This window comes from Halomonas sp. 72, assembly GCF_052379785.1.
Taxonomy (GTDB): Bacteria; Pseudomonadota; Gammaproteobacteria; order Pseudomonadales; family Halomonadaceae; genus Vreelandella; species Vreelandella citrativorans.
Map to the genome: position 1 here is coordinate 1 of NZ_JBQSYY010000010.1, position 54,904 is coordinate 54,904.

Genomic DNA, 54,904 nt, shown 5'->3' on the forward strand with positions numbered 1-54,904 from the left:
CTTGATCGTGGGGGTGCTGACCTCTTTTGCAGGCTTCTTCGCTATTGTAATGAATATGTCGTTTCTAATGGCGGGTACGGTCTCCACTAACCCGTGGATGATTGCGTTAACCTTTTTCTTACTGGTAGCGGGTGCGAACGCTGGCCATTTTGGGGGAGACCGCTGGGTCTTACCCTATATCAAACAGAGGCTGGGCATTACGCGCCGCACCCGATTTATCTGAGACGCGGGGCCACTGATTGTCTGAACACATGCGCTGGGTAACAGGCAGCAGCGTCGCTTACGGGTTGGCGCATATGAACAGCCAGAGCGCTGTCGCTGAGCTTATGGACCGGCTTGATGCATTGTCTGTGCCGTCCATCCAAGGGGTTATACGCCTGAGCGTGCCTTGCCGCGTTGATAGCCTGATGGGATGGTTGGACGCGCAAACGGTTTTTCCGCGCGGCTACTGGAAAGCGCGTGACGCCGGTGCACCTGAGTACGCGACGCTAGGCATGGTCAGCGCGGTCGATTCGCTTGAGACGCTACAGGCCGACCTTGCCAAACTCGCAACCTTGCCTGGTGAGCAGCCGGACTATTTCGGCGGCATGGCGTTTGATGCTACATCGCCCGGCTGGGAAAATTTCAAAAGTTGCTGTTTTATATTGCCGCGTGTTGAACTTAAGCGCTCACAACAGGGGGTGCTACTGACGCTCAATCTGCGCTTTGACGACCGCTGCGGCGACCTTGAAATAGCCGAAGCACGCGCCTTTCTAGCCAGTCTCCAGCAAGAACAACCGCTACCCCCTCTGCGTCCGCATGCCTATTTACGTTATGACGCCCCTGCCCAGCAGGCGTGGTCAGCATGGGTGTCCCAAGTGACCCACGCTGATCAGCTGTGCCATACGCCCAAAGTGGTGTTATCACGAGAGACACGCTTGGTCATCGCGGATGACGCATCGAAAACGCCATCGCCCTGGGCACTGCTGGACCGCTGGCAGGCAGAGGCGAAGGCGTGCTTTCAATTAGGCATTCAGTGGGATGCAGAGACCGCCTTTATCGGTTGCCCACCGGAGCGCCTTTATCAGCGAGAAGGTACGCAGCTGCTAACCGAGTCGCTAGCGGGCACCACTCATCGTGGCGCTGATGCACAAAAGGACCAATACCTTGCCGAGGCACTGCTGGCGGATACCAAAAACAGCCTGGAGAACCAGTGCGTTTATGAGGATATTCTTGCCCGGCTTGAGCCTTTGTCTCGCGTTGTTCAAGCCGGGGAGGCCCATGTTCTCAAGCTGCGCTCTGTGCAGCATATCCGCCGCCTTATTCATGCTGAGCTGCATCACACGGTGACGGACCAGGCGCTGCTTGCCAGTTTGCCGCCTACCCCAGCGGTAGGTGGTGTTCCCCGCGCATCGGCGCTAGCGTTTATCCGCCAGCATGAACGCCACCAGCGGGGCTGGTACGCCGGTGTGTTTGGCCGGGTGAGTCTGGCCAGTACGGAGCTTGCGGTGGCTATCCGGTGTGCTCATATCAGCGCTAATGAAATTCGCCTTTATGCCGGTGCGGGCATTGTCGCGGGCTCTCAGTCTGATGCAGAGTGGCGTGAGCTGGACAACAAAATTGCCGACATTATGTCGCTGCTCAACATGGGGTAATACCAATGACCGCGAACGCCATGCCGCGCGGCTTTCCGCTTCAGCACGCTACCTTTAACCATGTGTGGGCCGCACTGCTGCTTGAGGAGCTTTACCGGCTGGGCATGCGCGACGTTGTGCTGGCGCCTGGCTCACGCTCATCGCCGCTCACCATGGCGGCCAGCGAGCATGCCGGGCTACGCTGCCACTGCCATTTTGACGAGCGTGGCCTGGCCTTTATGGCACTGGGCCTTGCGCGCGGAAGTGGCCGCCCGGTAGCGGTTATCACCACCTCGGGCACGGCGGTTGCCAATCTGTATCCTGCCGTCGTAGAAGCCAAGCTAATGGGTGTGCCGCTGGTAGTGCTCTCAGCCGACCGCCCTATTGAATTACTGGATAACGGCAGTAACCAGGCCATCGACCAGCGCGACATCTTCGCTCGTCATACCGTGATGCATCACGATCTTCCGCCCCCTGGCCCTGAACTGAGCGCCGCGTTTCTACTCAGCACCGTTGATCAAACTATTGATCAACAGCAGCGTACGCCAGGCCCTGTGCATTTTAACTGCCGCTACCGTGAGCCTCTTTACCCTGGCGACCAGAGAGAGGATGCCACGGATTATCTGGCGCCTCTCGGACGCTGGTTGGCCTCTTCAGTGCCGTGGAGCCAGTGGGTACCCAGTACGCAAGCGCCCGTGTTTTCTACCGAGTGGGCAGATTTTTCGTGTCAGCGAGGCGTTATCGTGGCGGGATGTATAGATGACCCGCACCAGGCGCAGCAGGTGGTGACGTTATCCCGTCGATTAGGCTGGCCTCTGTTGGCGGATCTACAAAGCCAGGTACGTTTTGACCGCCAAAACGTGATCCATTTTGACCTGGCGCTGCACGATCCTCATTTTGTCGAGGAGTTGGAGCGGGCCGATGTGTTGCTGCAATTTGGCGGGCGTCTTATCTCCAAGCGCCTGACGCAGTTTATTGCTCGTCATTCCTGGCAGGATGTTTGGCTGGTGGACTCGCGCCCCCAGCGGCTCGACCCTGATTACAGCGTTAAGCGCCGCTTCATTTGCCCGCCCGAGGCAGTGGTGGCCGCGCTTGAACCTGAAAATAAACATGAGCGTGAGACTGGGACAGGTGCTGAGCGCACCCCTTGGCACCGGCTTAACCAGTGCCAACAGCGCATCAGCGATATCGTGAATCAACGCTGTAATACCTTTTCAGAGTTGGGCATTTGTCATCGGGTGTTGCAGCAGGCAACCGGGCAGCTGTTTGTGGGTAACAGTATGCCCGCAAGGCTGATGAACATGCTGGGCGCGTACCGCACAGCGTCTTTGCGGGTATTCACCAACCGCGGGGCTTCCGGTATCGATGGGCTGATTGCCACGGCCTACGGCGCCAGTGCTACTAGCGACCAGCCCACCACGCTGATCGTGGGCGATATCAGCGCGTTGCATGACCTTAATAGCCTGGCGCTGCTGAAGCAGGCCGTTCAGCCGCTGGTGGTGATCATCCTCAATAATGATGGCGGCAGCATCTTTCATATGCTGCCAGTGCCCAAGGAAGGTGCGCTACTTGAGCGTTATTTCCGTCAGCCACACGGTTTGAGTTTTGAGTACGCGGCGCAAATGTTTGGGCTTGCCTACGCCGCACCTGGCTCGCTGGAGAGCTTCGATGCGGCCTATGCCCGAGCCCTGGAAAGGGGCGTTACACTGATTGAGCTTAACGTGCCACATCAGCAGGTTGCAGACGATCTTGTGGCACTGGCGGCAACGCTAGGTAGGCGCGATAACCATGAAGGCTGAATATGAAGCGCAAGCCCAGCCACGCCCAACGCTGGTTATGCTGCACGGCTTGTTAGGTGATCGCCACGATTGGGCGGAGGTCATCGCCGCGTTGAAAGATGTGCCGTGCATGGCGTTGGATTTACCGGGCCATGGCCAAAATGACCAAGTGGCGGTCGACTCTTTCTCCGCTTTTCACCACTGGCTAACCGATACGTTGGCCGCGCAGGATATTCACCGCTATTGCTTGCTGGGCTACTCGCTGGGTGGGCGTTTGGCGCTTGATCACGCCCGCCGCCAACCTGCGGGGCTTGAGGCGCTTTGGCTGGAGAGTGCTCATCCAGGCTTGCCCGAAAGCGAGCGCGATGAGCGTATGGCCCATGATGCACGCTGGGCACAACGCTTTGCGCTGGAACCTCTTGAACGCGTGCTTACCGACTGGTATCGGCAGCCCGTCTTTGCTGATCTTACACATGCGCAGCGAGCACGGCAGATTGAACGACGGTTGGCCAATCATGGCCCGTCCGTGGCGACAATGCTGCGAAGCACATCGCTCGGCAGGCAGTCCTCTCAGTGGCCGTGGCTGGCTGAAACGTCACTTCCCATTGGTTACTTTTCAGGTCGGCAGGATACTAAATTTCATACACTGGCCGCCCGCTTGGCTAACATAGCCCCTCGCGTGCACTCTATAGCGCTTGAAGGCGGGCACAACCTGCATACAGAGCAAGCGAACAGCATCGCCGAACCGATTAGCCGATGGTATCAATGCCTCGGCTAAACGGCTCGCTCACCTGGAGTCAGTTAATCAACAGCAGCCACGGCAAACCGATAGCCAGCCAGGCCACTAAGAACAGCAGACCAAAAATAGCCCCAAGCCGCCAATAAAGGGCGCTTGGCAGATAGCCGCTGCCATAGTAAACCGGGCTTGGGCCGGTGCCGTAGGGGGTGATAATGCCCATAAAGCCCAGCGTGGGGAGCAGCAGGAGGATAAACATCTGCATATCCAGCCCTGCAATACCGGAAGCCGCCGCCAGCATCACCGGCAACAGGGCGGTAACGTGGGCCGTGACGCTGGCAAACAGGTAGTGCAGGAGATAGAAGATCACCGTGAGCGCCACCATCGCCATGACGGGATTAAAGTGGCTGATTTGTTCACCCACCACGCCACCAAACCAGTTGACGAATCCGACCTGGCTTAGCCCGCCTGCCAGCGCCACCAGCGTTGCAAACCACACAAAGGTATTCCAGGCGGCTCGATTGTCGAGGATATCGTTCCAGCTCACGATGCCGGTCAGCAACATGCAGCAAATCACCACCAGGCCTACCAGGGAGGCGGACACAACATCGCCCGCAAAAATCCACAGCAGTAGCGCAGAGACGACCATGATGACCAGCAGTATCTCGTTGCGAGTAAGCGCCCCCAGTTTGTTCAGCTCATCCCGCGCCCAGTTGGACACTTCTTCACCGGCTTTCACTTCTGGCGCGCAGAGCCAGTAACAGAGCAGAGGGACCAGCAACAGCAGCAGAATGCCAGCGGGCGCTACGGCGATAAACCACTGCCCCCAGTTAATATGAATACCGGTAGCGCTTTCTGTCAGAGCAATGGCCAACAGGTTGGGGGCAAGCGCGGTTAGAAACAGCGAGCTGGTCACACAGGTAGAGGTGATCGCTGTCCACATCAGAAAACTGCCCATGCGCTTCATGCTGGGGTCATTGGGCTGGGAGTCGTAAAGCGGCGGCAGATTGCGAATGACCGGATAAATGGTGCCTCCGCTACGCGCCGTGTTGGAAGGTGTAAAAGGCGCCAGCACCGCATCGGCGATCATTACCGCGTAGCCCAACGTTAATGTGCGCTTGCCCATGGCCTTGACCAGCCAAAGTGATATGCGCCTGCCTAGCCCGGTTTTTTCATACCCCAGCGCGAACATAAACGCGCCAAAAATTAGCCATACAGTCGAGTTGGTGAAGCCCGAAACTGCCCATGAAAAAGCCTGGTTGGCAGCATTAAAGCCTTCGGTCGCTAGCTGTTCGGGTGAAAACAGCACCCAGCGGGAGAGAAGCGCCACCAGAGTCACACCGATTAACCCAATGACCGCGCCTGGCAAGGGTTCAAAAATCAGCCCAACCACACAGCCCAAAAAAATAGCGAAGAAATACCAGGCGTGAGGGGCAACCCCCTCAGGCGTGGGTATCAACGCAACGATAATGGCCACTACAAGCGGCGCCAACAACTTCCAGTCAAATGCCGATTGCACACTACTGTTCATATCAAGCTGCCCCCTCTTATTGGCTGCGAAAGCAGCCGAATCTCTTCACTGCTATCGCGGTTGATTTTCATCTGCTTGCGGTTACATACGTTGCAGAGAATGGCGATAGCGACTAATAGTTAAAAATTGTAGTTGGAATTCTTTATTAAAATTAATAAATGAGAAATTAAACGTAACTACTCTTGTTAAAGCATCGCCTGTCTTAAAGGTGTATTTCTTGATATGCGTCAATAGAGCCTGGCATGCGGGGATAGCACGTACCTGGAGTGTGATAAGTTCAACCAAAAGACACCGCATCGAAGCGTGTCGCCACTACCGCCTTTGGCCTGGCTACAGAAAGGGAGCATCATGCAGCATCGAGATTTCGATATCGTGATTGTAGGTGGAGGCGGCGCAGGCTTGCGTGCCGCTATCGCCGCGGCAGAAAGCGCCAAGGCACAGGGCATTTCTCAAAGCATCGCTCTGATTTCCAAGGTCTATCCTATGCGCTCCCATACCGTTGCCGCTGAGGGCGGTGCGGCGGCGGTAACCAGCGAGGAGGATACGCATCAGGCGCATTTTGACGACACTGTGTCGGGTGGTGACTGGCTGGTTGAGCAAGGCGTGGTGGATTATTTTGTGCATCATGCCTACCAGGAACTGGTGCAGATGGAGCGCTGGGGCTGTCCCTGGAGCCGCAAGGAGGATGGTAATGTGCAGGTACGCCGCTTTGGCGGCATGAAAACCGCACGTACCTGGTTTGCCGCCGATAAAACCGGCTTTCACATGCTGCATACCCTGTTTCAAACCTCGCTCAGATATTCCCAAATTGAGCGCTTCGATGAGTATTTCGTTCTTGATCTTGCCGTGCACGAAGGGGCTATCATCGGCGTCATTGCTCTTCAAGTGGCCACCGGCGAGCTTATTTTGCTGCGCGCCAAGGCCGTGATATTGGCAACAGGAGGTGCCGGGCGCCTGTTTCGCTTTAATACCAACGCAGGGATCGTGACTGGCGACGGGATGGCGATGGCCTATCGCCACGGTGTGGCGCTTAGGGACATGGAGTTTGTTCAGTATCACCCCACGGGCCTTCCCGGCTCCGGCATTTTAATTACCGAAGCGTGTCGTGGCGAAGGCGGTATTTTGCTCAATAAGGATGGCTACCGCTACCTTCAGGATTACGGGCTGGGCCCGGAAACCCCACTGGGCAAGCCGGAAAACAAGTACATGGAGCTGGGCCCTCGCGATAAGCTCTCACAGGCCTTTTGGCAGGAGCAGCAGGCGGGCCGCACTGGCACCTTTGGCGATAGCGATGTGGTCTATCTTGACCTGCGCCACTTGGGCGAAGCCTACCTGCTGGAGCGCCTGCCCTTTATCTGCGAGCTGGCTAAATCCTACATTAACGTTGACCCGGTCAAAGAGCCGATCCCTATCCGCCCGGCGGTGCACTACACCATGGGCGGTATCGAAACCAATCCTCACTGTGAAACGTCGGTTGCCGGGCTTTATGCGGCGGGTGAATGTGCCTCTGTTGGGCTGCATGGTGCTAATCGCTTAGGCTCCAACTCGCTCACTGAGCTACTAGTGTTTGGTCGTTTAGCGGGGGAGCAGGCAAGCCAGCGCGCGGCGCAAACCGAGTGGGCAGACAAGCACCTTCTGGAAACCCAAGCTGCCCATCAGCAGGCAAAACTAGCGCATCTTTGTGATGGTGAGGGCAGCGGCGAGACGTGGGTGACGCTTAAGCATGCCATGGTGCAGGCCATGGAGAGTGGCTGTGGTATTTATCGTACCGAAGAGGGTATGCGACAGTCGTTGGAGACGATTCGTGAACTGCGGGCGCGCTATCAGAAGATTCGTGTCAACGACACCAGCAAAATATTCAACACAGAGTTGCTTGAGTGCATTGAGCTTGGCTACGGGCTGGATATTGCCGAGGCATCTTGCCTTGGTGCACTGGAGCGGCGTGAGTCCCGTGGCGCTCACCAGCGCTTGGATGACGGTATGCAAACGCGCGATGACATTAACTACCTCAAGCACAGCCAGGTGTTTTATCAAGGCGATGCACACGCTCGGTTGGCATGGCAGGAGGTAGACGTGCGTTTTTCCGCGCCCGCAGAACGTACCTATGGGGATGCGTCCAAGGGAGGCAAGGCATGAGTACTCAGCAGGTATCCACCCGGCGCATCAGCGTCAAACGCTATTTACCCGACAACTCTACCGAGCCCTATTGGCAGGAGTATGAGCTGCCTGTCGACGACAGCACCTCATTGTTGGATGCATTGAATCACATCAAGGAGCAGCTCGACAGCACTCTGAGCTACCGCTGGTCGTGTCGCATGGCGATCTGTGGCTCCTGTGGCGTTATGGTGAATGGCGTCCCCAAGCTTGGCTGTAAGACCTTCCTGCGCGACTTCGACGATGAGATCCGCATTGAACCGTTGGCGCACTTTCCCATACAGCGCGACCTGGTGGTTGATATGGAGATATTCCTCGATCACCTGGCCGCCGTTAAGCCCTATCTGATAGACGACAACCCGGTAAAGCCCTTTGACCCGAAGGCGCCAGAAACCTATCGCCAGTCGCCCCGGCAGCTTGCCCGTTACAAGCAATTCGCTAACTGTATCAACTGTGGGCTTTGTTACTCCGCTTGCCCGCAGTTTGGGCTTAATCCTGAGTTTATTGGCCCAGGAGCCATTGCGCTGGGGCATCGCTATAACCTGGATAGCCGTGACCACGGTAGCACGCAGCGAATGGACGAATTGAACCGTCATGAAGGCGTGTGGAGCTGCACCTTTGTGGGCTTTTGCTCAAAGGTGTGTCCCAAGCACGTTGACCCAGCGGCGGCTATCAATCAGAGCAAAGTGGCGTCCGCTAAACACACGCTAATTGCGCTGTTTAAGGGCTAGGAGAAAGGGTATGGATAAGTCGACATCGCAACGCTTTGTGCCGTTAAAACGTAACTGGTGGCTGAAACTTCGCTTTTTTAAACTCTATATGCTGCGTGAAGCGACGGTGCTACCGCTGGTTTTTTTCCTGCTCTGCCTACTGGCGGGCATGGTCGCGCTGCTCCAGGGCCCAGAGAGTTGGCAACGATGGATCGCTTTTATGGGATCTCCCATCGTTTTGCTGCTTAACCTTTTGGCGCTAGCCGCCAGCCTGTTTCACGCGGCGACCTTTTTTGTGCTGTTTCCTCGCGTTATGCCGCTTCGCATCGGTAACTACCAACTACCGGATAAGGCGATTGTGGCGGGACAGTGGGCGGGCGTGCTGGCCGTACTGCTGCTGTTCATCTGGCTGTTTGGGAGGGCATCCGTATGACTAAACCAACCATGAATGCGTCAGGCGCGGGCAGCCAGCGCACGAATCAGCTCCCCCACCACCAGGCCTACGATGAGTCGCTATGGTGGGGGCTATTCAGTGCAGGTGGCGTCTGTTTTGCTGTGCTACTGCCCTCTGCCATCCTGTTTTTTGCCGTGCTGCTTCCCTTGGGCTGGCTACCTGCCGACGCGCTCAGCCATGAGCGTGCATCGGCACTGCTATTCAGCGTGCCTGGCTTTCTGTTTGTTGGCGCGGCGGTCTGTTTGCCGCTTTTTCATGCCGCCCATCGCCTGCGCCACGGAATGTTTGACCTTATTTTGGGCCGCGATACCACCAATAAAAAGCTGATGTATGGCGCTGCGGCGCTGTTAAGCCTTCTGGCACTAGGGCTGGTCGTGGCAGGTATGTTGCGCTAAGCCCGAAAGACGCCAATACCTAATGAATCAGGAAACCTTGAATGATCCACGGACTTACAGAAGCGGAACTTTATCAACCGGTTGAGTGGCAGGACCACTCCGGCGACTACCAGGATATTCGGTATCATGTCTCTAAAGAGGGCATTGCGCGCATTACCATCAATCGCCCAGAGGTGCGTAACGCCTTTCGCCCCTTAACGGTTAGCGAAATGATTCAGGCGCTTGGTCGCGCACGTCACGATAGTCGCGTCGGTGCGATTTTGCTCACCGGCGCAGGCGATAAAGCGTTCTGCTCTGGCGGTGATCAGCGCATTCGCGGTGACTATGGCGGCTACCAGGATGAGCAGGGCACTCATCACCTGAACGTGCTGGATTTTCAGCGTGATATTCGGACCTGCCCCAAGCCGGTTGTCGCCATGGTGGCAGGCTACGCGATTGGCGGTGGGCATGTGTTGCATCTTATGTGCGACCTGACCATTGCGGCGGATAACGCGGTTTTTGGCCAGACCGGCCCCAAGGTGGGCTCTTTCGACGGCGGCTACGGTGCCTCGTATATGGCGCGCATCGTGGGCCAGAAAAAAGCCCGCGAAATCTGGTTTTTGTGCCGCCAGTACAGCGCTGCGCAAGCGCTGGAGATGGGCCTGGTCAACCACGTGGTGCCGCTGGATGAGCTTGAAAAAGAGAGCGTGCGCTGGTGTCGGGAGATGCTGCAGCACAGCCCCATGGCGTTACGCTGTTTGAAAGCGGCACTGAATGCCGACTGCGATGGCCAGGCCGGGCTGCAGGAGCTAGCGGGTAACGCCACTATGCTCTATTACATGACCGATGAAGGCCAGGAGGGGCGTAACGCGTTTAATGAGAAGCGGCCCCCGGATTTCTCACGTTATCCGCGTAACCCTTAATGCCATTAGCGCTTTACCGCTACGCGCTGCCACTTCGCCAGCCGCTGCTGTTTAACGGCCAGCGGATCACGCAGCGAGAAGGGCTGCTGGTGTCGATTAACGGGCAGTGGGGTGACATTGCGCCACTGCCTGGTTTTTCAGCAGAAACCTTAACCGATGCCGAGACCGAAAGCAGGGCCTGCCTAACCGCCTTGAAGCGCGGTGAAGAAGCAGTGCCCACGCTCCCCTCGGTACAGTTCGGGTTCGACTGTGCACAGCACGTTTGGCCCCCACATTGTCCCGCCGCGTTAGCGCCTTACCCACTATTACAAGGCGAGCCCGTATCGCTGATCGCGATGCTGGATAGCGCGTTAGACAACATACGCAAGGGCGGGCAGCCGCCACCTTCGCGCCTCAAACTCAAGGTAGCGCGTTACGCAATGAGCGACGAGCTAGCGCTGGTCGCCAGGCTGTCTGAAAAGCTGCCCGCTACCCAACTGATTCTGGATGCCAACGGCGGCTGGACGCGTGAGGAGGCCACGCGATTTTGTCGACAGCTACCGCGTGAACAGATCGACTACCTGGAAGAGCCCTGCTCCACGTTTGCTGACACCATTGCCGTGGCCGATGCAGCGGGTGTGAAGATTGCGCTAGATGAAACGTTGTCACGTAACGCGCCCTGGTATTCCCATCCTCATATTGCTGCCCTGGTGATTAAGCCTACGTTGATAGGCGCGCTAAGCGCCTGCGAGGCACTTGTACAACGGGCACGGGAAGATAATCTGCGGGTGGTTATTTCCTCAAGTTTCGAGTCTGACCTTGGCCTGGGCCTGCTGGCTCGGCTGGCCCGCCAATGGGCGCCCACAGAACCACCGGGGCTGGATACCGAAAACTGGCTGGCTGAACGGGTAACCACCACGGCAGGCGACGTCGTTGCCGGGCGCTTGACGTGTCTCTATCAAGCTATGCAGGAATAACCAGGAGCGTGCCGTGTGATGCAACCTTGCCCCATTAACTATTGGGCCACTGAAACCCCGCAGCATATTGCGCTACACAGTGGCTCAGTGACGCTTACTTATCGAATGCTCGATAGGCGTATCGCCGCGTTGGCGCGACAGCTGGCGCAAAAGGGGTTTCAGCCTGGGGACAAATTAATGGCCCCGGCCAAAGGCGCATTGGCCTCGTTATTATTGGCCTGGGCTTGTCTGCGTGTCGGGGTGGTTTTCTGCCCGCTTAACCCGGCCTTTCCAGGCACCCAGCAGCACGCGCTTGCCCAGCGCCTGCAGGCCAGTCGTATTTGTTATACGGAAGGCGAGCAGGGTGACGCGCAGGTAACGTCATCGGCTCCAGTGCCGATCACCCTCGATTTTTCCGAAGAGTTAATGACCGAACAAGCGGTGCAGCTGAATACCGGTCAGCGCTGTAACACCGTTTTTACCTCGGGTTCCAGCGGCATGCCTAAAGCGGTACTGCACCGGCTGGGGAATCATTTGGCCTCGGCCAATGGTTCGGCGGCCTTAATTCCGGTTGACCAACAAAGCGGCTGGCTGTTGTCGCTACCGCTGTTTCATATTGGTGGCTACGCGATCCCCTTTCGCGTATTTCTTGCAGGTGGCCGGGTCATTCTGGATGATGGGAGTGCGCCGCTAGCTGCACGCCTGGAACAACAGCCTATTACACATCTTTCACTGGTACCCACTCAGCTCTGGCGCTTGTTACAAGCAGGTTTTGACCCCGCTAGGACACAGCTGCGCGAGCTGCTGCTGGGCGGCGTGGCGATCCCCGCTCCCTTGGTTGAGCGCATGACCACGCTGGGGCTGACGCCAAAAGTTAGTTATGGGCTATCTGAAATGGCAAGCCAGGTCTGTACCGGTACTCCCTCGGCACCAGGTGTTGTCGGCAAGCCACTTCCGGGGCGCGATGTTCGGATCATCGACAATGAAATACAGGTGCGGGGCGATACCCTGTTTAGCGGCTATTTAAGTAACGGTGCGCTGGACCCAGCCCTAAATGACGAGGGCTGGTTTGCCACCCGGGACAAGGGGTATTTTAATTCTGCGGGGGAACTGGTGGTTGAAGGGCGGCTAGATAACGGCTTTATCTCCGGCGGTGAGAACATTCAGCCGGAAAGCATCGAACAGCGGTTGGTGGATCACCCAGGCGTCGCCCAAGCGCTGGTGGTTGCTGTGCCACATCCCGAGTGGGGTGAGCGCCCCGTTGCCTTTATTGATTGGCATGCGCAAAGCAGCGAAGATCAGGCTCTGGCCCGTTGGGTGCGCGAGGCGCTGCCGGGCTTTATGGTGCCCGATGCATGGTTGGCGTGGCCCTCGGTGCAAGGGCTAAAGCCCTCACGCACACACTTTGCAAAACTGGCCCAAGAGCAGTTGGCCGCGACATAACACATCCATTAACGTTCGTTGGCTATGTGAGTTCCCATTCTCGACTCGCCTTCTGAGAAGATGGATCTCTGTATTTTCTATAAGGACATTTATGAGCTCTTCTCAAGCGCCGGATACGCGGCGCGCAGGCGTATTTTTAGGGGCGGCGCTCGCTTTCATGATCACCATGGTGGGCACCACGCTGCCCACGCCGCTTTATCCGATCTATCAGCATGAATTTGGTTTTTCGGATCTGATGATTACCGTTATCTTTGCGGCGTATGCGGTGGGGGTCATTTCAGCGTTATTGATGACCGGGCAATGGTCTGATCAGCTAGGGCGTAAGCCGCTGCTGCTTGCCGGGCTTTTCCTGTCAGCGGTAAGCGATATCGTATTTTGGCAAGCCGATGGGTTAGGCATGTTGCTTACCGGTCGCGTACTTTCGGGGCTTTCAGCGGGTATCTTTACGGGTACTGCCACCGTGGCTGTCATGGAGCTGGCACCCCGTTCCTGGGGGCGCTCCAGCACGTTGATTGCTACCGCCGCCAATATGGTCGGGTTAGGTGTTGGGCCGATACTTGCGGGGGCGCTGGCCGTGCTGTTTGCGGCACCGTTGGTGTTGCCGTTTGCTATTCACTTCGCGTTAGCGCTGGTAGCGGTGGTGTGTATCTGGCGAGCGCCTGAAACGGTTACGCGCCCAGCGAATATCAAGCTTCGCGTTCAAACACCTAAAATCCCTCCCGAGGTGCGCAGCGTTTTTATACCCGCGGCTATCGCAGCATTTGCTGGTTTTATGGTGTTTGGTTTTTATACTGCGGCAACCCCCGCCTTCCTGGGCCAGCAAATGGGCTACACCAATCATGCGTTGATAGGGTGTGTGGCAGGGCTGCCGTTTATCGCCTCGACCGTTGGGCAAATGGGTCAGGGGCGGCTGCCTGAGTCTGGAAGATTGCCGGTTGGGTGCGCTGTGCTGCTTGTCGGTGTGCTTATCATTGCGTGGGGGATTGCTTACGAGCAACTGCTTGGCTTCATACTGGGCGCCATTGTTGCGGGCATTGGTCAGGGCATTACTTTCCGGGCGGGCATGGGTGCGATATCGGCGGCCAGTTCCCCTCAGCACAAAGCGGCAACGGTATCGTCTTTTTTCGTTGTTGCCTATGTGGCGATCTCGCTGCCCGTCGTCGGTATCGGCCTACTGGGGATAGTAGCCGGCCAACAAATCACCGCGCTAACGTTTGATCTCATCGTAGCGCTGCTGTGCTGCGTGGCGTTGGTGCTGCTATTGAAGCCACACCGTCCTGGCCGCTGTGCTACTCGCGACGCTGGCCGTTGAGCGGTACTGATGTGTCAAACTTATGCCGCACGCTGTTATTGCCCGTTGGCCGAAAAGCGGCTGGGCAGGATGATGATGCCTGGATCAATCAGTGCGCGATTAGTTGGCTTTCAAGCCGCTTGTTAATCTCTCAAGTAAAGCTCTCCCTTGCCCACCAGCACAGCACTGCCGCCTACTTGAACCAGGCCGTTATGCAGGGTGGTTTCAATAACGCTGGCGCGGCCCATTTCAACGCCTTGATGAATTGTCCAGTGCGTCGTTTCGTTCGGGGTTGCCAAATACCCGGTTAATGCCGCTGAGGCACTGCCGGTAGCGGGGTCTTCGCACAGGCCATGTTCCCTGGAAAACATACGGCTGCGTAGCGTTGTTTCTGAGCGGTCAGAATTTTCTATTGTGTAGAGATATATTTGCTCTGCACCGCTCGGGGCAACGGTCTCTGCCCATATGGTTGCTGAAATGTGTATGTTTTTCAGGGCCGCCGGGTCACTCAATTCAATAAGATGAAAAGCCAGCCCGCAGGATGAGATAACCGGCGTGCCGATGACTTGATGGGGTTGCAAGCCGAGCAGTGCCGCTGCCGATTGCTGGTCCAACGTGCTTGGCGTAATGCTGGCGGGCCTTGCGGCCGTAAACACGGCGTTCTCACCTGAGTAGCGAATGGGTAACTCGCCTACAGGCGGGTGAAGCACCAGCGTTTGCGCATGGCTAATCAAGCCAAGCTCGGCTAGAAGCTGCGCGGTGCCGACGGTTGGGTGTCCGGCAAATGGTAGTTCCTGGGTGGGCGTAAAGATCCGCATCGGGTAGTGGTTTGGCTCACTGGGCGCACTTAAGAAGACCGTTTCGGCAAGATTAAGCTCATTGGCGATTGCCTGCATGGTGGCTGTCGGCAGCCCGTCGGCATTTAAAAAGACGGCTAGCTGATTGCCCGAAAAAGGCTGATCGGTAAATACGTCCAGCAGATAATATTCAGCGGTTTTCATATCGTTCTCCTTCTCATAATGTGTGCTTCCAAAAGGATTTACGGCCCTCCTTTTGTGCCTGGGCAGTCGGTGTCCCGCCCCGCCCAGCGACCGTGGGATATCTCTCAATGGGATCAGGCGCTGGAGCTGATTGCTACACAGAGTGACGATAATCGACTTCTGTTGGGCCGCGGCGTGCCCAATCTTGATTATGAAACGCTAAAACCGCTGTCGAAAATTCTCGCTGGCCTGCATCGCAGCAGAGATGTTAATGGATTTAATTACGATAAGTTAAGCGGCAGCCCCGAGCTTCGTCAGCAGGTGGTCAAGCTTGCCGTGGCTTCAAACTGTCTGCTTCACCCCGATGACCTTCTGATCACCACGGGCTGTCAGGAGGCGCTTGCCATCGCGCTGCGTACGCTCACTAAGCCCGGTGATGTGGTGGCGGAGGATTCACCGAGCTTCTACGGCACCATGCAGATTCTCAAGGCCAGCGGGTTAAAGGCCTTGGAAATACCCACCGACCCGCAAACCGGTATCAGCTTGGAGGCGTTGGATCTAGCGTTAGAGCAGAGGCCGGTTCGTGCCATACAGGTGGCGCCTACGTTCAATAATCCATTGGGTTATACGATGCCCGAGGTGCGTAAGCGGGCGCTGTTTCAGCTTGCCCAGCGCTTTGATGTTGCGATTATTGAAGATGATATCTACGGCGATCTGGCCTTCACCTAGCCCAGACCGTGCACTATTAAATCCTTTGATGACGACGGGCGCGTACTGCTGTGCAGCGGTTTTTCCAAAACGGTGGGGCCAGGCTTGCGGGTCGGCTGGTTAGCGCCGGGGCGCTATCGTGATCAAGCGCTACACATGAAGTACGTCTCGACCGGAGCGTCGGCCACATTACCGCAGCTAGCGGTGGCAGAGTTCGTCGCCAAAGGGTACTACGAGCGCATCAAGTCCAAACTAAAAGGCCTGAGCCCGGTGCAGTACCGAACTCAGGCCTTATCCCTTAGTGTTTTACTGTCCAAGTTTTTGGGGTCAGTTCAGATGAATGAGTCTTCTATATTGTCGACGACCGATGGCACCATCATCCCTAAGAGGCCTATCGCTCAACCTCATCCGCAAGTATCTGAATGATCTCGGATACGAAAGGGCTGTCCTGATCCGCTTGGTGGATTGCGATTTCCATGGCGTCAACAGCAGGCAAGGTCGGAACTTCTTGCATGCCCGAGTTGACCACGCGCCTTGGAAGAAGACTAATCCCGAGACCGGCATTGACCGCGCTCAGCAGGCCGGCGAGGCTGGAACTCGTGTAAACAAGATGCCATCCGCGCCTGACGTTATCGAGGGCAGTAATCATTTGGGCGCGATACAATCCATCCGAAGGAAAGGCAACAAGCGGCAGCGGGTCGCAATCGGCCAGCGCATGATTTTTGCTTTGATACCAGGACAGCGGCTCGGGCCAATGCATTACTCCGCGGGCCTCGCCGCGATGCTGTTTGACCAGAACTAGATCCAGCTCCCCTCGATTATAGGCACCGTATAGATTGCGGCTCAGACCACTGGTAACTTCCAGCTTCAAGTTCGGATGCTGCCGGACAAGCGCCGCAAGTACTTGTGTCACCCGGCCCGAAGCGAAATCCTCGGGCAGACCGAGCCGAAGGGTGATATGACGCGCTACTCCAGACACGACGGCGGCAGCTTCCGCGTTCAGTGCCAGGATACGACGTGCATAACCCAGCAGTCGCTCGCCCGCCTCGGTGGGTGTGATGCTATTGCGTCCGCGATCAATCAAAAGCCCGCCTGCCACCTCTTCCAGCCTCATTATCTTCTGGCTGACCGTTGATTGAGTTGAGTTCAATTGCCGTGCTGCGGCTGTAAAGCTGCGCGTGTCGACCACCGCCACGAAACTGCGCAACAGGTCGGAGTTGAACGGCTTATTCGATTTATCACTGATTTTCATTTAGATATTTAATTTCCAAATGACTTTTTTGTCCACTATATTTTTGTCTATGATTTTTATCAGCAAGAAGGGACTTTTATGCGCAGCCGCTTACAGGCCACTTTCGCCTTCACTCTCCTCGTAGGATGTATAACCATGATTGATTCCGTTGCTTTTGGCGGAGTCCCTGTCGCTCAGGCTAACCCTTTGCTGATCTCCGCTGCTGAAAACGATGATATCGCTGGTGTTCGAGAAATGATCGCCAGCGATATACCGCTCGACGCGCGGGATAGTCGTGGGCGGACAGCATTACTCGCTGCAACCCATGCGAACCGAGTTGAGACCGCTCGTCTACTTATTAGCGCCGGGGCTGATGTGAACGCTAAAGACGACATCGAAGATAGCCCCTACCTCTATGCGGGCGCGCGCGGACATCTGGAAATACTGCAGATGACGCTATCCCATGGCGCTGATTCCTGCGGCGGAACGGGGGCATGTGGAGACTGTTCGAACCCTAATAGAGGCCGGCACGGATATTGATCATGTCAACAACCTCGGCTGGACGGCGTTGCTGGAGGCTATCATCCTCGGCGATGGCGGGCCGCGATACGGAGAGATTGTGGGGCTGCTGGTCGACGCCAACGCGGACGTGAACCTGGCTGATAGGGATGGGGTCACGCCGCTGCAGCATGCGCGACAACGCGGATATGCTGACATCGCTAGTTTGCTAGAACAGGCGGGTGCGAAATGAATGACAAGGCGTATCTGGACGAGGCGATCAATCTTGCCCACAAGAATGTTGCCAATGGAGGGCGTCCATTCGGTGCCGTGCTGGTCACGGATGGCAAAGTGATCAGCCGAGCTGTCGCAGCCGCTTGGTGATCAACAATGGGCCTCTATCCAGCATCTGCCTCCTGACGACGCGGAGCAGTCTGACCTTTATCGTAATTGGGCTGGGGGGCGGCGAAAAATGCCTAGCCACTTGGCATTTTATCGATTGGATCGTTGATTTACCTCTTCGAGGAAAATGGCACTGTCCTGATTCTATCGGAGGCACGAGCAGTTCCTCCTGAGCAGAGCTTAGTCGTATGACTCCAAAACCAGAATTGGAAACACACTGATATGAATGAATGCATTTACGCCAACGCTTTGACCCCGGATGGCAATAAAAGTGATCTTGCCACGCGCGATGGATGTTTCGTTCCTATCGATACTGTCTCAACCGACGCCAAAAAAATCGATCTTGATGGACTGACTGTCCTTCCCGTTTTTGTGGAGGGCCATATTCATCTCGATAAGAGCTTTGTTGGCGACGGTTGGTTTCCTCATCGTCCGGTTGGCTCCCTTCGTGAGCGGCTTGACGTTGAAAAGCGCCTTCTATCCAGCGCATTGCCGGTTGTTGAACGCGCCGAGGCACTGCTCGCGCAGGCTCACTCTTTTGGCACGGTGGCAATGCGCAGTCACGTTGACATCGACCCAGTGCTCGGACTCGATAATCTGAATGCCGTCGTTGCTGCCTGCGAGATGTGGAAGGGCCGGGTCGACGTAGAACTCGTTGCTTTTCCGCAGGCTGGCATTGTGTCTAGTCCCGGTACAGCGGATCTGCTCGATGCCGCCATGCGTGAAGGCGCGACAGTGGTAGGCGGGCTTGATCCTACCGAGTTTGACGGTGATGCAGATGCGCATCTTGATGTGGTGTTTGGCACGGCCGAGCGCCACAGTGCGAAAATCGACATCCACTTGCATGAGCACGGCGCAGGCGGTATCAAGCAGATTGAGCGTATTGCCGCACGAGCGGCAGCAGCCGGTATGTCGGGCCTCGTTACCATTAGCCATGCTTACGCACTTGGCGATGTGAGCCGTGATGAGGCACGTCGTGTGTCGGCGATCCTCGCCGAAGCGGGCGTTTCTATACTAACCAATGCGCCGGGAGATCATCCGTTCCCACCGATCGACGTACTACGCGCGGAAGGCGTTCATGTATTCGCGGGCAATGACAATATTCGCGATGCGTGGTGGCCTTACGGCAATGGTGATTTGCTTGAACGCGCGATGCTGATCGGCTACCGCTCCGGTCTTTATACCGACGAACAACTGGGTGTCGCTCTTGACATGATCACGGTGGACTCCGCAAGGGCGATTGGTCGTACGCTACCGGGATTCGCGATCGGTGACGAGGCGAGTTTCGTGATTGTGGACGCACTCAATGCTGCAGCCGCTGTAGCATCACCGCCCTCGGAGCGACTGCTGGTCCAACACGGCAAAATTGTTCAACCAACTCGCCCGTCGATTCGCTCGCGATTGCTTTGAAATGGCACACGAGTTTGCCCGTGCGAAAACTCAAGATAAGAGGGACAATAATGTTGAATTTATCTTTTATCCATTCCCCGCAGGCGCGGGGGATGAACCTCTGGGCTAGTAACTCACGTCAGATCCATAAAGGGGTTGTAGGCGACTTCCCAGTAGTGGTCTTCCGGGTCGCGAAAATAACCGGAGTAACCGCCCCAGAACACTTCTTCTGCTGGTTTGATCAGCTCGGCGCCTGCGGCAACCGCTTGTTTGAGCACTTGGTCAACGGCCTCTTGGCTGGCGACGTTGTGGGCTAGCGTGATACCGCTGAAACCACCTTTTGAGTCGTCGGCAATGCCGATATCCTTAGCCAATGCCGTTCTGGGAAACAGCGATAGCCAGGCGCCTTCCACCTTGAAAAAGGCCACCTCGTCACTGTCTGTCTCATGTTCTGGCAGTCCCAGACCGTCCCGATAGAACTGGATGGCGCGCTTTAGGTCATGCACGCCGAGGGTAATTAGACTGATCTTGGGTTTCATAGCGGTGCCCTTTAGATGTTGTTTTAAATTGGCCGCTGTCACAGGGTGAGGTTGTCTTGGCGCACGTCCAGCTGTTCCAGACGCTGTTTCAATAACCCTGGAAAGCGCGCATACCAGGTTTGATTGAGCGGCGAGGGGTGCGGCAGCGGATAAAGCTTAAAGGTTTGCTCTTTTCCATGATCACCCTCTAACGTCACCTCAATGCTACTTTCAAAGCGGTCCTCTTGCTTCCAGAAGGCTTCCAGGCGCGCACGCTCCTCTTTTGAGCGGCCGATACCGAACCACAGGAACGCTTCTCGGCCCAGCGTAATCAGCGTTCGTCCTTCCCAGCGCGATATCAGCACTTCGTTCATTAAACCGTGAAAGTGACGCTTAACCTTCATCGACCACGCCTTGTTGCCTACGGGCTTGTAGGGCACGGTATTGATCCAGAAAAAGTGCTCGCCCACGGCTTTTGATGCCTCAAAATCCGGCATCGTCTCGCCGTAGAGCTGCTCATAAAGCGCTTTTCTGACCAACTGACCACCGGCACCGATAAACGGCTCGCCGTGACGCACCTCGTCGCGACCTGGGTCGCGGCCAAAAAAGCCGATGCGTAGGTTCGGCTTGCCAAGGCCGATGATCGGCGCCAATGGATCGCGCTCAAAGCGTTTGTAGACCTCGACATCAATCCCTTCTATGTCTGCCGCCAGGGCTCTGAATTTCTTCTCCTGAGTCGGCGTTAGCGACATCGTGCTACCTCCTTGTTAACCAATGTCGGGTTCAGACGAACCACTCCTGGGCTGTCCGCCATAAGCACATGCCAAAAAAGTAGACCGAGGCGACGCCCCATCCCCATAGTGCCCAAACAGCATGCTCAGTGCTTGGGAGAATAAGAAGCGTTGCACAAAGGCACCACAACAACGTAACGGCGATATTAAGCGGCATAAATTTGCGCACCCGGAAGGGGTGCAGGAACTTCATGCGAGTAACGGTGAGAATGGCCAGGACGATGATGGCGGCAAAGGTAAGCCAAGGCGGGAAGTCGAGAATGTAGAAATAGGCCGCAGCGATATTCCAGGCGGCCGGAAAGCCAACAAAGTAGTTATCCTGGCTTTTCATATTGGTGTTGCAGAAACAGAACATCGACGAGAGCAGGATAATAAACACCGCCAGCAGTGAAAAACCGGTCGGCAAATCGATAAAGTAGTAGATAAACAGGGCGGGAATAAACGCCCAGGTAAGATAATCAATGACCATATCCAGTGTTGAGCCATCGAAGTGCGGCAGGATGGTTTTCACTTCATACTTGCGCGCCAACGTGCCGTCGAAGCCATCTACCATCATCGCCGCTCCCAGCCAGAGCAGACAAGCCACCGGATTGTCGTCGATCAAAGCGAATAGCGCCATGACGCCCAGTAGTACGCCGCTAGCGGTGAGAGCATGTACGCTCCATGCTTTGCATCGCGATGCGTGAGAGTCTGCTTGCGAAGAGAGCGGTTGAGCCACATTAAACCCCGTTGAGAACGTTATGTTCTGCTGCTGTTTGGTGTATAGATAAGCGTGTCAGTCGATACACTACTACAAGAAGGCGTACCGAGAATACGCAGGCCGTTGAACTGCTCTAAGCATGGCCGTTTCTGACGCCGTCCGCCAGGCGATTGTTGGCGTCCTAATGTATGTAGAAGCCCTAAACGGGCCGCTGAAACTGCAAGCGTGCCTGCTCTACGCGTTCACGTGTTACGCAGGTCAGCGAATGGTCATTGAGCAGCCCCATCGCCTGCATCAACGCAAAGGCCGTAGTGGGGCCTATAAATTTCCAGCCGCGTTTCTTCAGCGCTTTGGAGAGCGCGATGGATTCAGGCGAGACGGTCTGGGTTTGCGGCGCTTTTAACGCATCGTGCGCTGGCTCGAAGCGCCAGAAGAACGCCGCCAGCGAACCTTCCTGTACGACTAATTCCTGTGCCCGTTGCGCGTTATTGATCGCTGCCTCAATTTTCCCACGATGGCGGATAATGCCCGCGTCTTGCAGTAATCGCTGCACATCACGCTCATCAAAACGCGCGACCGGATGAAAATCGAAGTGATGAAAGGCCGCACGAAAGTTCTCGCGCTTGTTGAGAATCGTCCGCCAGCTCAAGCCGGACTGAAAGCTCTCTAGGCAGAGCTTTTCAAACAGGCGCTGATCGTTATCAACCGGAAAGCCCCACTCGTTATCGTGGTAGGGCAGAAACTCCGGTGCACCGCCGCACCAGTAGCAGCGGGCGTGCCCATCGGGGGCGATAAATTCGTTCGCCATAGTGATTCCCTGTTTTAGTTATAAAAATGTCAGAATTTATAACGATGTTAGATTTAGCCATGCGTGGCTGAGCCAGCGGCCCGCACGTAGTAGCTCATCCTCCGTCGCGCCCGCATAGCCCAACACAAGCCCTGCACGCTGAGGTTGCCCTAGATAGTACCGGGAGAGTGGGGAGAGCGTAATGTGTGCCTGTTGGGCCAGTTCAACCAGGCGCGCTTCCTGATTTAAAGTATCCAACTCGGCGACCAGATGCATCCCCGCATGGCCTGAGGAGAGCTTTAAACCGGCGTTAATAGCAGGGGCCAGTGCACGGCGCAGGCAGGCCTGGCGCTGACGATAGCCCATGCGCATTCGGGCGATATGGCGTGAAAAGTCACCTTTGGCAATGAACTCAGCAAGCGCCGACTGAATGGGATAGTTGCCTTCGCGGTGCAGGCGAGCGTGAGCCAACCGGAACGTATCGGCCAACGCCTCGGGCAGCACGATATAACCCAGCCTAAGCCCTGGGTAGAGCACCTTGCTGAACGTGCCGATATAGATGACCGATGCCTGTTCCGATAAACCTTGAAGCGACGGCGTGGGCGGCGTGTCGTAGCGAAACTCGCTGTCGTAGTCATCCTCAATGACCCAAGCGCCGTGCCTGGCGGCGTGTTCGAGTAAGGCCAAGCGTCGTGGAACCGGCATGGTAACGCCGCTCGGGTATTGGTGGGAGGGCGTCACGTAGATCAACCGCGGCGAAGGCGTATTAGCTGGGCAAAGCAACGGATTTAGTCCCTCTTCATCCACCGGGACAGGGATAATGTTCAGTCCCGCTGCCAAAAAGCAGGTTTGCGCGCCGCCGTAGCCGGGTTCTTCCATCCACACTGTGTCGCCGCTATCGGTCAGCAGCTGGGCCACCAGCTCGAACGCCTGCTGCGCGCCTTGCGTGATCACAATCTGCTCAGGGCGACAGCGCACTGCGCGGGAAAGCGTCAGGTAATCACCCAATGCCTCTTTCAGCGCGGGCAAGCCGCCATGCGTTTGATAGGAAAGCCATGCCGTATCGGCCTGGCGATAGTGGCGCCTTAAAAGGCGCTGCCACTGAGCGTGGGGGAACAGATCCAGCCCCGGCACCCCCGGCGCAAACGCCTGATAGTGTTGGCTTAGCGTACCGCAGCGGTCAATCAGCGCCTGCCCGCGTGTTGAGTAGCTAAACGCCGTTTCCAAAAGTGGCTTGGGATGAGTCGGTAGCGTAGGCAAGTTGGCCACATGCATGCCCGCGCCCCGCCGAGAAACCACCAGCCCCTCGGCTAGCAGGCGGTCCATTGCTGCTAATACGGTATTACGGCTGATACCCAAGCCGCGCGCCAGGTGCCGTGAAGAGGGCAAATGGCTCCCGGCGGCCAGTTCGCCGTGTTGAATCCAACGGCGCAACGCGCTGTAAAGCTGATGTACCAGCGTGGTGGTTCCTTGGGTGCCAATCTGTAGTGCCAAGGCATCAATAAGCCATTCACTCGACGGCGTTCGCTGCTTCACTGGTTCCCTCGCTATTTAATAAACTGGTTCTTCACCCGGAGCCACTATAACGAGAGACTTGCCTATTCCCACCTCTTTTTAAGGAGCACTACTGTGAATAATGTTCGGGCTGCCGTACTTGATGACTTGGACGCACTTAGCGTGCTGCTGGATGACTATCGCCAGTTTTATCAGCAACAAAGCGACCTAAAGGGCGCGCGCTACTTTTTAAACCAGCGCTTTGGGTTGGGCGACTCGTTCATTCTGGTGAGTGAAGAGGCGCAGGGAACAATCAGCGGTTTTGTGCAGCTTTTTCCCGGCTTATCGACGGTAGGCATGAATGCACGATGGACGTTGAACGACCTTTACGTGCTGCCTGAATACCGCAGCCAAGGCGTAGGCCGGGCGCTAATGAGCGCCGCCGCCGATTTGGCCCAAGACCACGGTGTCGCAAGGCTGGTATTGATGACGCAGGTGGAGAACAAGCGCGCGCAGCACCTGTATGAAACGCTTGGCTGGCAGCGCAACACGGCGTTTTATAGCTATCTGCTGGATGTGAATGAGGCGTGAGTAGAGCAGGAGAATCAAGCAGAGAATCATGTTCGCTGATGGGGCTCTTGGCCCGGCATTCGCCGGGCCAGGATAGTGCTCACGCGTCGCTAAGTTTGCGTGCGCGGTGCAGATTTTCCATGGTGTTCAGGCACGCACTAGCGGCTTCCTTACCTTTGGCCAGGAAGTGCTGGAAATAAAAGTCGTGATGGGTGCTGTGCTCATGGAAATGGTGCGGCGTGAGCACCACCGAAATGACCGGCACTTGGGTGTCGAGCTGGACGCGCATCATGCCGTCGATGACCGCGTGGGCGACGAAGTCGTGGCGATAGATGCCGCCATCTACCACGAAGCCAGCACCGACAATCGCGCCATAGCGGCCGCTTTCGGCCAGTACCTTGGCTTGCAGCGGAATTTCATAGGCGCCTGAAACGGTAAACGTATCCACCTGGTCAGCAGATAAGCCGTTGCGCTCCACTTCCTCAATAAATGCCTGGTAGGCCTGGCCGACGATATCGTTGTGCCAATGGCCCTGGATAAACGCAATGCGCTGGGACGTGGTATGTGAGGAGAGTGTTAAAGGAAAGGTCTGATTCATGGTCATTCTCTTGGATAAGTGGTACCAGAATCAGGGCATTCGGCATCCGCCATAGGCATAACGTACGCCTCCAGGGGGCTTTCACCGTGGAATAACGCCGTTGAATGGATGCCGTTCTCTTTCATCCGGACTATCACCGTCGGCTTCGGTTTCTCACCGAATCTGCTGACCTCTCACGGGCAGACCAGTGAGAGCGCTCGCGGGCTTAGGCCGCTTTCGTTAGGAAAGGTACCATCACCGCCGGTGGGGACTTTCACCCCGCCCTGAGAACATTGCTGCATAGCAGCCTACCTATCTTACGCCGATTGTGAATGCGCAGCTAGAGGCCAAGTAAAACCTTATCGAGCGCGCTGCTTAATCGACCCAGTCGGCATTTACCAGTTCGGTAAGCCGTTTGGGACAGGCACTATTGGAGGCGCCTGCGGCGGGCAGTGCTTCGTTATACGCCAAAAGCGACTCATCACAATAAATGGGCACGTTGGTCGCCAAACCAACGGACATACGCCGCCCGGGTGACTGGTGCGCTCCATTGTATACGTTAAGCATTGATACCTAATGAAAAGCCCCTGGTCTAGCGACACGGAGGCTTGGTCATGCACGTGGTAGACGCTTATAGCGCTTCAACTACCTCATCAACTTGCAGTTTCAGGCTCTGCAGGCCGCCGCCGGATAAGTACCAAAGGGCCGGGGTCAGTACGACCAGGCGTGTATCCGGTGTGCCCGCATCTGCTAGCGCTTGCGTTAACGCATCGGAATCAGCGGCCTCGTTACCAATGGCGGCGCTGCGGTCAACCACCAGCAATACGTCGGGTTGGATCTCACCGATGGCATCCATCGTCAGCGGCGTAAAGGTGCGGCTACCGCGCGTTATGCTGGTAACACTATCCGGCATTTCTAATGTGTTGATACCCAGTACGTCATGGACGACCGGATGGGTGTTCAACCCCAGGTTGCCGTCATTAGAGGTAACCACCAGTACGCGCAACGATTCATCCAGCGCTTGACGGTGGTTTTCAATATCGGCATGCAGCTCTTTTAGTGCTTCTTCAGCGCGCTCTTCAACACCGGCATGGCTGGCAAGCTGGCGCACGTTGTCGTCAAAGGCTACCAGGTAATCATCGCCCTGTAGGCTGGTATTGAGCACCGGAGCGATCTCTTCGAACTCAGATTCCCACTCGCCTTGACGGCCGGTGTAAAGGATAAGGCTGGGCTCGCTTGCGGCGACGGCTTCAAGGTCAGGAGAGCGTAAGCCACCAAGGTCGGTATACGCGTCGTCGTTATAGGTTGACAGGTAGTCGGGCAGAATCTGTTTGGGAATCCCCACGATTTGGTCACTAACACCCAGTGCATCCAGCGTATCCAGGCTGCCTAAATCAAAGGTGGCAATACGTTCCTGGGCATGAGCAACAGAGCTAACCGCTGTGACAAGCAGTGTTGTGACGAGAACCTTGGGCTTCATGGGTATTCCTTTTATGAGAAAAAGTTTTATATGAGACTATTTCTCATATTGGCAAAAAAATGATGCGCTGTCGTTACCGTGTTATGGAACAGGACGTTTCACTTTTTCGTTTTGGTGGGACTATTGAGGATTGGCGTTGTCAGAAGGGGAGCGCGTATATGGGCGTCATAAAGCACTATCCCGCCTTGCTGGGCGGGATAGTTAAGGTGCTGGGCAGGAGGACTATCTGCCGGAAGCGTTACGAATCTTTTTATCGGTTTGGTATTGGCTCAGCGCATAGACAGACCAGATCGCCGCGGGCACCCAGCCAATGATAGTAAGCTGGAGTACTAGGCAGATAAGCCCGGCAAACGGACGGCCGATGGTAAAGAACTGAAGCCACGGCAGTAGCAGGGCGAGTAGCAGGCGCATGTCATTCTCTCCTTGATCTAAACAGCGAAAGGTTAAGTAACCGATGGCACATTATTGCAGATTGGCTGATGCTACGCATATCCATTACACCACCGCTGCCAACATTAACCTGCCGCTGATTGAAGCATTTTTCGTGCAAAGCCTGGAAATGCCGTTTTCCCTTGGCGCACAGCGATAATAAAGCCAGGTAATCGTGAGAATAGCAGTGAGAATTAAGCGTAATGTTTTTGTCTGCTGCCTCCATGCGCCAATGAAGAGCATTTTATGTTTGTAATATGATAAATCGCGCTACTAAGGCACGCTAAATGGATGGAATGATTAAATTGTTTGCCGTTATTCTATCTAACGGTTGGCAGGATAAAGGGTAATGCTGACGACGTTTACGTGGTACATCATCACATCAATTTATGCGTTCTCTTCTGTTCTCTGGCCAAGGTCGATGCGCTATGCCTGTTGTAAATATGTTGATGAGAAAGGACCAGAACAAAGAGAGTGAAAAGCATGCCGATGACGCCTTTCGCCGCCAACGTCGCAATGTCTACGCGTTATACGTTGCTGCTTTACTGCTGCTATTCAGTCTATTCGGCTGGTTTTTAAAGGAGCAGCGTGAGCAGGAGATAGCCTCTGCTGAGGCGCAGAGCGATGCGCGTGCCAGCCTGATTGGTGAGTGGGTAGAAAGCATCTTCTCTCAAACGTACCACGTGCTGGTCAGTGTCGCTGACCTTCAGAACATGCCTGATGTGGTCAGCGCCACGCAAATGTTCCGAATGTTAAGCGATCGTCATCGCTATGCCCCCCCGGTCCAACGGGTGGGTCTGTTGGATAGCCAGGGAATCATGATTGCCAGTAGTGGAGATAACCACTATCAGGGAGCGGATTTTAGTCACCAGGATTTTTATAAAGCCTTGAGCGACCCTGACTATCCCATGGAAGACATCGTTACGCCGCTTTACTGGTCCAGCGAGGAACAAACCTACTCTCTGATACACGCGTTACGTCTGACAGATTCAACAGGTGCCTTTGCGGGCATGGCATCAGCACGTGTGGCATCACAAGCATTTGCCGACATGGTTAACCAAATGCAGATTCGCCAGGGTGAAAGCATCGCCCTGGTAGACGCCACGCTTACATTAATCGCCCGCAATCCTGGTGACGAGCGCACGCAAACCGGGGGGCAAGTGGAGGGCGCGACCATACAACGCGTCCTGGACAACGGCCAGACCCCGTGGTCGGACGTGATGTGGTCTTCTCTGGATCAACGTGAGCGAATTTTTTGGGTACAGCGCGTCGAGAACTATCCGATATGGGTGGTCGTTGGTATGGATTTGGACGAGGTGTTAGCGGGGTGGCGTCAGCGCGCCGGGATTACCATCGGTATCTTTATCGCTATTACGTTGTTGGGTGCATGGGGAGTTCGTCATTACCTTAAGCGGATAAGGTTAGCTCAGTTATTACAACATCGCCTTAAAGAGCTTGATCAGGCGCGTACCCAGGCCCAGACAGGAGAAGCTCAGCTCAGAACGCTTATTAACTCTATCCAGGACTTGATCATCGTTTTCGACCAAAACAATCAAATAACCTATACGCATGCCCTGGATGAAGGAATGTTGCTGAAAGGCAACGATAGTCTGTTAGGGAAACATTATAACGAGGTAATGCCCGCTGGTTTATCCAAACGTTTTGATACTGTCTTTGAGCAGGTAAGGCAACATCGCCAAGCGGTTACGCTTGAGTATCAGTTGAGGGTGCCCAGGGGAGAACACTTTTTTCAGGCCGTAGTAAGCCCCTTGGTGCATCCTGATGGCCGCTTTTCCGGCACGTTGCTGGTCGCGCGCGATATTACCGAAGCCAAACAGAGTGAAGCGGAGCTTAATATCGCGGCCGCCGCTTTTCAGGCACACCTGGGCATCATCATCGCGGATGCCGAAGGGAAAATACTGAAAGCCAATCCCATGTTTACTCAGATTACCGGCTATAGCGAAGCCGAAGTGATTGGCCGTGACGCAAAGATGTTTAATTCGAACCGTCACGACCCTGGTTTCTATCGCCGTTTATGGCGCAGCGTCAAACAGCATGGCCGTTGGGAAGGCGAAGTTTGGAACCAGCGCAAGAACGGCGATATCTTTCCCGAGTGGGTCGTTATTAGCTCAATTCGCAATGCTGACCAGCAGCTAACCCATTACGTGGCCACCGTTGTCGATATTAGCGAGCGCAAAGCCGCTGAACAGGAGATCCACCAACTGGCGTTTTATGATTCGGTGACGGGGCTGGCGAATCGCCGCCTCTTTATGGACCGCTTGGGCGCAGCGCTTAAAGAGGCGCGCCGACATCGCTCTTATGGTGCGCTTCTGCTGATCGATATCGATCATTTCAAACAGGTTAACGATGTGTTTGGGCACTCTATCGGTGACCGTTTGCTGCAGGGTGTTGCGCGTCTGCTTCATCAACAACTGCGGGAAAGCGATACCTTGGCACGTTTTGGCGGTGATGAGTTCGCGATACTCATTCAGTCGCTGGATACCGATGCGGCTAAAGCGGCTCAGTTGGCTGAGCTCATCGCCCATAAGTTGATGGTTGCCATACGCCGCACCAGTTCACTCATTGAGCACTCGGTCAGCGTGACGGCCAGCATCGGTATCACCCTCCTGGACTATTCGACCAACGAGCAAAATGAGTATCTTCAGCAGGCGGATATGGCGCTATTTCAAGCCAAGGCGAGAGGCCGTGACACGCTGTGCTTTTTTGACCCCGATATGCAGGCAACGCTGTTAGCCTCAACGCATCTGGAACGTGACTTGCGGCAGGCACAGGCGCTTGACCAGTGGCAGCTTTATTACCAGCCCCAGGTGGAAGTAAATGGAAAGACGACCGGGGTCGAGGCGCTTTTGCGCTGGCAGCATCCCGAGCGGGGTTTTGTATCACCAGGGGACTTTATACCGCTGTTAGAGAGTACCGGGCTGATTATTGAAGTAGGTGCATGGGTGCTGGAGAAGGCTTGCTACCAGTTGGCGAGCTGGGCACAGCATGACCGGTTCTGCCACTTGACGATGTCGGTAAATATCAGCCCTCTGCAGTTTCACGATGCTGAGTTTATACCGCGTATCACGGCTATCTTTGAACGTACCCAGGCACCGCTTGACCGCTTAAAGCTTGAAGTGACAGAGTCGCTGTTTGTGGATTCCCGCGACAGCGCCCGCGATAAAATGTTGTTCCTAAAAGCGCTGGGCGTTCGTCTCTCACTGGATGATTTTGGGACCGGTTATTCATCCCTTGCCTACCTGGCCCAGCTACCCTTGGACCAACTGAAAATAGACCAGAGTTTTGTGCGCCAGGTGCTGACCAGTAGCGCGAATGCGGCGATTGTCGAGAGTACCATTGCGCTGGCAAAAAGCCTGAACCTGGAGGTGATCGCCGAAGGAGTCGAAACCCAGGCGCAGCAGGCGTGGTTATTCGCCCATGGCTGCCACGCCTATCAAGGTTATCTGTTTGGGCGTCCGGTCACCATCGACGCGTTGGAAGCGGAGCTTGATGTTTCTTGATATCAGCCGTTTTGATGAAATGGCGCGGGGGAGAGCATTGACGCAAGTGCCGTGGTATCTGGCACCGTACTCGCCAGCGCTTCAGGGATAATGATTTCCAGCCGCGAGTCCTGCCGCCAGGCGCTACTGTCTACGTTTAGCGCACCGTCAGCGCGGTTAAGCTGCTGCCAGCCGCTGGTCGTATGAAACACGCCTTTAATACGGGCATCACGGGGTAATTCACCTAAACATTGCGCCAGGCTGTCCAGGTCAAAGTGCTCGTCAGGGTGCCAGCGCAATCCCAAGCTCACGTAGCCCAGCGCCACACCGGTTTCCTGCTGTGGTGCGCCTTTGGCTGGCGGAAAGTCAAAAAATCCGCCCTCCAAACCAGGGGGCGCGGTTAATGTGCGGTGTGCTTCCGGAACGGCCAAGTCGTGGGCAGGACTTTGGCCACTGTGCGTTAATCGTTCAAGTGGCAGTTCGCCATTGGTAACCGGCTCGACCCATTTACGCGGCGGCCATAAGGCATTGGCAAACTGCAGCGCTGCCTGCTGCTGTTGATCGGTGGCCTGGTCCCATAAGGTGATGGCTACCGCATCGGCGATCGCCAACTGGTCCTGAAACGTTTCATGATTGAGCGCACGCGGGTCATCCAGGCGGCGTGGGTCCAGCGTGGCAATAATATCGCGCACATCAACGACATCGTGAAAGGCCCCGCCGCGCAGCAGGTCCAGCAAACCGGCGGGGTGGCCAAGTCCAGAGGGTTCAATAATCACGCGGTCTGGCTTACTGCGTGCCAGCAGGTTAACAAGCGCTGCCTGCATAACAAAGGCGAGCTGGCAGCACAAACAGCCGCCAGGCAAGCCTTTAATAACGATATCGTCACGTTGCTCAAACATCGCCTGATCGATACCAATTTGACCGAACTCATTCACTAAAATGGCCCACGTTTCATGCGCAGGCTTTTGTTCAATCAGACGGTGAATGAGGGTGGTTTTACCACTTCCCAAAAAGCCGGTGATGATATGAACCGGCACTTTTGCCAACGCTGCCACGAGCTAACCCCCTGTCATATTCATAAAGCGAACAACCTGAATATCGCCGTCGGTGGTAAAATGGTGCCGCTCGGGTTTGAGTGGTAGCGCATTCACAATCGCCTCTTTAAGGCGCGGCATATCACCGGGATAGCGGCGCAGCACGGCGCGCAAGTCGACCGAGTGTTCGTTACCCAAACAGAGCAATAAACGGCCTTCTACCGTGACCCGCACGCGATTACAGGTGTCGCAAAAGTTGTGGCTGTGCGGCGATATAAAGCCAACTCGGCTGTCACTGTCGGCCATCTTAAAGTAGCGCGACGGGCCTGGTGTGGTTTCGGTGGTCGGGGTTAGCGTATAGCGCTTTTCAATCAGGGCCTGTACATCATCGCTTGAGTAGAAGGTTTCTGCGCGTGAGTGGTCGGACACATCGCCCAGCGGCATCTCTTCAATAAAGCTGATATCCAGCCCTTCGTCACGTGCAAAGTCGACAAGGTCCAGTACCTCATCATCATTACGACCTTTTAAAATAACCGCATTTAACTTGATGCGGGTAAATCCGGCCTCTTTTGCCGCATGGATGCCGTCAATAACGCGTGTTAAATCGCCGGTGCGGGTGAGCTTTTTAAAGCGCTCCGGGTCCAGTGAATCCAGGCTGATATTGAGACGGCGCAGGCCACCTGCGTAAAGCCTTTGGGCATGTTTACGCAGGCTGGCGCCATTGGTGGTCATGGTGAAGTCGCTCAGCCCGGGCAACTGGCCAATGTCATCGACCAGCTGTTCTATGTCCCGGCGCACCAGGGGCTCACCACCGGTCAGGCGAATTTTTTCAACACCCAGTTCGGTAAAGGCCTGGGCGACCATGCTGATCTCTTCAAGGGTGAGCACTTGGGCACGCGGAAGAAACGTCATTTCCTCGCTCATGCAGTACACACAGCGAAAGTCACAGCGGTCGGTCACCGAGATGCGGACGTAGCTAACTCGGCGACCAAAGTCATCAATTAGTTGCTTAGTCATGGCCATCTCACCAGTGGTTGAATGCAGACTATCTCGCCAGCTTGTGCACCGTCCTGGTCCTCGGGTAGTTCGATCAGACAGTTAGCCGCGACCATCGAACTTAACATGCCGGACCCTTGAGCACCGGTCGTGCGTACGTGGAGCACACCTTGCGTATCGCTATGGTAAATGCCACGCAAAAAATCAGTACGCTGGTAGCGGCTGTTAAGCACTTCATCTGCGACAGCGTAAAGCCTGGGTGGCGGAGTCATGGCGAATGCCTGCAAGTGATGGAGCAACGGCACGACAAACTGTGAAAAGGTTACCATGACAGCGACAGGGTTGCCGGGCAAGCCCACAAAGGGAGTACGCGACTCTCCCAGCCAGCCGCAGGCCAGTGGCCGCCCTGGGCGTAACGCAACGCGCCAGAACGTTAGTTGGCCCAGTTGTTCAAGGGCAGGCCGTGTAAAGTCGGCTTGCCCCGCCGATACACCGCCACTGGTGAGCACCAGGTCGCTCACTTGGGCGGCGTGGGATAACGCCTTGCGTATCACCTGCTGATCATCGGGAAGAATCCCCAGATCAATCACCTCAGCGCCCTGTTCGGTTAATAAACCCATCAAGGTAAACCGGTTGGCATCATAAATGCGGGCATTCTCCAGCGGCTCGCCAGGCGCTGTCACTTCATCGCCGGTGGAAAACAGCGCCACCGTCGGTGGCCGGACCACGCAAACCTGTGCCACGCCGAGCGATGCCAGTAGCCCCATACTAGCGGCATCCAAACGCGTTCCTTTTGGAAGCGCCAGGTTGCCCTTGAGAATATCTTCCCCGGCCAGGCGTACGTTCTGGCCACGCTTAACGCGCTCAGGGTTTGCGATGTGTAGGTGCTCGCCGTGCGTTGTTAACTGCTCCTGCATAATAACCGTATCGGTGCCCTCTGGTAGCGGGGCACCCGTGGTAATCCGCACGCAAGCGCCAGGCGGCACGGCGCCCTGAAAACCATGCCCTGCCAAAGAGTGACCGATAAGCAGCCATTGGGATGGCTGTGTGTCTGGCCAGGCAAGGGCAATACCATCCATCGCGGCGTTGGTACCGGGCGGTACGTTGATCGGCGCCATAATATCGTGCGCCAAGCGGCGGCCATGGGCACGATGCAGGTCAATGACTTCATGGGCAAGCGGTCTTTCGATAAGCGTTGTCAGCGCTTGACGGGCTTCTTCCACGCTTAGCATCTGGTCGCCAAGCTCAAAGCAGGAGAGCGTCATGGTACGTTCCTGGCGGATAGGCATTGCGCTTCCAAGCGGCTTTTCTCTTCGGCGGTATTGAGATTGGCGAAGGCGCCGGGGCAGTCGGACATATCCACACGGCGCATATTATGACGTGAGTACCAGCGCTGAATTTTACGCTCGCCGCTTTTCAGGGCCGCCTGAAGATCATCCGCCAGTGCGGTGCGTATCAGGGCCACCGTAGGATGCAGATGCTGACCATCAAACGCCACGGCGATATCGGCACTTTGTATGCCTGCCAGCATTCGTGCGACCAGGTTGTCCGGGAGAAGCGGCGTATCGCAAGGAACTATCAATAGCCACGGCGTGTTTGCTGCGCGCAGCCCACTATAAATGCCCATTAAAGGGCCTTGGAAGCCTGATTCCGCATCACTGATCACACGCCCAAACAGGCGGTAGGCGTCAAGGTTACGGTTAGCGCTAATCAGCAATTCAGCAACCTGCCCTTCAAGCCTGGCCGCTGTGTGGGCAAACAGAGGTCGCCCAGCAAAGGGCTCCAGCCCCTTATCGCGCCCGCCCATGCGGCGGCCTTCGCCACCTGCGAGCACCATGCCGGTTAATGCGTGGGTCGTGATCATCGGCATGTCTCCTCTGGCCGATCAGCCTTGCCATTTCCAAGTGTAGATCCCTTGTCGCTATGATGGCGGCCAAGGGCCTTGCTTGTCTATGCGCTTGTCTATGCGTTAGATGCTTGATGGTAAGCACTATGACCCATATCAAACAGTGGGTTCGCTTGGCTACGTTATCGGGTGGAACAGCGCCGATAAGCGGTGTCTTTTGGTATGCTGCACGACAGTCACTTTTTATGGGGGAAACGCTAATGTCAGATTTTAACGAGTTTGATCAGGCTACTCGCACTGAGCTTGAGGCTGCTGCCTTTCGGCGTTTGCTGAGCCACCTGGACGATAACAAGGACGTACAGAATATCGACCTGATGATCCTGGCGGACTTTTGCCGTAACTGCCTTTCCAAATGGCTGGTGAGCGCAGCCGAAGAGCGAGGCGAGCGGCTTGATTACGAAGCCGCGCGCGAGTACGTCTACAAAATGCCCTACAGCGAGTGGAAAACGCACTATCAGGGCACTGCAACGCCTGAACAGTTGGCGGCGTTGGACGCTCGTCAAGCCAAGAAAAGCGGTCAGGAGTAGCGTTATGGAGCCGATGGTTGCCCTCAACATAGCCATACTGACGATTTCAGATACGCGCACCGAAGAGAATGACCGCTCTGGTCAGCAGTTGGTCGAGAGTTTGACCGCCGCCGGCCATCGGCTCGCCGATAAGCGTATCGTGGCTGACGATATCTACCAGATTCGCGCTATCGTGGCCCAATGGATTGCTGACGCCGGAGTGCAGGTGGTTATTACCACCGGCGGCACCGGCTTTACCGGCCGTGATTCCACACCGGAAGCCATTTCGGTACTGCTGGATAAGCATATCGAAGGATTTGGAGAGCGGTTTCGCCAGTTAAGCGGTGAGGAAATTGGCAGCTCCACCATTCAAAGCCGCTGCCTGGGTGGCCTAGCGAATGCCACGGTCATCTTCTGTCTGCCCGGCTCAACCGGTGCATGCCGTACGGGCTGGGAAGGCATTTTGAAAGAGCAGCTTGATAGCCGCCACAAACCGTGCAATTTTGCCAACCTGGTGATTCCCGAGCGAGGCCAGCATGGCTGATTTGCAGCCGACTGATTTGCAGCCGACTGATTTGCAAGTAGCTGATTTGCAACCAGTAAGTGCCGCGCTTGAAGCGCTGCTGGCTGGTGTGAGTTCCGTCAGTGCGGAAGAAGCCGCCTTGGACGCCGCTGGTGGGCGGGTGCTGGCTGACGACGTGATGGCAGCGCTTAACGTCCCGCCCTTTGATAACAGTGCGATGGATGGCTATGCGTTGCGCGCAAGTGATGCGGGTCGGTGGCTGCCCATCAGCCAGCGCATTGCGGCGGGAACACAGGTAGCGCCGCTGGCACCCGGTAGCTGTGCACGTATCTTTACCGGTGGCGAGTTGCCAGCAGGCGCGGACTGCGTCGTCATGCAGGAGCGCGTTAGCGTTGAGGTAGGCAAAGCCTTGATACCGGACAATATTCCGCCTGACGATAATGTGCGCCGCCAAGGGCGGGATGTGCGTTTGGGAGACTGTTTGCTCAACAAAGGACTGCGTCTGGAAGCGGCCGCGTTGGGGCATTTAGCGGGGCAGGGCATCACCCAGGTGAGCGTACGTCGCCGCCCTAAAGTTGCCCTGCTCTCGACCGGCGATGAGATCGTCGACCCCGGGACACCGCTGGCGCCGGGGCAGATTTATAACTCCAACCGGCCCATGTTAAAGCGCCTGCTTGAGCGCTTTGGCGCTGACGTGGTGCAGGTCGTTAGTGTGCCGGATGACTACGCTCAAACGGTGGCGCTATTAACCCAAGCCGCCGCTGACGCCGATGTCGTGGTAAGCACTGGCGGTGTCAGTGTTGGGGAAGAAGACCACGTTAAGGCCGCGCTTGATGCCTTGGGCGAGCTGGATTTATGGCGCTTGGCCATACGCCCAGGCAAGCCCTTGGCGCTAGGCCGCTTGCCTCGCGCTGACGGTAGTGAGGCAAGGTTTGTGGGTTTGCCGGGCAACCCGGTTTCGGGATTTGTGGGGGCCTGGCTATTTTTGCGCCCGCTCATGGGGGCGTTGTTGGCTTGCCCGGCACAGAAGGCATTGCCAACGTTAACCGCAACGGCGAATTTTGAGACCTCGACCGGACCGCGCCAGCACTATATGCGCGTAACGCTTAATTTTTCACCTTCCGGTATAACGGCCCAGGCCTTTGCTGACCAGAACTCCGGCGTATTGTCGTCGTGTATTGAGGCCGATGCCTTGGCGGTTATTCCTCCCCATCATCAGGTAACGCCAGGCGATACCATTAGCTGCTTATGGTTGGCGGAGTAAGCAGGCGTGTTCTCCTGACCGTTAAACAATGGCGTGGGGCACAAAGCAGGATGAATCCTTGGTAATTCGCCCTACGTCTTCCCGCACGCCGATCCCGCAAGCACGATCACCCACCACCCAACTGCCGATTAACGCGTGATGTTCGCCAAAGCGCGGCATGGGGTGGTAGGCCTGGCGAATCCAAGGGCTGTCGGTATAGGGGCCATCCACTGCCTCACGCTGACCCTCTGGCGTTAACAGTTCAATATTGCTGCCTTCGCGTGAAAAGAACGGCTTGCGTACCCAGCCGGGCGGCAGCGGTGAAGGCGAGCGCTCTTCAAAATAGGCAGGTAGCAAATTAGGGTGGCCCTTAAAGTGCTCCCACAGCAGGGGCAGAATGCCCTTGTTAGACAGAATCGCCTTCCACGGTGGTTCAAACCAGTGGGTGTGCAACTGGGGAATCTTTTCGCCAAACGCATCGTCGGCCAACTCTTCCCAAGGGTAGAGCTTAAACAGTGCCTGAATGGGCTGATTATCCAGGTCAATAAAGTAGTCGCCGTCGCGCTGGTAGCCAATATCTTCGGTATAAATGAAGGGCGCTTTTAAACCGGCCTGAACGGCTACATCCTGCAGGTAGTGTACGGTTGCACGCTCTTCGTCGTTATCCTTGATACATGAAAAGTACATCTCGGCGCTACTCAGCCGGTCGCCAATATGCGCCATCGCATTAATCAGCCGCTCCTGAATGGAATTATATTGGTCAGCGTGGCGCGGGATGATGCCCTGTTGAATTGCCTGCTCAAGCCATACCCACTGGAAAAAGCCCGCTTCATAAAGCGAGGTGGGCGTATCGTAGTTAAGCTCAAGCAGCTTGGCGTGGCCCTGGCCTGAATAGGCAAAGTCCATTCGCCCATAAAGGTGTGGCTGACCAGACACCCAGGAGTCGTGAATGGTGTCCCACATGAACTCCGGCAGCGCCAGGCGTTGCATCAGCGCATTGGAGTGACAGACACGGTCAACAAGCTCCATGCACATTTCATGCAGCTCTTCGGTAGGCGCCTCAATATCCCGCTCTATTTGATCCAGCGAGAACTGGTAGTAGGCGCTCTCTTTCCAGTAGGGTTCGCCGCCGATGGTATGAAAATGAAACCCCAGCTCGTGGGCCAGGGTTTTCCAGTTGGCGCGTTCTGCAACATCAACTCTAAGCATGGAGATTCCCGAGGTACATCACGAGCCCCAGCCGCCGCGAGCGGATGAGCGAGAACCGAAGCCGCGACGCTGTGTGGCCTGGCGGTTCTGAGTCGCCGTGGTACGCAGGGCCTGGTGGCGCTGATTGACACGCTGGCTGGCCTGGTTAGTGGCGGTATTCCAGTTGCCCTGGTTCTGACGATTGCGGTAAACCGGTTCTTGGTACACTCCCCGGTTAGTCGCACCGTGGCTGGTGCGCGACATCATGTTACCCACCATGTAACCCATCATGGCCGGCATAAACCAGCCACCGCCACTGCTGCCGGTGGCCGCCTGCGACTGCTGTTCGGTGGGGGCCGTGCAGGCTCCTTCACCGTGTTCAGCCTCACACTCTTCAAGCGTATTGAAGCGGGGGACTTCTTTAATGGACGCCTCGTAGGCATCTTCACAGGCGCTGCGGGTATATACATCGGCGGCCACGCACTCATCAACACTCTGGTAGCTGCGTGGGCTGTCAAAGCTTACATCGGTCGTTTGCTCTGGCTGGCCACACGCCGTTAGCCCGAATGCGCTGGCGCCCATCATCGCAAGCGAGAGGCGGGCGCTGCGTTTGCGTCGCGGCAGGTGTGGGGTCTGATCGTTATGTGCCATCGTTAAACTCCTTACCACGTCATCGAGGCGGCATTAATCAGGCCAACTGCAATGGAGACACTACCCGCCAGAATACCGTAAGCCATATGACCTTCAGTGATATGCAGTGACAGGCTTTCTCCCTGATTCTTCAGCACCATCTTCAGGCCAAAGAAAGCCGCCAGTTGAACACCAAACGCGATGATGCCCCATAAGATGAAATCGATGAAACTGATGGAGTTGGCCATAGCGCTGTAGAGCGGCAGTGTAAAACCGACGATAGAGCCCGCATAGGCCGTGGCCGCCGCTGCATTACCTTCGCGAATTAACGTCCACTCGTGGTGGGGCGTGATACGGCTATAACAGTACATAAACGCAACGAGAAGCACGAGTGCGCCGATCAGATAGCCCAAAAAGTGGGGTAAGCCTTGTAAATACTGCATGTATAGAATCTTCCTTGGTTGAGAGTCAACGTTGTGGTGATGGCGTGTGTTGGGGCTTGCCGCGCTTAAATAGCATCAATATCGACCGATGTAACATCAACACCGAGATTTTGTACCAGCATAAACCCACCCTCACCGTCATCTTCCGCATTCAGCAATACGTACTCCATGCGCTCGGAGTCTTCAATAGGGCGCTCGTACAGCATGGCATGGTGGGTAACGCTGCGCGTCATGACGCTTTCGGTGGTCATTACCTGCTCTTCAAGCACGACGGGCGGCGACCAAAGGCTCGCTTCATCGCCCCACACACGCTGAAACTGGCAGGTGCGCTCGGAAGCATCGGTCGCCTCGACAGCAATCGTTTGTGCGCCCAGCTGGCCTGCCTTTTTATCGCTTGCGTTGATCAGCGCATCGAACTCGATATCCGACAAATGCGTCACACGATAAAAATCAAACAGCTTGTACTCAATCACGCGCTGGTTTTCGACGTTGGCTTGCAGCCACGTATCGTTATCCAGATAAAAGCGTACCAAGTGGGCGCCCTGGCCAAGGTCGATATGCCCTACGGCCGCAACATGATGATAGGGCGTGCTGTCCCACCCAAAGAGTGCATCGGAATAGGCGCTTAACTCAGCCAACTGAATGTTGACGCGCCCATCCAGACGCAGCCCTGCAAAATCTTCTTGTGACATCCCGGTCGGCAGGCCAGCAGTGAAGGTGGATGCGTTTTCTGCCGCAGGGTTCGCCGCCTCATTGGAAGTGCCGAACAGGGCCTTAAGTGTCTTGAACATTCGAGAAGCCTCCAAAGGGCAAGCCGATAGCGCGAATCGTTGGTGCAGAATCAATATGGCTCAGTGACGTGCAGGCCCGCCGGTGGGCGGGCGCTGTGCCACGTTTACGCTTGTGGAGTATTTTTCTTGGCTTTCAGACGTGCCAGCACGTCTTCGGCTTTGCGCTCATTGGCGCCAATACCCGCCGCTTTCAGGCGTGCATCCAGTGATGAACCGCTCTCTTCGGCAGCCATTTGGTCGGCCGCCTGCATCTGGGCTGAGTTAAGCTGCTGGCGCTCACGGATCCGGTCAAGAGACTCCATCGCACTACCCATAGCGCTATTTTGCCCGGAGTGGCGCGCCGCTACGGCAGACTGAGCCTTCTGTGCAGACTCTGTCGCTTTTACCACGCTCACCTGCTGTTTTAGCTGGCGCAGCTGATTTTCCGTATTGCGAATGGCTCCGCGCAGGCTTTCAATGCTGGCGTCGTACTCGCTGACGATGCTGCGCTCGGCGTCCAGCTCATCTTGCATGCTGACCATGCGCTCGGCAACTTCGACCGCTAACGCTTCTTCGCCTTTGTCCAGCGCGGCTTCAGCGCTCTGCTCAAGCTCGGCAATTTTGCTTTCCAGAGTATCTGCCTTGTTACTGTTCAGCTGGCGTTGACCCATTAAGCGCGCAAGTTCGGTTTTGGACTGTTTCAGGTGATTTTCAGAATCTCGGATTTCCTGGTCCAAAATGCGCAGCGCTTGAGAGTCAACGACGGACTGGCCGGTCTCATTCGCTTTACCACGTAACGCCGTCATGATTTTGCTTAACATAAAGTTGCTCCTAAACGCGTATTAAGAAAAGTGATCGTGAATTAAGTCGGCGACTTCCATGGCTGCGCTGGCCGTGGCATGTAATTCAGCACAAATAGACACCAGCTTTGAATCGCCAAACAGCTGCCCGTAAGCCACGTAAAAATCTCGATTATCAATGGATACGATACCGATAGAGGCAAGCGGAAGCGCAAGGCCCTGGCGCAGTAACACGTCGTTAAGCTCAGCCGGATTCGATACGCTGTCCAGCGGGGCAATGGCGGTCATGGCAATCCACTCATTGTCGCTGCGCGAAAGCGTTAAGGTTAAATTGCCGTAATCGTGAAGCTCCCAAATCAACGTTTGGTTGGCTTCATCTAAACTAACATTGGCCGCTGGCCACTCCAGTTCAACGGCTTCTTCCTGTGCGGAGGCATCGTTAATAACGCGATAGAGTTCGGCTGCCGAGAAAGCACCCGTTTCATTGTGAGTAATCAAAGCAGCAAGCTCCTTATGCAAAATGAAGGTTATGTTAGCACTGACAATTCATCATCTTCTAATAACGCACTATCGCATTTGAGTAAAAGGCTACGCTAACACGCTGCGCGCCTGGATGTTTCACTATCAGCAGCGCTTCTTGAGCGAGCCTATTTAAGACCCACAGGCAGGAGAGGAGTTCTTCGTTAAGCGTACGATAAAAGGAGTCGATAATATGGATAAGGATAGTCAACCGCCCAGTTACGCTTCAGCAGCAGGCTGAGGTGCTACTGCTTACGTTATCTCCGTGAGCTTGTTTTAATGTAGGAGTGTTGGAAAGCTACTCGAATGTATATCAAGACGTATGATATATATTTCGCTAGTGGTGGAAGATGTTAAGCGTCACGTTCCGGCCCTGAAGACAGTAAGGCGGTCGGTCGCTCTTATAAATAAAAGGGGTGGGGAAACAGATGGCTGAGAGCAAACGTTCCAACGCTCAACGGCTTAGGGACTCGTTGGAAGATGACATTATTAATGGGCGGCGTGTGCCGGGTGAGCGGCTCGACCCGGACGAGCTAGGGCGAACGTTTAATGTTTCTCGCACGCCCGTGCGTGAAGCCTTCCAGCAGCTGGTGGCTAGCGGTTTGGTCACCGTATCACCGAAAAAAGGCACCTTTGTGGCCAAGGTCGGCATCGACCAGTTGATCGAGATGTTTGAAGTCATGGCCGAGCTTGAGGGCATGTGCGGGCGCCTGGCGGCCCGACGCATTAGTGACGCGGAGCTGGCAGAGCTTCAGGCGGCCCATCAGCGCTGCGAAGCGGCAGCGCACGCGGGTGATACGGACGAGTACTACTACGAAAACGAAGTCTTCCATGACTGCATCTATGCGGCGAGCCACAATACTTTTTTGGCCAGCGAAGCTCGCCAGCTTAAGCAGCGCTTAAAACCTTACCGGCGTTTACAGTTACAGGTTCGCCAGCGCATGCATAATTCGCTAAGCGAACACCAGGCCATTGTGGATGCCATTACTCAAGGCGATGCCGCATTGGCTCAGCAAGCGCTGTGTGACCATGTGCTGATTCAGGGTGAACGATTCAGCGACTTTGTGGCCAGCGTTCGCCGTATGGAAGCGCCGATCAGCCAGCCGGGGTAGGTAATGTCCGTATCGGTGGGGTAATGGTCCTTGCTGACATGTCGCGCTCGGTGGAAACTCTTCCTATCAATAGCGGGAGAGAAAACGTGACGCGCCATATTGCCTTATTAGCTTACCCCGATTGCCAATTGCTGGATGTCAGTGGCCCCTGGCAGGTGTTTGCCAGCGCCAACGCGCTAAGCCCAGAACCCTTGTATCGCTTAACCCTGGCCGCCGATGCGCCAGGGCAGGTGATGACCAACGGTGGCCTGGCGGTGCATGCCAGCCACACTTATGCTGAACTGCCGCAATTGCTGCCTTTGGATACGTTACTCATTGCAGGCGGCAGCGGTGTGATGGCGTTACGTCAGGACCGACACGTGTTGGCACTTTTACGTAAGCTGGCGCCTCACGTTCGCCGGTTAGGCTCTATCTGCTCAGGGGCTTTCTTGCTTGCTGCCGCTGGGCTTTTAGATGGCAAGCGCGTCACTACCCATTGGCGCCACGCCGACCAGCTTGCCGAAGAGTACCCCGCGCTTAATGTTGAGCCTGATGCGCTGTATATCCAAAGCGGTGATCGCTACACCAGTGCCGGGATAACGGCCGGTATCGATCTGGCGCTTTCGCTGGTAGAAGCCGACCACGGCGCTGCCCTTGCGGGTCAGGTAGCCCGAGAGCTGGTGATGTTTCTGCATCGCCCCGGCGGGCAGTCGCAGTTCAGCGAACTTCTACGCTGCCAGCAAGATGCTGGCCCGTTGCGTCGCTTGCTGGATCATCTGCATGCCGACCCTGGCGGGGCACATTCGCTGGAAAGTATGGCGGCCTTAATGGCCGTATCACCACGTCACCTTACCCGCCTATTCAAGCGCCACTTAACCACGACGCCGGTTACTTACTTGACCCAGCTACGCTTGGAGCAGGCGCGTTTGGCGCTGCTGGATGGGCATCAAACGGTATCGCTTGAGCGGTTAGCTGAGCGCTGGCGCTTGGGCGGCGCCGAGCAGCTGCGCCGCCAGTTTCAACGTTACTACGGTGTTTCCCCTTCTGTGTATCGTCAGCGCTTCGGCGCGGCGGCTAAGTCTGCCCTTACGTCTACCCTCACGCCTACTCTTGTGCCTACGCCTTTGGAGCCATTGCCATGCCATTAACCGTTACGCTGTTATCGCTGTGCCAAGCGCTGTTGGTCAGTGGCAATATCCTGCTGATTGCCGTATCGCCTCTCATTGGCGCCTCGCTGGCACCGACGGCTAACTGGGCCACTGTACCGGTGGCCAGCCAGTGGCTGGGGCTAATGTGCGCCACCATTCCCGCCTCTTTAATCATGGGGCGGCTGGGGCGTAAACGCGGGTTTGTGCTGGGTAATCTTATTGGCTTGATAGGTACGGCCGTGGCCATTTTGGCGCTACGTCAGCAAAGCTTTGGTCTGTTCCTGCTGGCGACCTGGCTAATTGGTATCGGCATTGGCTTTGGGCAGCTCTACCGCTTTGCAGCCCTTGAAGCATCTCCCACGGCACTGCGCGATAAAGCGCTTGGTTTAGTGATGGGCGGTGGAGTGGTAGCGGCATTTGCAGGCCCTTGGCTTGCCCGCTTTAGCCGTGAGCTGAGCGAGACGCCGTTTTTGGGCAGCTTTGTCGGGCTGGGCGTGCTCTACGTGTTGGCACTTGGCATATTGCTTTGTACGCGGTTGCCGGTCGCTTTTGTGCAGGCAGTAGAGGGGGAGAAAAAGCCCTTGCCCGCTATCCTGCGCCAGCCCGGTTTTCTACTGGCCGTTAGTGCGGCGGCCATTGGCTACGGCGTGATGAATCTGGCCATGACCGCCACACCGCTGGCGATGGAAGGGGCCGGGCACAACTTTAACCATGTCTCCACCACTATTCAGTGGCATGTGGTTGCCATGTTCTTGCCCTCATTTTTTACCGGCCATTTGACGGCCCGTTTTGGTGCCCCACGCATGATTAGCGCTGGCTGCTTGCTGCTGGTGGCAAGCGCAATTGCTGCACAGTTTGATGCCGGGCTAGCGGGCTTTAATGTTGCGTTGATCCTGCTGGGGCTTGGTTGGAATTTCACCTTCCTGCCCGCTACCGGGTTATTGACGCAAAGCTATCAACCGGCAGACAAGGCGCGCACTCAAGCGGCCAATGAGTTTCTGGTGTTCGGTACGGCTGCGTTAACGGCGCTGCTGGCGGGGCCGTTGGTTAACACCCTGGGCTGGGCGTTGCTCAATGCGCTGCTGATTCCTGTCTCGTTACTGCCTATGGTGCTGCTGGCATGGCAGCGGCGGCCAAACGCACCTCTTCTTTCTTAAGATGTTATAACATAGTCATATTCTTTTATTTGTTACGTCAGGTGGTTGAATGATTGTTAAACGGGAACGCGGCAAGCTGGAGCGCCAGCTTGTTGCTTCGCTGACTGAAGTCTGTGAGCAGGCCAAGGCCGAGGTGGTTGGATTCGTCTGGTTAACTCACTGCGTGGACTACCAACACTTCCCCGAAAGCCTGGTGGTTATCTGGGTATTTGATACCGATGCCCATTTAGCCTCAGCGCTAAAGGGCGAAGCCAAACAGCGCCTGCATGATTTCACGGCCAGCGCTTTGGCTGAGGCGGGTGTGGCGCTGGATAGCATCACACCGCACATCGACTTAGATAGTGAACAGGCGTGCCAGCGCACCCATGGCGGCAACTGGCAGCACCGACTGCGCGCGCGAAGTGTGAGGCACTGATGGCCAAGAAAATCGATAGTCCCTGCATATCCGCCTGTCAGTTGAAGGGCGGCATGTGCACCGGCTGTGGGCGAAGCATAGAAGAAATTCGCCACTGGAAATCCATGAAGCGGCCCGAAAAAATCGCCACCATCAAGAGGGCCGAACAGCGTTACAAGAAGCTCAACAAGAAGTAGGCGTTAGAAAAATATCGTTCGGGCGGCGTTTGGTTAAAAATCACCCGGGGCGCATTGCAGGCAGGTAAGGCCCAAGGCGCGCCACTGGGCGACGACTGCATCGCGGTCGTCCAGCACCAGCCAAGGCTCGAAACCGTCTTCTCGCATGGTGCTGAGCAGGGCTTCCTTGACCGCTTCGTCATCCACGTGGTCATGGCCATCGGGGCGCAGGTACATGGCGTCAAACGGTATGGCGTTGCGGGTCAGCCATTCGTGGGTATGCTCGCGGTGAGTGTCCGGGCGGCCGCTGCAAATGATGATCTGCTGGCCCTGGGCTTTTAATAATTTCACCAGCCGGGCGACTGGTTCGATCACTGGCGCTTCGGCCATAAACGCAAAGAAGGGGTCCCACTGCTTGGCGGGGCCTAACACCCATTCGTGTACTTTCGTGGGGTGAAATTCAGCTAACGTACCGTCAACATCGACAATCACTGCTTGGGTCATGCAGGGCTCCGGTTATTTAAGGTGTGAGTATTCAAGGCGTAAGTATTCAAGAACAGGGTCTTTTGTGTGGTGAGGCGCGCACCGAGTAACATGCGCCAGGCGCTAAGAGCCGGTTCGGATAAATGAGTAAACAGCGGCACCACTCGTTCGGCATTTACCTGATCGGCAAGCGCAACCAGGTGCGAGGCGCGCAGATGCACATTCCAGCGCTGCCAGAGGATGTCGCCAGCGGCCAGCTCGGCGCAGCGCGAAGGCGTCAGGTAACCGGTGTGCAGCAGGTGAAAACCTGGCCACATGGCCGCCGTATCATCGCGGTCACTGATCAGCTTGAGGCTTGGCTGGGAGGCATCGGAGCGCGCCAGAAGCGCTTCTATTCTTTTATCCGCATGGGAGCGGCGCAGCGTTGCGGGGAGCGCCAGCAGGGTTTGTAGATTGGCGCGAATAATCGGGTCAATAGCAAGCGAAAGCCCGCGAGCGCCTGCTTCTTCGGCTAGCCAAAGTGCCATCTCAAGCGCTCGGCCTGATTCAGGCACCGGGAAAACCAGTGGGCGGCTCAAGTTTTCGCTGATGGCGTCCACACATGCCTGCTGGGGTTGATCGTAGGTGCCATAAGAAGCGTCCAGTAGCGCAATGCGCGCCGGTGGCGGCGTATCAAACGGAAACAGCCGGGACTCAAAGCAGGCGTCGCCGCTGTAGAAAATGCCGCCCTCGACATCCAGGTGAATCCAAACCCCGCCCAACGAATGGCCCGCCTGCCCGGTAGTCACCGTAATACCGGCGATCTGGCAGGTGCCCCGCTCGGGCAGTGACTGCCAGGCGCGCCCATCGGGAAGCGCCTGAGCCACCAGCGGTGTGCAGTAAAGCGGTAGCGTAGCGGGTAGCTCGCTGACGCCGCCAATATGATCGATATGGTCGTGACTGATAATCACCGCATCGACATCAAGCCCGCGCGCCCAGGTAATTGGCTCGCCTGGGTGCAGCGCGCCGCCGGCATCCAACAGAAGCCGCTTGCCGTTGGCTTCCACCACAATAGCTGCGGGGCCTTTATCGCCCAGGCCGCTCAATATATTGATGCTGGCACTCATTGGTCCGGCTCCAAACACCAGCCTTCCAAGAGCGTTAGCGCCACCTGTTGGCCCAATTTTAGGGCGTGGGAATGATAGGCGAGCAGCGTTTCGCCACCGGCCATGCGCAGATGAAGCTCATAGCGCTCGCCACGAAAGGTCTGGCGTTCAACGCGAGCGGTTAAGTCCTGCTGGCTGGGCGCCTCGGGATGCACCTGAATATGCTCCGGGCGCACCAGCACTGCCTGATGACGCTGGGAAGCGGGAGACGTCAGCCCCTGCATCAGCTCATGGCCGCTAAGACGCCTGCCCGGTGCGCCGGTGCTTATCATTAACTGGCTGCCCTGGCCGATAAAGCTTGCCACCCAGGACGTGCGCGGCTCGCGGTAGAGCGTTTCGGGCGTGGCCCACTGCACCAGCTTGCCCGCCTGCATCACCGCGATACGGTCGGCCAGCGCCATGGCTTCGCTTTGGTCATGGGTGACGTAGACCATAGTGGCTTCGGTGCGACGGTGAAAATCTGCAAAGCTGTGCTCCATGGAGGCGCGCAGGTGGCGATCTAGGTTCGCCAAGGGCTCATCCAGAAGCACTACTGACGGGTCGGTGACTAGGCAGCGGGCGAGTGCCACGCGCTGGCGCTGGCCGCCGCTTAAGTCCTGAGGCGTGCGCTGGGCATAGGGCTCAAGCGCCACCAGGGCAAGCGCCTGCTCAACGCGGCGCTGATAATCCGCCCCGCGCACGCCGCGTAGTTTTAGCGGGTAGCCGACGTTATCGGCGACGTTCATATGCGGCCACAGCGCGTAGGATTGAAACACCATGGCCATGTTGCGCTGCTCGGGGAGCACGTGGTGCTGCTCGCTGGCCAGAAGCGTATCGCCCAGATGGATTTCACCGCCGCTTACCTGCTCAAACCCGGCCAGCATACGCAGCATGGTGGTTTTGCCACAGCCGCTGGGGCCGAGCAGGGCGACGAACTCACCCGGTTCAACCGTTAATGAAAGGCCATCCACGGCCTTGTGTTCGTCAAACTGTTTGGTGACTTGCTTGAGGGTTAGCCCTGCCATGGCACGACTCCTTTGGGTAAACGCGGGGCCAGAAGGCTAAGCGACAGCATGAGTGAAGCGACCATCAGCACGACCAGCACGGACACCGCTGAGGCCAGAACGCTTTCGCCACCTTCATCAAGGTTGAAAATCAGCACGCCCAGGGTTTCGTTGCCCGCACTCCATAACAGTGCTGAGACGGTCAGCTCGTTGACAGCCAGCAGAAACACTAAAAGCCCACCGGCAAACAGCGCAGGTGCAATCAACGGCATCACGATAGTGGAAAGGCGGCGCCAAGGGCCGGCACCGGCGAGCTGGGCGGCTTCTTCAAGGGAAGGGTCAAGCTGTGCAAGGCTCGCGCTGACCGGCTTGAGGCACACCACCAGAAAACGTGCCAGATAGGCCACGAAGATCAGCCCCAGCGTGCCGTACAGTGCGACGTTGATAATGGGCAGTGGGCGCACGAACAGCAGAATGCAGGCAATTGCGAGTACCACGCCGGGCAGGGCGTAAGGCAGCTCGATAATACTCAGCGTCAGGTTTTGCAGGCGCGATGGAAGCCGCTGAAGGCGATAGGCTAGCGGCAGGCTGCACAGCATGAGCACCACGGCTGCACCACCGGCAAGCCAAAAGCTATTGCGCATGGCGCGCCACGTAGCGCCCTGACGTCCAATTACTTCATGGTAGGCATTCAAAGTGGCGGTATCGGCGTTGAGCGGTACGCCCATGGCCGGCACCAGCGAGCTGACTACCAGCGCCACCAGCGGCGCGACAAGAATGACCAGCAACACACTGACCAGCAGCACCGTGACCAGCGCGCGAAAGCGGCCGAGTGAGAAATCATGGGCGCGCCCGCTATGCCCCACCAGCCCAAAACGGCTGCGGCCCATCCAGTGTTGCTGAAGCGCCACACCCGCCAGCGCCAGCACGCCGATCAGCAGCGAAAGGGCGGCCATCTCAGCCAGTACGCCGGTGCCAAAACTGGCCATGCGCTGATAAATCAGCGTAGGCAGTACGTAGTAGCTTGCTGGAATGCCCAGCATGGCCGGGATGCCGAAGTTACCCAGGCTTGAGATAAACGCCATGGCGGCACCGGCCACCAGGCCGCTTCTCGTCACGGGCAGAACAATATGCCGCCATACCTGATTCTGCCGGGCGCCGCTAATGCGGGCCGCTTCGACCAGTTCGCGGGGTAGAGAAAGTAGCGAGGTGCGCAGCGCCAGAAACACCAGCGGGGCGCTTTGAATACCTAACAGCAGGGCGATGCCTTCCGCCGAGTAGAGCGGCTGCGGGCTGCCCAACGGCGGCGCCATACCGATGCTTTTTAATAGCGGGCTTGCCGGGCCAAATAGCTGTAACCAGCTAAGTGCCGTGACCTGGGGCGGAATCATCATCGGCAACATAAAACAGAACACTAGCCACGCCTTGCCGCGAATGTCGGTGAGGGTAATCACAAACGCAAACAGGCTGCCCAGCGCAAGGGCAATCAGCATGCCCAGCCACGAGGTATACAGGCTGTGCCACAGCGCTCGCCAGGTACTCGCAGACTGGAGCACACGCCATAGCGGCGCGTTGCCCCCTTGGGTCAGGTCGCTTAACGCTTCTACTAAAAGACGCAGGCTAGGCGCCAGGCTCAGCAGGACGACGGTAAGCGTCAAAAGGGTAAGCAGCCAGCGGTGCTGGCTGCCTTGGGTAAGACTCGGTGACATGATCAGCCGCCGAATAGGTCGCTAAAACGCTGCTTCAGGGCTTCTTCCTGCTCAAGCGCTTGGGCGATATCGACGGGCATCAGCTCGATGGTGTCGCGGGCCGGGAAGCCTTCCGGCGGCGTAACACCCGGGTGGGCAGGCAGATAACCCTGCTCGCTGACCAGCTGCTGACCCTCTTCCGAGAGTACGAAGTCGACAAACTTCTGAGCCGCGTCGACGTTCTTGGCACCGGCCATAATGGCGACGGGTTCAGTGACCGCGCTCACACCCTCTTCAGGGAAGACAAACTCGACCGGCGAGCCTTTGGCCGCTTCGCGGATGGGCAGGAAATCCACCACGATGCCGTAAGGCTTGGTGCCGGCTGCCACTGCGTTGAATACCCCGCCGTTACCGCCTTGGGCCTCGGTACGGTTGTCATGCAAGGCATCGTAATAGCTTTCACCCAGGTCAGGATTTTCACTAATCGCTGCCATGTGAATCAGGGCAGCCCCCGAATAAAGCGGGCTTGGCATGGTCACTAAGCCTTCATATTCAGGCTTGAGCAGGTCCTGCCAGCTTTGCGGCTGCTCGTCAGCGCCGGTGTTATACACGATACCGGTGGTGATCAGTTTGGTGCCGTAGTAGAAGCCTTCGGGGTCAAAAAGCTCGGCATCAAAGGCTTCACGATTAGGGCTCAAATAAGCCTGAAGCTGGTCTTCCTGCTTTAACGACTCCATGGTCATGCTGTCGGCGATCAGCAGCACATCCGGGTTACTGACCCCGGCGGAAAGCTCGGAGCGCAGTCGGGTCATCAATCGCGTGGTGCCGTCGCGTACCCACTCCACCTCAATATCCGGATAGGCTGCCTGGAAGGCATCGACCGTTTGCTGGGCGTCGCTGTTGGGCTGGCTGGTGTAGAGCACGAGCTTGTCGTCGGCAACGGCGTTTGCCGAAAGAGCCAAACTTGCCATCGTGGTGGTAAGAGCAATGGCGGTGCAGAGTGAGCGCTTGAGCATCAGAAAGTCTCCAGTGAGTTGACCCTCCTCACACTACTGTCATCACCTTACAACATCGTGACACTACCCTTTCGTTTGAAGGAGGAGAGCTTTCGTAAGCATCGGAAAGTCTTTCGTTAATAAAAAAGAGGGGAGATGAGAGCAGAATGAAAGGCTTAAACGAGCGTCGCCGAGCGTTGCTTGAGCGGGTGCGCCAAGAGGGGCGCCATTCGCTAGAGGCGCTGGCCAGTCAGTTTGGGGTATCCGTACAAACGCTGCGCGGCGATATTCGCTTTCTTGCCGAAAAGGGCATGGTGCTGCGGCGCCACGGCGAGGTACTGCCGTTTCCCGACCGCGAAAATATCGGTTACGACCAGCGCCAGATCGTCAATGAAGCTGGAAAACGCCTTATTGCCCGCCAGGCCGCTTCATTGATTCAGCCTCATCAGTCGCTGTTTCTAGGCACCGGCACCACCGTTGAACAGCTGGCCGACGCGCTGCACGACAAACAGGGCCTGCATATCATGACCAATAATCTTCACGCGCTTATCAGGCTATCCGCCCTGGAGTGTGAGCTGGTGGTGGCGGGCGGCCGGGTGCGCCGCCGCGACCAGGACGTGATTGGCGGCGACGCGTGGCGCTTTTTTCAACGCTACCGAGCGGATGTAGGCATTGTCTCGGTAGGCGGCATGGATGCCCACGGCAATCTTTTCGATTATAACGACGATGAGGTCATGGCGCGTGAAGCGCTGTTGGCCAATGCGGCTTTGCGCGTTCTGGTGTTGGATAGCACCAAGTTTGATTTACCGCTGCGCTGTGCGGCGGGACAACTAGCCGATTATGACGCGGTGATTACCGACGTGACGCTCCCTGACCGATTGCGCAGCCCTCTTGCCGCACAGGGCGTTAGGTTTTTGATATGAGCAGGTAGTAAGTGGTCGGCGAGGTAGCCGCAGCCGCGGGTATCTATTTGACATTGGCCCTCAGGTAATGGCAAATACCCCAAAAATTGGCTTGAGGAGCACGCTGTGGAAAACGGTCAATCAGAAGCGGCCTTGCGTTATGAAGCGCTATCCGTCGATACGCTGGCAACGCGGCTGGGTGATGTACACGAAGTCGCCAGCCGGGTAGGCGGCGACCCCGCGAGTTGGGAAATTCGTGAGGTGGGCGATGGCAACCTGAACCTGGTGTTTATCGTGACGGGTACCACGGGCAGTGTGGTGGTTAAGCAGGCGCTGCCCTATGTTCGTATGGTGGGCGAAAGCTGGCCGCTGCCGCTTTACCGCGCCCATTTTGAGTATTACGCCCTGGTGCGCCAGGCCAAGCGTGCCCCCAATATTGCGCCGGAGGTGTTTTATTTCGATAAGCCCCAGGCCCTGTTTGTGATGGAGTATCTTTACCCGCACACGATTTTGCGTCGCAAACTGATTAAAGGTGAGCGCGTGGCTCGCTTGGGGGAAATCATCGGCCAGTTCTGCGCGCGCACGGCGTTTCGCGGCTCGGAGCTTTCCCTGCCAAGCCCTGAGAAGAAACAGGATGTGGGGCTTTTCTCCGGCAACGTGGCCATTCCCGCGATTACGGAATCGCTGGTGTTCACCGACCCCTATTATGGCGCCGAGATGAATCACCACACGCCGGAGCTTTCGCCGGTGGTGGACGAGCTGCGCCGCAACGCGCGCTTAAAAGCCAGGGTTCAGCGGCTATTGATGAAGTTCACCGCCAACACCGAAACCATGCTCCACGGTGATTTGCACTCGGGCTCGATCATGGCGACCGACACCGACGTGCGCGTGATCGACCCTGAGTTTTCCCAGTACGGGCCGATGGCCTTTGATTTGGGAATGGCCGTAGCCAACTTCCTGATGGCGTACTTTAGTCAGCCTGCCCACCGCCAGGATGACGAACTGGAGGCGTACCAGACGTGGATTCTCGACGTCATTGAGGCGTGCTTCACAAGCTTTGATGCCGAGTTCCGCCACTTATGGCAAACCGAGCGCGCCGGCATTCTGTTCCCCAGGGCGCTGTTTGAAGACCAAGGCAACAGCGCGGACGATGCCTGCGATGCGCTGTTGGAGGAGATTCGCCTGGATGCGCTGGCCTACTGCGGTATCGAGATGCACCGCCGGGTGCTGTCACTGGCCCATAATGCGGATTTCGAAGAGATCGAAGACACTGCCCTGCGCGCCCGGCTTGAAGCCCGCAATGTGTTGATGGGCCAGGCGCTTATTATGAATCCTGAGGCGGTTTGTGAGATACCTGCGCTTATTGAACTGGCCCAGGCGTATAACCGTCAGGATGTTCTATAAACAGCCTTCTATAAAAGACATGCTTTAAAAAAGCCGCAATCGCCCGATGAGCTGCCCCCTGGCGTTGGACAACCCTCTAACGCAGGGGGGGGGGTATAAGGAAGGCGTACGACGAGACGTTCAAGTTGCTGATTGCGCAGCCTGCCCAGTAAATATCCCTGTCCCGGTAACGTTACGATTGAGAGCATTCGTTATATTTATTTGGTATGTTATACTATAACAATATGAGTTTTGACTGAGATTGATTTCAGCATATTTGAGTCCCCTTGCTGTAGTCCGTAAGCCCCATCTGGTCTGCCTCAACACTTCCCCTGCTTTATGATAAATAAGGATAAGTTACCAATGATTAGGAAAAATCCACGTGGTGACCTGCCAACGATTCATCCCAGTGCTTTTATTGATCCCACGGCTATCATTTGTGGATTGGTCATCGTGGAAGAGAACGTATTCATCGGGCCCTACGCCGTGATCAGAGCCGATGAAATGGATGCGCATGGAAATATTGATCCGATGGTGATCGGTGCACACTCCAATATTCAAGATGGCGTTGTGATCCACTCCAAATCGGGGGCCAGCGTAACGATAGGTAAGCGTACCTCGATTGCTCATCGCGCTATTGTGCATGGGCCCTGCACGGTGGGTAGTGGCGTGTTCATCGGCTTTAACAGCGTACTTTTCAATTGCCAGATTGGCGATGGCTGCGTAGTGCGCTACAACGCGGTGGTCGATGGTTGCCAACTGCCAGCGAACTTTTATGTTCCTTCTACTGAGCGAATTGGCCCCGATACCAATTTGACGCGTTTAAGCCAGGTGCCCAGCGAAGCGAGTGCGTTTTCTGAGGATGTCGCTCGCACCAACAATGATTTGGTGCAGGGTTATAAGGCTATCCATAATGAGTTTTAGGCAGTAGCGATTTTCCGCTCGTATAAAACGATTAAGGGCACGCTGTTACGCTTAGCTAGTGAGTCAGGTCGCTATTAACGTTAAATTTTTCGTCTTTATTTGGTATGTTATAACGTAATTTATAGCGCAAGGTATATGTATGAATAAGCCAATTACCACGGCATTAACACAGCGTGAGTCGCCGGATAAAGCGCAGAAGGCCAAGATATTGGCCATGCCTGCCTGCGACTATATGAACGACGAGCAGCTGGCTTTTTTTCGCCAGCGCTTGCTGGATGAGCGCTATGAAATTCAAGCGCATTTAACGGAAATGAAAGAGGTAATCGCTTCTCACGAACGTGACAGCGATGAAGCCGATCAGGCCTCGTTTGAAGAGGAGCTGCGCCTGTCACTACGCCAGGCCGACCGGGAAAGCCGCCTGGTGAATAATATCGATGCGGCTTTGAGACGGATCGATAACGGCGACTATGGCTATTGTGACGAGACTGGCGAGCCTATTGGTATTGCCCGCTTGCTGTTCCGACCCACCGCGCGGCTATGTATTGAGGCCAAAGAGCGTCAGGAAAGCCAGGAAAATCATTACCGCAAAGCAAGGTGGGAGTAACCCGTTATGACGACACCCTCGCTCATTCCCATTAACGTGCTTACCGGTTTTTTGGGAAGCGGCAAAACCACGCTGCTCAATCGTTGGGTACACCAATCGTCAATGCGTAATACATTGGTGGTTATCAATGAGTTTGGTGATATTGGGCTGGACCACCTGCTCATCACCCATAGCGATGAGCAAGCTGTTATCGAAATGAGCAGCGGTTGCCTATGCTGTACGCTGCGCGGCGATCTTAGTCGTACGCTTCAGCAAGCGTTGGAAGATATTCAGGCACAAGATAAGCCTTTGCCCTCACGCGTGGTGATCGAAACCACGGGCCTGGCAGTGCCCACTTCCATACTGCAATTGCTGATGACCGACCACTGGCTAGCGCATCGTTTTAAGCTTGATAGCGTGGTGTGCTGTGTTGATGCAGTCAATGGCGCCGCAACGCTTACCGCCCATAGCGAGTCGCAGCAGCAAGTAGCCATCGCCGATAAGCTGTTACTCACCAAGACCGACTTGGCCGAGCAAAACGAGGTATCTACCCTGGCCAACCAGCTCGCGAGAATTAACCCCACGGCCGAGCAGTGGCAGGTAATTAACGGCGAGCTTTCCGCCAGCCTCCTGGTCGGCGCAGGGCTTTATCGCAGTGAACAGGCGGGCTATCAGGTTGATCAGTGGCTAAAGGCGGGCAGCTATACAATCCAGCCCGCCGATCAACACGCCGGCGCTGCTTTTTCGCTAAGTAAGCATTCATTGTTGAACGCGGCCCAGCCCGACAGCACATCGCACGGCGACAGTATCAATGCCTTTTGCTTTAGCGTTGAGGAGCCAATCCACCCCGACACGTTAGAGAGCTGGCTGGATATCTTGATGTCGCTGATGGGCGATAAAATGTTGCGTATCAAAGCGGTAGTGCACCTTACCGACAGGGAGTCACCGCTGGCGTTACACGGCGTACAGCATATCTTTCACCCGCCTGCAGAGCTGCCCATAGGCAGCGTGAGTGATCGAGTTTCCCGATTTGTTTTCATCACGCAGAACGTGTCGCCGGAGAGCGTGGCTGAGATGTACCGCTTTTTTCAAACCTCTAAAGAGAGTGCCTAATGACCGCTGTGACGTTACCCGATATTGCACGCCAAAGGCCGACGCTATCAGGCGCTTTATCATGGGTAGGGATGGAGGGTATCGCGCTGCCCATTCGCTTAAACGATATGACGCTTAACGTGACGGTAAATGCGGGCGTCAGCCTTGATGAGCCGGGCACCCGGGGGATCCATATGTCGCGCTTA

At 56.3% G+C, this 54,904-nt stretch carries 59 protein-coding genes, 2 pseudogenes and 1 riboswitch (1 of these 62 cut by a window edge); of the genes and pseudogenes, 34 read left to right on the forward strand and 27 right to left on the reverse strand.

Annotation, left to right across the window (positions count from 1 at the left end):
- The 4 genes and pseudogenes from ACT3T6_RS10570 to menH form a co-directional block, all read left to right on the forward strand.
- Nucleotides 1-223 (forward strand): annotated as a pseudogene (locus ACT3T6_RS10570) (hypothetical protein); the annotation flags it as partial.
- Between the two features lie 16 nt (nt 224-239).
- A complete protein-coding gene (locus tag ACT3T6_RS10575; protein WP_226913539.1) occupies nt 240-1,634 on the forward strand; it encodes an isochorismate synthase in 1,395 nt (464 codons plus the stop codon).
- Between the two features lie 5 nt (nt 1,635-1,639).
- Nucleotides 1,640-3,412 (forward strand): 2-succinyl-5-enolpyruvyl-6-hydroxy-3-cyclohexene-1-carboxylic-acid synthase, encoded by a 1,773-nt coding sequence (gene menD, locus ACT3T6_RS10580; RefSeq protein ID WP_193054212.1) that lies wholly within the window; start codon nt 1,640-1,642, stop codon nt 3,410-3,412.
- The gene (gene menH, locus ACT3T6_RS10585; protein ID WP_193054213.1) at nt 3,402-4,169 is read left to right on the forward strand and encodes a 2-succinyl-6-hydroxy-2,4-cyclohexadiene-1-carboxylate synthase; all 768 of its coding nucleotides are present in this window, start codon (nt 3,402-3,404) and stop codon (nt 4,167-4,169) included. Before menD ends, menH begins: the two co-directional genes overlap by 11 nt.
- Before the next feature lie 19 nt (nt 4,170-4,188).
- Here menH and ACT3T6_RS10590 read toward each other — a convergent pair whose 3' ends face one another.
- On the reverse strand, nt 4,189-5,658 hold the full coding sequence (locus ACT3T6_RS10590) for an anion permease (protein WP_193054214.1): 1,470 nt from the start codon (nt 5,656-5,658) through the stop codon (nt 4,189-4,191).
- 348 nt (nt 5,659-6,006) lie between these two features.
- On the opposite strand from ACT3T6_RS10590, the gene frdA reads away from it, so the two are divergent.
- The 8 genes from frdA (at nt 6,007) to ACT3T6_RS10630 (ending at nt 13,963) form a co-directional block, all read left to right on the forward strand.
- A complete protein-coding gene (gene frdA / locus ACT3T6_RS10595) occupies nt 6,007-7,794 on the forward strand; it encodes a fumarate reductase (quinol) flavoprotein subunit (RefSeq protein ID WP_193054215.1) in 1,788 nt (595 codons plus the stop codon).
- On the forward strand, nt 7,791-8,543 hold the full coding sequence (locus ACT3T6_RS10600) for a succinate dehydrogenase/fumarate reductase iron-sulfur subunit (protein WP_193054216.1): 753 nt from the start codon (nt 7,791-7,793) through the stop codon (nt 8,541-8,543). The genes frdA and ACT3T6_RS10600 overlap by 4 nt, the downstream gene beginning before the upstream one ends.
- 10 nt (nt 8,544-8,553) lie before the next feature.
- Nucleotides 8,554-8,955 carry a fumarate reductase subunit C gene (locus ACT3T6_RS10605; RefSeq protein ID WP_193054217.1) on the forward strand — a complete coding sequence of 134 codons (402 nt, stop codon included), beginning with the start codon at nt 8,554-8,556 and terminating at the stop codon, nt 8,953-8,955.
- Entirely contained in the window at nt 8,952-9,371 is a 420-nt protein-coding gene (frdD, locus tag ACT3T6_RS10610; protein ID WP_193054218.1) for a fumarate reductase subunit FrdD, read from the forward strand. The genes ACT3T6_RS10605 and frdD overlap by 4 nt, the downstream gene beginning before the upstream one ends.
- A 41-nt stretch (nt 9,372-9,412) precedes the next feature.
- The gene (menB, locus tag ACT3T6_RS10615) at nt 9,413-10,273 is read left to right on the forward strand and encodes a 1,4-dihydroxy-2-naphthoyl-CoA synthase (protein WP_193054219.1); all 861 of its coding nucleotides are present in this window, start codon (nt 9,413-9,415) and stop codon (nt 10,271-10,273) included.
- On the forward strand, nt 10,273-11,229 hold the full coding sequence (gene menC / locus ACT3T6_RS10620) for an o-succinylbenzoate synthase (protein WP_193054220.1): 957 nt from the start codon (nt 10,273-10,275) through the stop codon (nt 11,227-11,229). Before menB ends, menC begins: the two co-directional genes overlap by 1 nt.
- A gap of 18 nt (nt 11,230-11,247) precedes the next feature.
- Entirely contained in the window at nt 11,248-12,651 is a 1,404-nt protein-coding gene (locus ACT3T6_RS10625; RefSeq protein WP_193054221.1) for an AMP-binding protein, read from the forward strand.
- 91 nt (nt 12,652-12,742) lie between these two features.
- Nucleotides 12,743-13,963 (forward strand): MFS transporter, encoded by a 1,221-nt coding sequence (locus ACT3T6_RS10630; RefSeq protein WP_193054222.1) that lies wholly within the window; start codon nt 12,743-12,745, stop codon nt 13,961-13,963.
- Between the two features lie 122 nt (nt 13,964-14,085).
- On the opposite strand, the gene ACT3T6_RS10635 is transcribed toward ACT3T6_RS10630, so the two are convergent.
- A complete protein-coding gene (locus ACT3T6_RS10635; protein ID WP_193054223.1) occupies nt 14,086-14,943 on the reverse strand; it encodes a PhzF family phenazine biosynthesis protein in 858 nt (285 codons plus the stop codon).
- 66 nt (nt 14,944-15,009) lie between these two features.
- Between ACT3T6_RS10635 and ACT3T6_RS10640 the strand changes: the two are divergent.
- Nucleotides 15,010-16,056, forward strand: a pseudogene (locus tag ACT3T6_RS10640) (aminotransferase-like domain-containing protein); the annotation flags it as partial.
- On the opposite strand, the gene ACT3T6_RS10645 reads toward ACT3T6_RS10640, so the two are convergent.
- Nucleotides 16,022-16,882, reverse strand: coding sequence for a LysR family transcriptional regulator (locus tag ACT3T6_RS10645; RefSeq protein WP_193054224.1), 861 nt, complete (start codon nt 16,880-16,882; stop codon nt 16,022-16,024). The pseudogene ACT3T6_RS10640 and the gene ACT3T6_RS10645 overlap by 35 nt on opposite strands.
- A gap of 135 nt (nt 16,883-17,017) precedes the next feature.
- Between ACT3T6_RS10645 and ACT3T6_RS10650 the strand changes: the two genes are divergently transcribed.
- The 4 genes from ACT3T6_RS10650 (at nt 17,018) to ACT3T6_RS10665 (ending at nt 19,171) form a co-directional block, all read left to right on the forward strand.
- Nucleotides 17,018-17,401 (forward strand): ankyrin repeat domain-containing protein, encoded by a 384-nt coding sequence (locus tag ACT3T6_RS10650; protein ID WP_226913541.1) that lies wholly within the window; start codon nt 17,018-17,020, stop codon nt 17,399-17,401.
- Complete coding sequence (locus ACT3T6_RS10655; protein WP_226913542.1) at nt 17,325-17,612, forward strand: ankyrin repeat domain-containing protein; 288 nt, start codon at nt 17,325-17,327, stop codon at nt 17,610-17,612. Before ACT3T6_RS10650 ends, ACT3T6_RS10655 begins: the two co-directional genes overlap by 77 nt.
- Nucleotides 17,609-17,743, forward strand: a complete 135-nt coding sequence (locus ACT3T6_RS10660; RefSeq protein WP_264298659.1) for a hypothetical protein — start codon at nt 17,609-17,611, stop codon at nt 17,741-17,743. The genes ACT3T6_RS10655 and ACT3T6_RS10660 overlap by 4 nt, the downstream gene beginning before the upstream one ends.
- 240 nt (nt 17,744-17,983) lie before the next feature.
- The gene (locus ACT3T6_RS10665; RefSeq protein WP_193054225.1) at nt 17,984-19,171 is read left to right on the forward strand and encodes an amidohydrolase; all 1,188 of its coding nucleotides are present in this window, start codon (nt 17,984-17,986) and stop codon (nt 19,169-19,171) included.
- A 113-nt stretch (nt 19,172-19,284) separates the two neighbouring features.
- Here ACT3T6_RS10665 and ACT3T6_RS10670 read toward each other — a convergent pair whose 3' ends face one another.
- From ACT3T6_RS10670 to pdxR, 5 genes are all read right to left on the reverse strand, one after another.
- Complete coding sequence (locus tag ACT3T6_RS10670) at nt 19,285-19,689, reverse strand: VOC family protein (protein WP_193054226.1); 405 nt, start codon at nt 19,687-19,689, stop codon at nt 19,285-19,287.
- 38 nt (nt 19,690-19,727) lie between these two features.
- Entirely contained in the window at nt 19,728-20,420 is a 693-nt protein-coding gene (locus ACT3T6_RS10675) for a uracil-DNA glycosylase family protein (RefSeq protein WP_193054227.1), read from the reverse strand.
- Nucleotides 20,421-20,451: 31 nt separating this feature from the next.
- Nucleotides 20,452-21,177: a phosphatidylcholine synthase gene (gene pcsA / locus ACT3T6_RS10680; RefSeq protein ID WP_287076878.1), complete on the reverse strand. Its 726-nt coding sequence runs from the start codon at nt 21,175-21,177 to the stop codon at nt 20,452-20,454.
- A 181-nt stretch (nt 21,178-21,358) separates the two neighbouring features.
- A complete protein-coding gene (locus ACT3T6_RS10685; RefSeq protein WP_193054228.1) occupies nt 21,359-21,967 on the reverse strand; it encodes a DNA-3-methyladenine glycosylase I in 609 nt (202 codons plus the stop codon).
- Between the two features lie 36 nt (nt 21,968-22,003).
- Nucleotides 22,004-23,482 (reverse strand): MocR-like pyridoxine biosynthesis transcription factor PdxR, encoded by a 1,479-nt coding sequence (gene pdxR, locus ACT3T6_RS10690; RefSeq protein ID WP_193054229.1) that lies wholly within the window; start codon nt 23,480-23,482, stop codon nt 22,004-22,006.
- A 93-nt stretch (nt 23,483-23,575) separates the two neighbouring features.
- On the opposite strand from pdxR, the gene ACT3T6_RS10695 reads away from it, so the two are divergent.
- On the forward strand, nt 23,576-24,031 hold the full coding sequence (locus ACT3T6_RS10695) for a GNAT family N-acetyltransferase (RefSeq protein ID WP_193054230.1): 456 nt from the start codon (nt 23,576-23,578) through the stop codon (nt 24,029-24,031).
- Nucleotides 24,032-24,110: 79 nt separating this feature from the next.
- On the opposite strand, the gene ACT3T6_RS10700 is transcribed toward ACT3T6_RS10695, so the two are convergent.
- From ACT3T6_RS10700 to ACT3T6_RS10715, 4 genes are all read right to left on the reverse strand, one after another.
- Entirely contained in the window at nt 24,111-24,608 is a 498-nt protein-coding gene (locus ACT3T6_RS10700; protein WP_087110995.1) for a 6,7-dimethyl-8-ribityllumazine synthase, read from the reverse strand.
- Between the two features lie 109 nt (nt 24,609-24,717).
- Nucleotides 24,718-24,883, reverse strand: a riboswitch (FMN riboswitch).
- 79 nt (nt 24,884-24,962) lie between these two features.
- Nucleotides 24,963-25,109, reverse strand: coding sequence for a hypothetical protein (locus ACT3T6_RS10705; RefSeq protein WP_193054231.1), 147 nt, complete (start codon nt 25,107-25,109; stop codon nt 24,963-24,965).
- A 109-nt stretch (nt 25,110-25,218) separates the two neighbouring features.
- Nucleotides 25,219-26,067, reverse strand: a complete 849-nt coding sequence (locus ACT3T6_RS10710) for an ABC transporter substrate-binding protein (RefSeq protein WP_193054232.1) — start codon at nt 26,065-26,067, stop codon at nt 25,219-25,221.
- Between the two features lie 222 nt (nt 26,068-26,289).
- The gene (locus ACT3T6_RS10715; protein ID WP_172117904.1) at nt 26,290-26,478 is read right to left on the reverse strand and encodes a YqaE/Pmp3 family membrane protein; all 189 of its coding nucleotides are present in this window, start codon (nt 26,476-26,478) and stop codon (nt 26,290-26,292) included.
- 43 nt (nt 26,479-26,521) lie between these two features.
- On the opposite strand from ACT3T6_RS10715, the gene ACT3T6_RS10720 reads away from it, so the two are divergent.
- Complete coding sequence (locus ACT3T6_RS10720) at nt 26,522-26,656, forward strand: hypothetical protein (protein ID WP_264298660.1); 135 nt, start codon at nt 26,522-26,524, stop codon at nt 26,654-26,656.
- 268 nt (nt 26,657-26,924) lie between these two features.
- Entirely contained in the window at nt 26,925-30,017 is a 3,093-nt protein-coding gene (locus ACT3T6_RS10725) for a bifunctional diguanylate cyclase/phosphodiesterase (RefSeq protein WP_193054233.1), read from the forward strand.
- A gap of 2 nt (nt 30,018-30,019) precedes the next feature.
- Here the strand turns inward: ACT3T6_RS10725 and ACT3T6_RS10730 are convergent, their stop codons facing one another.
- Genes ACT3T6_RS10730 through mobA form a run of 4 tightly spaced genes read right to left on the reverse strand, consistent with a single transcriptional unit; the run spans nt 30,020 to nt 33,890 of the window.
- Entirely contained in the window at nt 30,020-31,051 is a 1,032-nt protein-coding gene (locus tag ACT3T6_RS10730; RefSeq protein WP_193054234.1) for a CobW family GTP-binding protein, read from the reverse strand.
- A 3-nt stretch (nt 31,052-31,054) separates the two neighbouring features.
- Nucleotides 31,055-32,047: a GTP 3',8-cyclase MoaA gene (gene moaA, locus ACT3T6_RS10735; protein ID WP_172117907.1), complete on the reverse strand. Its 993-nt coding sequence runs from the start codon at nt 32,045-32,047 to the stop codon at nt 31,055-31,057.
- Nucleotides 32,044-33,291 carry a molybdopterin molybdotransferase MoeA gene (moeA, locus tag ACT3T6_RS10740; RefSeq protein WP_193054305.1) on the reverse strand — a complete coding sequence of 416 codons (1,248 nt, stop codon included), beginning with the start codon at nt 33,289-33,291 and terminating at the stop codon, nt 32,044-32,046. Before moeA ends, moaA begins: the two co-directional genes overlap by 4 nt.
- Complete coding sequence (gene mobA / locus ACT3T6_RS10745) at nt 33,288-33,890, reverse strand: molybdenum cofactor guanylyltransferase MobA (RefSeq protein ID WP_193054235.1); 603 nt, start codon at nt 33,888-33,890, stop codon at nt 33,288-33,290. The genes moeA and mobA overlap by 4 nt, the downstream gene beginning before the upstream one ends.
- Nucleotides 33,891-34,132: 242 nt before the next feature.
- Here mobA and ACT3T6_RS10750 point away from each other — a divergent pair, with 242 nt between their 5' ends.
- From ACT3T6_RS10750 to ACT3T6_RS10760, 3 genes are read left to right on the forward strand one after another with little or no spacing between them, the layout of a single operon-like run.
- Complete coding sequence (locus tag ACT3T6_RS10750) at nt 34,133-34,459, forward strand: DUF1244 domain-containing protein (RefSeq protein ID WP_172117909.1); 327 nt, start codon at nt 34,133-34,135, stop codon at nt 34,457-34,459.
- A 4-nt stretch (nt 34,460-34,463) separates the two neighbouring features.
- Nucleotides 34,464-34,982, forward strand: coding sequence for a molybdenum cofactor biosynthesis protein B (moaB, locus tag ACT3T6_RS10755; protein WP_172117910.1), 519 nt, complete (start codon nt 34,464-34,466; stop codon nt 34,980-34,982).
- Nucleotides 34,975-36,225, forward strand: a complete 1,251-nt coding sequence (locus tag ACT3T6_RS10760; protein ID WP_193054236.1) for a molybdopterin molybdotransferase MoeA — start codon at nt 34,975-34,977, stop codon at nt 36,223-36,225. The genes moaB and ACT3T6_RS10760 overlap by 8 nt, the downstream gene beginning before the upstream one ends.
- A gap of 21 nt (nt 36,226-36,246) precedes the next feature.
- Here the strand turns inward: ACT3T6_RS10760 and ACT3T6_RS10765 are convergent, their stop codons facing one another.
- From ACT3T6_RS10765 to ACT3T6_RS10790, 6 genes are all read right to left on the reverse strand, one after another.
- Nucleotides 36,247-37,413 (reverse strand): glutathionylspermidine synthase family protein, encoded by a 1,167-nt coding sequence (locus tag ACT3T6_RS10765; protein ID WP_193054237.1) that lies wholly within the window; start codon nt 37,411-37,413, stop codon nt 36,247-36,249.
- Nucleotides 37,414-37,431: 18 nt separating this feature from the next.
- Nucleotides 37,432-38,043, reverse strand: a complete 612-nt coding sequence (locus tag ACT3T6_RS10770) for a DUF1190 domain-containing protein (protein ID WP_172117913.1) — start codon at nt 38,041-38,043, stop codon at nt 37,432-37,434.
- A gap of 11 nt (nt 38,044-38,054) precedes the next feature.
- Nucleotides 38,055-38,465, reverse strand: coding sequence for a DUF350 domain-containing protein (locus tag ACT3T6_RS10775; protein WP_172117914.1), 411 nt, complete (start codon nt 38,463-38,465; stop codon nt 38,055-38,057).
- 65 nt (nt 38,466-38,530) lie between these two features.
- Nucleotides 38,531-39,256, reverse strand: a complete 726-nt coding sequence (locus ACT3T6_RS10780; RefSeq protein ID WP_193054238.1) for a DUF2491 family protein — start codon at nt 39,254-39,256, stop codon at nt 38,531-38,533.
- 104 nt (nt 39,257-39,360) lie between these two features.
- Nucleotides 39,361-40,056, reverse strand: coding sequence for a PspA/IM30 family protein (locus ACT3T6_RS10785; RefSeq protein ID WP_193054239.1), 696 nt, complete (start codon nt 40,054-40,056; stop codon nt 39,361-39,363).
- Between the two features lie 21 nt (nt 40,057-40,077).
- Nucleotides 40,078-40,533 carry a DUF2170 family protein gene (locus ACT3T6_RS10790; protein WP_172117917.1) on the reverse strand — a complete coding sequence of 152 codons (456 nt, stop codon included), beginning with the start codon at nt 40,531-40,533 and terminating at the stop codon, nt 40,078-40,080.
- Nucleotides 40,534-40,982: 449 nt separating this feature from the next.
- Between ACT3T6_RS10790 and ACT3T6_RS10795 the strand changes: the two genes are divergently transcribed.
- The 5 genes from ACT3T6_RS10795 (at nt 40,983) to ACT3T6_RS10815 (ending at nt 44,541) form a co-directional block, all read left to right on the forward strand.
- Nucleotides 40,983-41,666: a GntR family transcriptional regulator gene (locus ACT3T6_RS10795; protein WP_193054240.1), complete on the forward strand. Its 684-nt coding sequence runs from the start codon at nt 40,983-40,985 to the stop codon at nt 41,664-41,666.
- A gap of 86 nt (nt 41,667-41,752) precedes the next feature.
- Nucleotides 41,753-42,793 carry a GlxA family transcriptional regulator gene (locus ACT3T6_RS10800; RefSeq protein WP_193054241.1) on the forward strand — a complete coding sequence of 347 codons (1,041 nt, stop codon included), beginning with the start codon at nt 41,753-41,755 and terminating at the stop codon, nt 42,791-42,793.
- Entirely contained in the window at nt 42,784-43,950 is a 1,167-nt protein-coding gene (locus ACT3T6_RS10805; RefSeq protein WP_193054242.1) for an MFS transporter, read from the forward strand. The genes ACT3T6_RS10800 and ACT3T6_RS10805 overlap by 10 nt, the downstream gene beginning before the upstream one ends.
- A gap of 49 nt (nt 43,951-43,999) precedes the next feature.
- Nucleotides 44,000-44,365: a hypothetical protein gene (locus ACT3T6_RS10810; protein WP_193054243.1), complete on the forward strand. Its 366-nt coding sequence runs from the start codon at nt 44,000-44,002 to the stop codon at nt 44,363-44,365.
- The gene (locus tag ACT3T6_RS10815; RefSeq protein ID WP_193054244.1) at nt 44,365-44,541 is read left to right on the forward strand and encodes a DUF1289 domain-containing protein; all 177 of its coding nucleotides are present in this window, start codon (nt 44,365-44,367) and stop codon (nt 44,539-44,541) included. The genes ACT3T6_RS10810 and ACT3T6_RS10815 overlap by 1 nt, the downstream gene beginning before the upstream one ends.
- A 33-nt stretch (nt 44,542-44,574) precedes the next feature.
- On the opposite strand, the gene ACT3T6_RS10820 is transcribed toward ACT3T6_RS10815, so the two are convergent.
- Genes ACT3T6_RS10820 through ACT3T6_RS10840 form a run of 5 tightly spaced genes read right to left on the reverse strand, consistent with a single transcriptional unit; the run spans nt 44,575 to nt 49,835 of the window.
- Nucleotides 44,575-45,024 (reverse strand): phosphatase domain-containing protein, encoded by a 450-nt coding sequence (locus ACT3T6_RS10820; protein WP_193054245.1) that lies wholly within the window; start codon nt 45,022-45,024, stop codon nt 44,575-44,577.
- On the reverse strand, nt 45,021-46,109 hold the full coding sequence (locus ACT3T6_RS10825) for an MBL fold metallo-hydrolase (RefSeq protein ID WP_193054246.1): 1,089 nt from the start codon (nt 46,107-46,109) through the stop codon (nt 45,021-45,023). Before ACT3T6_RS10825 ends, ACT3T6_RS10820 begins: the two co-directional genes overlap by 4 nt.
- Complete coding sequence (locus ACT3T6_RS10830; protein WP_193054247.1) at nt 46,106-47,152, reverse strand: ABC transporter ATP-binding protein; 1,047 nt, start codon at nt 47,150-47,152, stop codon at nt 46,106-46,108. Before ACT3T6_RS10830 ends, ACT3T6_RS10825 begins: the two co-directional genes overlap by 4 nt.
- Nucleotides 47,140-48,840: an ABC transporter permease gene (locus ACT3T6_RS10835; RefSeq protein ID WP_193054248.1), complete on the reverse strand. Its 1,701-nt coding sequence runs from the start codon at nt 48,838-48,840 to the stop codon at nt 47,140-47,142. The genes ACT3T6_RS10830 and ACT3T6_RS10835 overlap by 13 nt, the downstream gene beginning before the upstream one ends.
- 2 nt (nt 48,841-48,842) lie before the next feature.
- Nucleotides 48,843-49,835, reverse strand: coding sequence for an ABC transporter substrate-binding protein (locus tag ACT3T6_RS10840; protein WP_193054249.1), 993 nt, complete (start codon nt 49,833-49,835; stop codon nt 48,843-48,845).
- A 146-nt stretch (nt 49,836-49,981) separates the two neighbouring features.
- On the opposite strand from ACT3T6_RS10840, the gene ACT3T6_RS10845 reads away from it, so the two are divergent.
- The 6 genes from ACT3T6_RS10845 to folE2 all read left to right on the forward strand — a co-directional run.
- A complete protein-coding gene (locus ACT3T6_RS10845; protein WP_193054250.1) occupies nt 49,982-50,737 on the forward strand; it encodes a DeoR/GlpR family DNA-binding transcription regulator in 756 nt (251 codons plus the stop codon).
- 105 nt (nt 50,738-50,842) lie between these two features.
- Complete coding sequence (gene mtnK / locus ACT3T6_RS10850; protein WP_193054251.1) at nt 50,843-52,120, forward strand: S-methyl-5-thioribose kinase; 1,278 nt, start codon at nt 50,843-50,845, stop codon at nt 52,118-52,120.
- 342 nt (nt 52,121-52,462) lie between these two features.
- Nucleotides 52,463-53,023, forward strand: coding sequence for a gamma carbonic anhydrase family protein (locus ACT3T6_RS10855; protein ID WP_193054252.1), 561 nt, complete (start codon nt 52,463-52,465; stop codon nt 53,021-53,023).
- A 139-nt stretch (nt 53,024-53,162) separates the two neighbouring features.
- A complete protein-coding gene (gene dksA, locus ACT3T6_RS10860; RefSeq protein WP_264298661.1) occupies nt 53,163-53,627 on the forward strand; it encodes an RNA polymerase-binding protein DksA in 465 nt (154 codons plus the stop codon).
- Nucleotides 53,628-53,633: 6 nt separating this feature from the next.
- The gene (locus tag ACT3T6_RS10865) at nt 53,634-54,719 is read left to right on the forward strand and encodes a CobW family GTP-binding protein (protein WP_193054253.1); all 1,086 of its coding nucleotides are present in this window, start codon (nt 53,634-53,636) and stop codon (nt 54,717-54,719) included.
- A protein-coding gene (gene folE2, locus ACT3T6_RS10870) for a GTP cyclohydrolase FolE2 (protein WP_193054254.1) crosses the window boundary here: on the forward strand, nt 54,719-54,904 show its start. 705 nt of this gene lie beyond the right edge of the window; 186 of the gene's 891 nt are visible here — the first part of the coding sequence; its start codon is at nt 54,719-54,721; the stop codon falls past the right edge of the window. The genes ACT3T6_RS10865 and folE2 overlap by 1 nt, the downstream gene beginning before the upstream one ends.

Coding starts and splice junctions, on each gene's coding strand:
- menD (WP_193054212.1), top strand. CDS start 1,640: ATGACCGCGAACGCCATGCCGCGCGGCTTTCCGCTTCAGCACGCTACC.
- menH (WP_193054213.1), top strand. CDS start 3,402: ATGAAGGCTGAATATGAAGCGCAAGCCCAGCCACGCCCAACGCTGGTT.
- ACT3T6_RS10590 (WP_193054214.1), bottom strand. CDS start 5,658: ATGAACAGTAGTGTGCAATCGGCATTTGACTGGAAGTTGTTGGCGCCG.
- frdA (WP_193054215.1), top strand. CDS start 6,007: ATGCAGCATCGAGATTTCGATATCGTGATTGTAGGTGGAGGCGGCGCA.
- ACT3T6_RS10600 (WP_193054216.1), top strand. CDS start 7,791: ATGAGTACTCAGCAGGTATCCACCCGGCGCATCAGCGTCAAACGCTAT.
- ACT3T6_RS10605 (WP_193054217.1), top strand. CDS start 8,554: ATGGATAAGTCGACATCGCAACGCTTTGTGCCGTTAAAACGTAACTGG.
- frdD (WP_193054218.1), top strand. CDS start 8,952: ATGACTAAACCAACCATGAATGCGTCAGGCGCGGGCAGCCAGCGCACG.
- menB (WP_193054219.1), top strand. CDS start 9,413: ATGATCCACGGACTTACAGAAGCGGAACTTTATCAACCGGTTGAGTGG.
- menC (WP_193054220.1), top strand. CDS start 10,273: ATGCCATTAGCGCTTTACCGCTACGCGCTGCCACTTCGCCAGCCGCTG.
- ACT3T6_RS10625 (WP_193054221.1), top strand. CDS start 11,248: ATGCAACCTTGCCCCATTAACTATTGGGCCACTGAAACCCCGCAGCAT.
- ACT3T6_RS10630 (WP_193054222.1), top strand. CDS start 12,743: ATGAGCTCTTCTCAAGCGCCGGATACGCGGCGCGCAGGCGTATTTTTA.
- ACT3T6_RS10635 (WP_193054223.1), bottom strand. CDS start 14,943: ATGAAAACCGCTGAATATTATCTGCTGGACGTATTTACCGATCAGCCT.
- ACT3T6_RS10645 (WP_193054224.1), bottom strand. CDS start 16,882: ATGAAAATCAGTGATAAATCGAATAAGCCGTTCAACTCCGACCTGTTG.
- ACT3T6_RS10650 (WP_226913541.1), top strand. CDS start 17,018: ATGATTGATTCCGTTGCTTTTGGCGGAGTCCCTGTCGCTCAGGCTAAC.
- ACT3T6_RS10655 (WP_226913542.1), top strand. CDS start 17,325: ATGGCGCTGATTCCTGCGGCGGAACGGGGGCATGTGGAGACTGTTCGA.
- ACT3T6_RS10660 (WP_264298659.1), top strand. CDS start 17,609: ATGAATGACAAGGCGTATCTGGACGAGGCGATCAATCTTGCCCACAAG.
- ACT3T6_RS10665 (WP_193054225.1), top strand. CDS start 17,984: ATGAATGAATGCATTTACGCCAACGCTTTGACCCCGGATGGCAATAAA.
- ACT3T6_RS10670 (WP_193054226.1), bottom strand. CDS start 19,689: ATGAAACCCAAGATCAGTCTAATTACCCTCGGCGTGCATGACCTAAAG.
- ACT3T6_RS10675 (WP_193054227.1), bottom strand. CDS start 20,420: ATGTCGCTAACGCCGACTCAGGAGAAGAAATTCAGAGCCCTGGCGGCA.
- ACT3T6_RS10685 (WP_193054228.1), bottom strand. CDS start 21,967: ATGGCGAACGAATTTATCGCCCCCGATGGGCACGCCCGCTGCTACTGG.
- ACT3T6_RS10700 (WP_087110995.1), bottom strand. CDS start 24,608: ATGAATCAGACCTTTCCTTTAACACTCTCCTCACATACCACGTCCCAG.
- ACT3T6_RS10705 (WP_193054231.1), bottom strand. CDS start 25,109: ATGTCCGTTGGTTTGGCGACCAACGTGCCCATTTATTGTGATGAGTCG.
- ACT3T6_RS10710 (WP_193054232.1), bottom strand. CDS start 26,067: ATGAAGCCCAAGGTTCTCGTCACAACACTGCTTGTCACAGCGGTTAGC.
- ACT3T6_RS10715 (WP_172117904.1), bottom strand. CDS start 26,478: ATGCGCCTGCTACTCGCCCTGCTACTGCCGTGGCTTCAGTTCTTTACC.
- ACT3T6_RS10720 (WP_264298660.1), top strand. CDS start 26,522: ATGGCACATTATTGCAGATTGGCTGATGCTACGCATATCCATTACACC.
- ACT3T6_RS10725 (WP_193054233.1), top strand. CDS start 26,925: ATGCCTGTTGTAAATATGTTGATGAGAAAGGACCAGAACAAAGAGAGT.
- moaA (WP_172117907.1), bottom strand. CDS start 32,047: ATGACTAAGCAACTAATTGATGACTTTGGTCGCCGAGTTAGCTACGTC.
- moeA (WP_193054305.1), bottom strand. CDS start 33,291: ATGACGCTCTCCTGCTTTGAGCTTGGCGACCAGATGCTAAGCGTGGAA.
- mobA (WP_193054235.1), bottom strand. CDS start 33,890: ATGATCACGACCCACGCATTAACCGGCATGGTGCTCGCAGGTGGCGAA.
- ACT3T6_RS10750 (WP_172117909.1), top strand. CDS start 34,133: ATGTCAGATTTTAACGAGTTTGATCAGGCTACTCGCACTGAGCTTGAG.
- moaB (WP_172117910.1), top strand. CDS start 34,464: ATGGAGCCGATGGTTGCCCTCAACATAGCCATACTGACGATTTCAGAT.
- ACT3T6_RS10760 (WP_193054236.1), top strand. CDS start 34,975: ATGGCTGATTTGCAGCCGACTGATTTGCAGCCGACTGATTTGCAAGTA.
- ACT3T6_RS10765 (WP_193054237.1), bottom strand. CDS start 37,413: ATGCTTAGAGTTGATGTTGCAGAACGCGCCAACTGGAAAACCCTGGCC.
- ACT3T6_RS10770 (WP_172117913.1), bottom strand. CDS start 38,043: ATGGCACATAACGATCAGACCCCACACCTGCCGCGACGCAAACGCAGC.
- ACT3T6_RS10775 (WP_172117914.1), bottom strand. CDS start 38,465: ATGCAGTATTTACAAGGCTTACCCCACTTTTTGGGCTATCTGATCGGC.
- ACT3T6_RS10780 (WP_193054238.1), bottom strand. CDS start 39,256: ATGTTCAAGACACTTAAGGCCCTGTTCGGCACTTCCAATGAGGCGGCG.
- ACT3T6_RS10785 (WP_193054239.1), bottom strand. CDS start 40,056: ATGTTAAGCAAAATCATGACGGCGTTACGTGGTAAAGCGAATGAGACC.
- ACT3T6_RS10795 (WP_193054240.1), top strand. CDS start 40,983: ATGGCTGAGAGCAAACGTTCCAACGCTCAACGGCTTAGGGACTCGTTG.
- ACT3T6_RS10805 (WP_193054242.1), top strand. CDS start 42,784: ATGCCATTAACCGTTACGCTGTTATCGCTGTGCCAAGCGCTGTTGGTC.
- ACT3T6_RS10810 (WP_193054243.1), top strand. CDS start 44,000: ATGATTGTTAAACGGGAACGCGGCAAGCTGGAGCGCCAGCTTGTTGCT.
- ACT3T6_RS10815 (WP_193054244.1), top strand. CDS start 44,365: ATGGCCAAGAAAATCGATAGTCCCTGCATATCCGCCTGTCAGTTGAAG.
- ACT3T6_RS10820 (WP_193054245.1), bottom strand. CDS start 45,024: ATGACCCAAGCAGTGATTGTCGATGTTGACGGTACGTTAGCTGAATTT.
- ACT3T6_RS10825 (WP_193054246.1), bottom strand. CDS start 46,109: ATGAGTGCCAGCATCAATATATTGAGCGGCCTGGGCGATAAAGGCCCC.
- ACT3T6_RS10830 (WP_193054247.1), bottom strand. CDS start 47,152: ATGGCAGGGCTAACCCTCAAGCAAGTCACCAAACAGTTTGACGAACAC.
- ACT3T6_RS10835 (WP_193054248.1), bottom strand. CDS start 48,840: ATGTCACCGAGTCTTACCCAAGGCAGCCAGCACCGCTGGCTGCTTACC.
- ACT3T6_RS10840 (WP_193054249.1), bottom strand. CDS start 49,835: ATGCTCAAGCGCTCACTCTGCACCGCCATTGCTCTTACCACCACGATG.
- ACT3T6_RS10845 (WP_193054250.1), top strand. CDS start 49,982: ATGAAAGGCTTAAACGAGCGTCGCCGAGCGTTGCTTGAGCGGGTGCGC.
- ACT3T6_RS10855 (WP_193054252.1), top strand. CDS start 52,463: ATGATTAGGAAAAATCCACGTGGTGACCTGCCAACGATTCATCCCAGT.
- dksA (WP_264298661.1), top strand. CDS start 53,163: ATGAATAAGCCAATTACCACGGCATTAACACAGCGTGAGTCGCCGGAT.
- ACT3T6_RS10865 (WP_193054253.1), top strand. CDS start 53,634: ATGACGACACCCTCGCTCATTCCCATTAACGTGCTTACCGGTTTTTTG.